The 57,671-nt window shown below is 53.4% G+C and carries 55 protein-coding genes (2 of these 55 cut by a window edge); all 55 read left to right on the forward strand.

Going from position 1 to position 57,671, the window contains the following annotated elements:
• Positions 1 to 805: the 3' portion of a 4-hydroxythreonine-4-phosphate dehydrogenase PdxA gene (gene pdxA, locus WC317_02195; protein ID MFA5338942.1), read on the forward strand. 200 nt of this gene lie to the left of the window's left edge; only the last 805 of its 1,005 coding nucleotides appear in the window; the start codon falls outside the window, past its left edge; it ends in the stop codon at positions 803 to 805.
• Between the two features lie 2 nt (positions 806 to 807).
• Positions 808 to 1,647 carry a 16S rRNA (adenine(1518)-N(6)/adenine(1519)-N(6))-dimethyltransferase RsmA gene (gene rsmA / locus WC317_02200; protein ID MFA5338943.1) on the forward strand — a complete coding sequence of 280 codons (840 nt, stop codon included), beginning with the start codon at positions 808 to 810 and terminating at the stop codon, positions 1,645 to 1,647.
• Positions 1,648 to 1,695: 48 nt separating this feature from the next.
• The gene (gene gatC, locus WC317_02205) at positions 1,696 to 1,992 is read left to right on the forward strand and encodes an Asp-tRNA(Asn)/Glu-tRNA(Gln) amidotransferase subunit GatC (protein ID MFA5338944.1); all 297 of its coding nucleotides are present in this window, start codon (positions 1,696 to 1,698) and stop codon (positions 1,990 to 1,992) included.
• Positions 1,993 to 1,999: 7 nt separating this feature from the next.
• Complete coding sequence (gene gatA / locus WC317_02210; GenBank protein ID MFA5338945.1) at positions 2,000 to 3,445, forward strand: Asp-tRNA(Asn)/Glu-tRNA(Gln) amidotransferase subunit GatA; 1,446 nt, start codon at positions 2,000 to 2,002, stop codon at positions 3,443 to 3,445.
• Positions 3,446 to 4,879 (forward strand): Asp-tRNA(Asn)/Glu-tRNA(Gln) amidotransferase subunit GatB, encoded by a 1,434-nt coding sequence (gene gatB, locus WC317_02215; GenBank protein ID MFA5338946.1) that lies wholly within the window; start codon positions 3,446 to 3,448, stop codon positions 4,877 to 4,879. It begins immediately after the preceding gene.
• Positions 4,880 to 4,947: 68 nt separating this feature from the next.
• The gene (locus WC317_02220) at positions 4,948 to 6,288 is read left to right on the forward strand and encodes a S41 family peptidase (GenBank protein ID MFA5338947.1); all 1,341 of its coding nucleotides are present in this window, start codon (positions 4,948 to 4,950) and stop codon (positions 6,286 to 6,288) included.
• Positions 6,285 to 7,466, forward strand: coding sequence for a divergent polysaccharide deacetylase family protein (locus tag WC317_02225; protein MFA5338948.1), 1,182 nt, complete (start codon positions 6,285 to 6,287; stop codon positions 7,464 to 7,466). Before WC317_02220 ends, WC317_02225 begins: the two co-directional genes overlap by 4 nt.
• A gap of 5 nt (positions 7,467 to 7,471) precedes the next feature.
• Positions 7,472 to 8,467, forward strand: a complete 996-nt coding sequence (gene tsaD / locus WC317_02230) for a tRNA (adenosine(37)-N6)-threonylcarbamoyltransferase complex transferase subunit TsaD (GenBank protein ID MFA5338949.1) — start codon at positions 7,472 to 7,474, stop codon at positions 8,465 to 8,467.
• 12 nt (positions 8,468 to 8,479) lie between these two features.
• Entirely contained in the window at positions 8,480 to 9,163 is a 684-nt protein-coding gene (locus WC317_02235; protein MFA5338950.1) for an MgtC/SapB family protein, read from the forward strand.
• Between the two features lie 24 nt (positions 9,164 to 9,187).
• Positions 9,188 to 9,721, forward strand: coding sequence for a polymer-forming cytoskeletal protein (locus WC317_02240; GenBank protein MFA5338951.1), 534 nt, complete (start codon positions 9,188 to 9,190; stop codon positions 9,719 to 9,721).
• Positions 9,690 to 10,085, forward strand: a complete 396-nt coding sequence (locus tag WC317_02245; GenBank protein ID MFA5338952.1) for a helix-turn-helix domain-containing protein — start codon at positions 9,690 to 9,692, stop codon at positions 10,083 to 10,085. Before WC317_02240 ends, WC317_02245 begins: the two co-directional genes overlap by 32 nt.
• A gap of 5 nt (positions 10,086 to 10,090) precedes the next feature.
• Positions 10,091 to 10,840, forward strand: a complete 750-nt coding sequence (gene larB / locus WC317_02250) for a nickel pincer cofactor biosynthesis protein LarB (protein ID MFA5338953.1) — start codon at positions 10,091 to 10,093, stop codon at positions 10,838 to 10,840.
• Entirely contained in the window at positions 10,837 to 12,024 is a 1,188-nt protein-coding gene (larC, locus tag WC317_02255; GenBank protein MFA5338954.1) for a nickel pincer cofactor biosynthesis protein LarC, read from the forward strand. The genes larB and larC overlap by 4 nt, the downstream gene beginning before the upstream one ends.
• The gene (locus WC317_02260) at positions 12,014 to 13,723 is read left to right on the forward strand and encodes an ATPase, T2SS/T4P/T4SS family (GenBank protein MFA5338955.1); all 1,710 of its coding nucleotides are present in this window, start codon (positions 12,014 to 12,016) and stop codon (positions 13,721 to 13,723) included. Before larC ends, WC317_02260 begins: the two co-directional genes overlap by 11 nt.
• Before the next feature lies 1 nt (position 13,724).
• Positions 13,725 to 15,461 (forward strand): type II secretion system ATPase GspE, encoded by a 1,737-nt coding sequence (gspE, locus tag WC317_02265; GenBank protein MFA5338956.1) that lies wholly within the window; start codon positions 13,725 to 13,727, stop codon positions 15,459 to 15,461.
• 55 nt (positions 15,462 to 15,516) lie between these two features.
• Positions 15,517 to 16,785: a type II secretion system F family protein gene (locus tag WC317_02270; GenBank protein ID MFA5338957.1), complete on the forward strand. Its 1,269-nt coding sequence runs from the start codon at positions 15,517 to 15,519 to the stop codon at positions 16,783 to 16,785.
• A gap of 1 nt (position 16,786) precedes the next feature.
• On the forward strand, positions 16,787 to 17,257 hold the full coding sequence (locus tag WC317_02275; GenBank protein MFA5338958.1) for a type II secretion system protein GspG: 471 nt from the start codon (positions 16,787 to 16,789) through the stop codon (positions 17,255 to 17,257).
• Between the two features lie 12 nt (positions 17,258 to 17,269).
• On the forward strand, positions 17,270 to 17,623 hold the full coding sequence (locus WC317_02280) for a prepilin-type N-terminal cleavage/methylation domain-containing protein (GenBank protein ID MFA5338959.1): 354 nt from the start codon (positions 17,270 to 17,272) through the stop codon (positions 17,621 to 17,623).
• Positions 17,607 to 18,371: a prepilin-type N-terminal cleavage/methylation domain-containing protein gene (locus tag WC317_02285; GenBank protein MFA5338960.1), complete on the forward strand. Its 765-nt coding sequence runs from the start codon at positions 17,607 to 17,609 to the stop codon at positions 18,369 to 18,371. The genes WC317_02280 and WC317_02285 overlap by 17 nt, the downstream gene beginning before the upstream one ends.
• Entirely contained in the window at positions 18,368 to 21,346 is a 2,979-nt protein-coding gene (locus tag WC317_02290) for a PA14 domain-containing protein (GenBank protein ID MFA5338961.1), read from the forward strand. The genes WC317_02285 and WC317_02290 overlap by 4 nt, the downstream gene beginning before the upstream one ends.
• 10 nt (positions 21,347 to 21,356) lie before the next feature.
• Positions 21,357 to 22,229 (forward strand): hypothetical protein, encoded by an 873-nt coding sequence (locus tag WC317_02295; GenBank protein MFA5338962.1) that lies wholly within the window; start codon positions 21,357 to 21,359, stop codon positions 22,227 to 22,229.
• A gap of 55 nt (positions 22,230 to 22,284) precedes the next feature.
• Positions 22,285 to 24,771, forward strand: coding sequence for a hypothetical protein (locus WC317_02300; GenBank protein MFA5338963.1), 2,487 nt, complete (start codon positions 22,285 to 22,287; stop codon positions 24,769 to 24,771).
• Between the two features lie 19 nt (positions 24,772 to 24,790).
• Positions 24,791 to 25,870, forward strand: a complete 1,080-nt coding sequence (locus WC317_02305; protein ID MFA5338964.1) for a hypothetical protein — start codon at positions 24,791 to 24,793, stop codon at positions 25,868 to 25,870.
• Between the two features lie 78 nt (positions 25,871 to 25,948).
• Positions 25,949 to 27,598 carry a type IV pilus assembly protein PilM gene (pilM, locus tag WC317_02310; protein ID MFA5338965.1) on the forward strand — a complete coding sequence of 550 codons (1,650 nt, stop codon included), beginning with the start codon at positions 25,949 to 25,951 and terminating at the stop codon, positions 27,596 to 27,598.
• Positions 27,599 to 27,613: 15 nt separating this feature from the next.
• Positions 27,614 to 28,363, forward strand: a complete 750-nt coding sequence (locus WC317_02315; protein MFA5338966.1) for an Amuc_1100 family pilus-like protein — start codon at positions 27,614 to 27,616, stop codon at positions 28,361 to 28,363.
• Entirely contained in the window at positions 28,360 to 29,040 is a 681-nt protein-coding gene (locus WC317_02320; protein MFA5338967.1) for a hypothetical protein, read from the forward strand. Before WC317_02315 ends, WC317_02320 begins: the two co-directional genes overlap by 4 nt.
• A 5-nt stretch (positions 29,041 to 29,045) precedes the next feature.
• Positions 29,046 to 30,173, forward strand: a complete 1,128-nt coding sequence (locus WC317_02325; protein MFA5338968.1) for a hypothetical protein — start codon at positions 29,046 to 29,048, stop codon at positions 30,171 to 30,173.
• On the forward strand, positions 30,170 to 31,291 hold the full coding sequence (locus WC317_02330; protein ID MFA5338969.1) for a hypothetical protein: 1,122 nt from the start codon (positions 30,170 to 30,172) through the stop codon (positions 31,289 to 31,291). Before WC317_02325 ends, WC317_02330 begins: the two co-directional genes overlap by 4 nt.
• On the forward strand, positions 31,288 to 32,406 hold the full coding sequence (locus WC317_02335) for a hypothetical protein (GenBank protein ID MFA5338970.1): 1,119 nt from the start codon (positions 31,288 to 31,290) through the stop codon (positions 32,404 to 32,406). Before WC317_02330 ends, WC317_02335 begins: the two co-directional genes overlap by 4 nt.
• Positions 32,403 to 32,735, forward strand: a complete 333-nt coding sequence (locus WC317_02340) for a hypothetical protein (protein ID MFA5338971.1) — start codon at positions 32,403 to 32,405, stop codon at positions 32,733 to 32,735. The genes WC317_02335 and WC317_02340 overlap by 4 nt, the downstream gene beginning before the upstream one ends.
• Positions 32,736 to 32,793: 58 nt before the next feature.
• Positions 32,794 to 35,463, forward strand: coding sequence for a DNA polymerase I (polA, locus tag WC317_02345; GenBank protein MFA5338972.1), 2,670 nt, complete (start codon positions 32,794 to 32,796; stop codon positions 35,461 to 35,463).
• Positions 35,463 to 36,857, forward strand: a complete 1,395-nt coding sequence (glgA, locus tag WC317_02350; protein MFA5338973.1) for a glycogen synthase GlgA — start codon at positions 35,463 to 35,465, stop codon at positions 36,855 to 36,857. Before polA ends, glgA begins: the two co-directional genes overlap by 1 nt.
• A 2-nt stretch (positions 36,858 to 36,859) precedes the next feature.
• A complete protein-coding gene (coaE, locus tag WC317_02355; GenBank protein ID MFA5338974.1) occupies positions 36,860 to 37,459 on the forward strand; it encodes a dephospho-CoA kinase in 600 nt (199 codons plus the stop codon).
• Entirely contained in the window at positions 37,435 to 37,953 is a 519-nt protein-coding gene (locus tag WC317_02360) for a GGDEF domain-containing protein (GenBank protein MFA5338975.1), read from the forward strand. The genes coaE and WC317_02360 overlap by 25 nt, the downstream gene beginning before the upstream one ends.
• Positions 37,943 to 39,274, forward strand: coding sequence for a transcription termination factor Rho (gene rho, locus WC317_02365; GenBank protein MFA5338976.1), 1,332 nt, complete (start codon positions 37,943 to 37,945; stop codon positions 39,272 to 39,274). The genes WC317_02360 and rho overlap by 11 nt, the downstream gene beginning before the upstream one ends.
• 18 nt (positions 39,275 to 39,292) lie before the next feature.
• On the forward strand, positions 39,293 to 39,493 hold the full coding sequence (gene rpmE / locus WC317_02370) for a 50S ribosomal protein L31 (GenBank protein MFA5338977.1): 201 nt from the start codon (positions 39,293 to 39,295) through the stop codon (positions 39,491 to 39,493).
• Positions 39,494 to 39,508: 15 nt separating this feature from the next.
• Positions 39,509 to 40,579: a peptide chain release factor 1 gene (gene prfA, locus WC317_02375; GenBank protein ID MFA5338978.1), complete on the forward strand. Its 1,071-nt coding sequence runs from the start codon at positions 39,509 to 39,511 to the stop codon at positions 40,577 to 40,579.
• 2 nt (positions 40,580 to 40,581) lie between these two features.
• Entirely contained in the window at positions 40,582 to 41,367 is a 786-nt protein-coding gene (gene prmC / locus WC317_02380) for a peptide chain release factor N(5)-glutamine methyltransferase (protein MFA5338979.1), read from the forward strand.
• The gene (gene murA, locus WC317_02385; protein MFA5338980.1) at positions 41,367 to 42,632 is read left to right on the forward strand and encodes a UDP-N-acetylglucosamine 1-carboxyvinyltransferase; all 1,266 of its coding nucleotides are present in this window, start codon (positions 41,367 to 41,369) and stop codon (positions 42,630 to 42,632) included. Before prmC ends, murA begins: the two co-directional genes overlap by 1 nt.
• Positions 42,633 to 42,635: 3 nt before the next feature.
• A complete protein-coding gene (rpsP, locus tag WC317_02390; protein MFA5338981.1) occupies positions 42,636 to 42,878 on the forward strand; it encodes a 30S ribosomal protein S16 in 243 nt (80 codons plus the stop codon).
• A gap of 4 nt (positions 42,879 to 42,882) precedes the next feature.
• Entirely contained in the window at positions 42,883 to 43,614 is a 732-nt protein-coding gene (trmD, locus tag WC317_02395; GenBank protein ID MFA5338982.1) for a tRNA (guanosine(37)-N1)-methyltransferase TrmD, read from the forward strand.
• Positions 43,614 to 43,949, forward strand: coding sequence for a 50S ribosomal protein L19 (gene rplS / locus WC317_02400; GenBank protein MFA5338983.1), 336 nt, complete (start codon positions 43,614 to 43,616; stop codon positions 43,947 to 43,949). Before trmD ends, rplS begins: the two co-directional genes overlap by 1 nt.
• Positions 43,918 to 44,520, forward strand: coding sequence for a ribonuclease HII (locus tag WC317_02405; GenBank protein ID MFA5338984.1), 603 nt, complete (start codon positions 43,918 to 43,920; stop codon positions 44,518 to 44,520). Before rplS ends, WC317_02405 begins: the two co-directional genes overlap by 32 nt.
• Positions 44,517 to 45,122 (forward strand): histidine phosphatase family protein, encoded by a 606-nt coding sequence (locus WC317_02410; protein MFA5338985.1) that lies wholly within the window; start codon positions 44,517 to 44,519, stop codon positions 45,120 to 45,122. The genes WC317_02405 and WC317_02410 overlap by 4 nt, the downstream gene beginning before the upstream one ends.
• Positions 45,092 to 46,408, forward strand: a complete 1,317-nt coding sequence (locus tag WC317_02415) for a glycoside hydrolase family 2 TIM barrel-domain containing protein (protein MFA5338986.1) — start codon at positions 45,092 to 45,094, stop codon at positions 46,406 to 46,408. Before WC317_02410 ends, WC317_02415 begins: the two co-directional genes overlap by 31 nt.
• A 7-nt stretch (positions 46,409 to 46,415) precedes the next feature.
• On the forward strand, positions 46,416 to 47,507 hold the full coding sequence (gene rlmN, locus WC317_02420; protein ID MFA5338987.1) for a 23S rRNA (adenine(2503)-C(2))-methyltransferase RlmN: 1,092 nt from the start codon (positions 46,416 to 46,418) through the stop codon (positions 47,505 to 47,507).
• Positions 47,501 to 49,528, forward strand: coding sequence for a hypothetical protein (locus WC317_02425; protein ID MFA5338988.1), 2,028 nt, complete (start codon positions 47,501 to 47,503; stop codon positions 49,526 to 49,528). Before rlmN ends, WC317_02425 begins: the two co-directional genes overlap by 7 nt.
• 46 nt (positions 49,529 to 49,574) lie before the next feature.
• Entirely contained in the window at positions 49,575 to 51,254 is a 1,680-nt protein-coding gene (locus WC317_02430; GenBank protein MFA5338989.1) for a formate--tetrahydrofolate ligase, read from the forward strand.
• 2 nt (positions 51,255 to 51,256) lie between these two features.
• Entirely contained in the window at positions 51,257 to 51,742 is a 486-nt protein-coding gene (locus WC317_02435; GenBank protein ID MFA5338990.1) for a cyclodeaminase/cyclohydrolase family protein, read from the forward strand.
• Positions 51,739 to 52,554 carry a bifunctional 5,10-methylenetetrahydrofolate dehydrogenase/5,10-methenyltetrahydrofolate cyclohydrolase gene (locus tag WC317_02440; GenBank protein MFA5338991.1) on the forward strand — a complete coding sequence of 272 codons (816 nt, stop codon included), beginning with the start codon at positions 51,739 to 51,741 and terminating at the stop codon, positions 52,552 to 52,554. The genes WC317_02435 and WC317_02440 overlap by 4 nt, the downstream gene beginning before the upstream one ends.
• A complete protein-coding gene (locus tag WC317_02445; GenBank protein MFA5338992.1) occupies positions 52,551 to 53,213 on the forward strand; it encodes a methylenetetrahydrofolate reductase C-terminal domain-containing protein in 663 nt (220 codons plus the stop codon). Before WC317_02440 ends, WC317_02445 begins: the two co-directional genes overlap by 4 nt.
• Entirely contained in the window at positions 53,214 to 54,080 is an 867-nt protein-coding gene (locus WC317_02450; protein MFA5338993.1) for a methylenetetrahydrofolate reductase, read from the forward strand.
• 6 nt (positions 54,081 to 54,086) lie between these two features.
• Complete coding sequence (locus WC317_02455; GenBank protein ID MFA5338994.1) at positions 54,087 to 54,755, forward strand: hypothetical protein; 669 nt, start codon at positions 54,087 to 54,089, stop codon at positions 54,753 to 54,755.
• On the forward strand, positions 54,724 to 57,141 hold the full coding sequence (locus WC317_02460; GenBank protein ID MFA5338995.1) for a homocysteine S-methyltransferase family protein: 2,418 nt from the start codon (positions 54,724 to 54,726) through the stop codon (positions 57,139 to 57,141). The genes WC317_02455 and WC317_02460 overlap by 32 nt, the downstream gene beginning before the upstream one ends.
• A gap of 5 nt (positions 57,142 to 57,146) precedes the next feature.
• Positions 57,147 to 57,671, forward strand: the 5' portion of a protein-coding gene (gene panB, locus WC317_02465; protein ID MFA5338996.1) for a 3-methyl-2-oxobutanoate hydroxymethyltransferase. The gene runs 333 nt beyond the window's last position; 525 of the gene's 858 nt are visible here — the first part of the coding sequence; the start codon lies at positions 57,147 to 57,149; the stop codon falls past the right edge of the window.

Here is a 57,671-nt window from a genome sequence, read left to right on the forward strand (position 1 = left end):
GGGGCTCCCTCGGGGAGTCTCTGTTGCAGACCCGTATATTATCGCTCCCAGCAAGGTGAAATTCGGCCGCCAGTCCAAACTTTCCGGCGCGGCCTCACTGGCCTATCTCGATCTCGCCCTCAAGCTCATAAAAGAAAAGAAAGCCGATTGCCTCGTGAACGCCCCCTTAAGCAAAGAGGCGGTCTCGTCCGCGTTCCCGCGCATAAATTTCATAGGCCACACGGAATATATCGCGGACAAGTTCAAGACCGCGGATTTCGCGATGATGCTGATAGGCGGGCCGCTTAAAGTCACGCTCGTGACGAGGCATATACCGGTCCGTGCGGTGTCAAAGGCGGTGACGAAAGAAGAGATAATCAAGGCCATAAAATTGAGCCATGGGGTGCTTACCTGTTATTTCGGCATAGCCGAACCGAGGATAGGGGTCGCGAGCCTGAACCCCCACGGGGGAGAAGGCGGGAAAATAGGCACCGAGGAGATCAAAATAATAACCCCGGCGGTGAACGAAGCGAAGAGGCATTTTAAGAACATAATCGGCCCGGTTTCGTCAGAGGCGCTGTTTTACATGGCTTACCGCCGGAAGCTCGATTGCGTGGTCGCGATGTACCACGACCAGGGGCTTACGCCGCTTAAGATGATAGCGCGCGATACCAGCATAAACATCACGCTGGGCCTGCCGTTTGTCAGGACCTCGCCCGGCCACGGCACGGCATTCGATATAGCCGGAAAAGGGATAGCCAACCACAGGCCGTTGACCGAATCGGTAAAACTCGCCATAGATATATTCAAAAAAAAGAAGGGCTGAACTTGTTTAACGCGTCCGAATTAAAATCCGTCCTGAAAAAATACGGGCTCACCCCGAGAAAATATCTCGGACAGAATTACCTGGTCGACAGCGATGTCATCGAGGATATAATAGAGGCATGCAGGTTCAGCGATACGGACTGGGTCATGGAAATAGGCGCGGGATTGGGCGCGGTCACGGAACGCCTCGCCCGCCATGTAAAGCATGTCCTGGCCATAGAGAAGGACAGGGGCGCCTGCGTGGCGCTCGGCGATATACTGAAGGGTCTCACCAACGTAAATATCGTCTGCGAAGATTTCCTTGAGCTTGATCTCGAGCGGGCGCTCGCCGAGTCGCCCTACAAGGTCAAGGTGGTAGGCAACCTCCCGTATTACATAACCTCGCCGATAATAGAGAAGTTGATCGCCGGCAGGCATAATTTTGAGTCGGTGTTCATAACGATCCAGAAGGAAGTCGCCGAGAGGGTGTGCGCAAAGCCGGGCAATAAAGATTACGGCTCGCTTTCTGTTTTTGTGCAGTACTACACCAAACCGCGCATATTGCTCGACATAGGCAAGCAGGCGTTTTATCCGGAGCCGGAAGTCGATTCGTCGTTCATCGAGCTCGCGATACTCCAGAAACCATCGGTCCAGGCCAACGACGAAGAGAAATTTTTCGCCGTCGTCAAAGCGGGCTTCGGCCAGCGCAGGAAGACGCTGCTTAATTCCCTTCTCTCGAGCGAGGAGATAAAACTCGATAAGGCCGGCCTGGCAGAGCTTCTTAAAAAGATCGGTATCGACCCGAATATCAGGGCCGAACAGCTCTCCCTCGAAGAATTCGCCCGCATCTCCAACGCCCTCTAAACCTCCGGTTGACATTTTGCGTAACTTATGATAATTTAGCAAGTTAAGATGAGCGAAATGGAAGAGAAGGTAAGATATGTAGCGCGGTTGGCGAGGATAAAATTGACCGATGAAGAGGTCGGTTTATTCTCGCGCCAGCTGGACGGGATACTCGGTTATGTCGATAAGCTTAACCGGAAGCTCGACATACAGGGAAAGACCCTGCCGATGAGCCACCCGCACGAAGCTTCGAACAGCTTTAGGGCTGACGAGGTGAAACCGTCGCTTCCGCCCGAAAAAGTGCTTGCGAACGCCCCCCAGAAGAAAGGTGATTTCTTCAAGGTCCCGAGGATAATAGAAGAATAATTCGCATATGGACAATCTTTATTCCCTCACGGCAGGCGAACTCCTGGGCTTGCTGGATAAGAAGACTATAAACCCCGAAGAGATAATCGAATCGGTATATTCCCGCGCGCAGTCCGTCGACAAAAAGATAAAAGGCTATCTTAATCTCGACAGGGAGAAGGCCTTAAGCCGGGCGAAGGACCTTCCGTCTTCCGGAAAATTGAAAGGCATCCCGGTCGCCGTCAAAGACAATATCTGCGTCGAGGGCGAGCTTACTACCTGCGCCTCGAAGATACTCCGCGGTTTCAAGCCCCCGTATAACGCTACTGTCATCGAGAAATTAAAGTCCGAAGGCGCGGTGATCTTCGGCAAGACGAATATGGACGAATTTGCGTTCGGTTCTTCCTGCGAAAACTCCTCGTATTTCCCGACATTGAACCCGTGGGATACCTCGAGGATACCCGGCGGCTCGAGCGGCGGTTCGGCGGCGGTAGTCTCTGCCGACGAGGCGATAATGGCGATAGGTTCGGACACCGGAGGGTCGATAAGGCAACCTGCTTCGCTTTGCGGCGTCGTCGGGATGAAACCGACATACGGCAGGGTATCGCGGTATGGGCTCATCGCGTTCGCCTCAAGCCTTGACCAGATCGGGCCGTTCACAAAAGACATCAAAGACGCGGCGCTGTTGTTGGGCGTAATAGCCGGTTTCGACGAAAAAGATTCAACATCGGTAAATGTTCCCGTCCCTGATTATGCGTCTTATCTGAAAAATGACGTAAAAGGCATGAAGATCGGCATACCCAAAGAATATTTCGTGGAAGGGATGGATAAAGAGGTCGAGGCCTCGGTCAGGGAAGCGATAGCCCTCCTTAAAGGCAAAGGCGCGCAGATCGTCGACGTATCCCTGCCGCATACCGAATATGCCGTAGCGGTATATTATATACTCGCGACCGCGGAGGCATCGTCCAATCTCGCGCGTTTTGACGGGGTGCAATACGGTTATCGCTGTGAGGATCCCGCGAACCTCCTTGATATGTACGAGAGGACGCGGGGCGAAGGTTTCGGCGCGGAAGCGAAGAGGAGGATAATACTCGGCACATACGTCCTGTCTAGCGGATATTATGACGCTTATTATCTTAAGGCGCAAAAAGTCCGGATGCTTATAAAGAACGATTTTGAGCAGGTCTTTAAGAGCGGCTGCGACTGCATATTGACGCCGACCTCCCCGACACCGGCGTTCAAGGTCGGGGAGAGGTCCGCGGACCCGCTTTCGATGTACCTCTCGGACATATTTACGATATCGGTAAACCTCGCCGGCGTCCCGGCGTTATCCATGCCGTGCGGATTCACGAAGGGCGGCCTGCCGATAGGGATGCAGCTCATAGGGAATTTCTTCGAGGAAGGGAAGATATTCAACGCGGCCTACGCTTACGAGAGCAATACCGATTGGCACAAGAGGAGCCCAAAACTTTAAATGGCGTACGAACCCGTCATAGGACTTGAGGTCCACGTCCAGCTTAAGACCGTATCAAAGATGTTCTGCGGCTGCACGACCGGATTCGGCGGCGCGCCGAACACCCATACGTGCCCGGTCTGCCTGGGTTTCCCTGGAGTGCTGCCGGTATTGAACCGCCGCGCGCTGACCGAGGCTATCAGGGTCGCGCTTGCCGTCGGCTGCAAAGTCTCCGATAAAGTCAAGTTCCACAGGAAAAATTATTTCTATCCGGACCTGCCGAAGGATTACCAGATATCGCAATACGACGAGCCGCTTTCCGAGAACGGCCGATTGAAGATAAAGATCAACGGCGGGGAAAAGACGATAAAGATAAAAAGGGTGCACATGGAAGAGGACGCGGGAAAGCTCATCCATGAAGAGGGCGGCGATTCAAGTTTTGTCGATTTCAACCGATCCGGGATGCCGCTCCTCGAGATAGTGAGCGAGCCGGATATAAATTCCCCGGAGGAGGCGTACCGGTACCTGACCGACCTGAAGCTGCTCCTGCGTTACCTTGAGGTATCGGACTGCGACATGGAAAAGGGCAGCCTGCGCTGCGACGCCAACATATCGATCAGGAAGAAAGGCGGGACCGGGCTCGGAACCAAGGCCGAGGTAAAGAACATGAATTCGTTCAAGGCCGTGAAGTCCGCGCTCGAGTTCGAGTTCGAAAGACAATCCAAATGCCTGGAGGCCGGCGAAAGGATAATCCAGGAGACGCGCCTCTGGGACACGGATAAAGGGGTGACCGTATCGATGCGCTCGAAAGAGGAAGCGCACGATTACAGGTATTTCCCCGAGCCTGACCTTGTCCCGTTCACGCTTGAGGCTGCGATGGTGGAAAATGAAAGAAAAGATCTCCCGGAACTGCCCGAAGCGAGGAAGGCGAGGTTCATCGGCGCGTTAAGCCTGACCGAATATGACGCCGAGGTCCTGACCCAGGATAAAGATACCGCCGATTATTTCGAGGAATGCGTCAAATTCTATAATAAGCCGAAGATCGTCTCGAACTGGCTTATGGGCGACGTCTCGGGATACCTGAACGCCAAGAATTTATCTGTCAGGGATTCGAAACTTAAGCCGCAGGCGCTTGCCGGCCTTTTGAAAGAGGTTGACTCCGGAAAGATAAGCGGCAAGATGGCGAAAGACATCGTCATCGAGATGCTCGATACCGGTAAGGACGCGTCCGCCATAATTTCGGAGAAGGGGCTCGCCCAGATCTCCGACACCGGCGAGCTCGAGAAGTCCGCCGAAGAGGCGATAGCGGAGAACGCGAAGACCGCGGAAGATTTCCTGAACGGCAAGGATAACGCGCTCATGTTCCTCGTCGGGCAGGTGATGAAGAAGACCAAAGGGAAGGCCAATCCCGCGGTCGTGAACAAGATATTAAGGGATAAACTTTCTAAAAAATGACATTCTTATTCAAATTGGCATATGTCATGCCCGCGAAAGCGGGCACACAGTTAACAAAGGAGAATAGGATGCGTAAGATCAAGTTTGCAGTCTGGCTTTTGGCGGTATTTTTAGCGCTTTCAACTTTCCTTTCCGCGGCGTCGACGGATACTGCCAAGGAACAGGCGTCGCAAAAGGCCCCGCCTGTGGCGGGAAAGACCCAGACCGCCCCGGCGGTCAAGGCCGCGCCCGATAAGGAAGAGGACATTTATAAACAACTCGAGCTCTTCTCCGACACACTTTCTATCGTCCGCTCCGAATATGTCGATGACGTCAAGACGAAGACCCTGATATACGGGGCGCTCAAGGGCATGGTCCAGTCGCTCGACAAATTCAGCGAATTCATGGACCCGGAGTCTTATGCCGAGATGAAGGTCGAGACCGAGGGGGAATTCGGCGGGATCGGCATCGAGATAGCCATCAAGGACGACCTGCTTACGGTCATCGCGCCGATAGACGATACCCCGGCTTTCAAGGCGGGAGTAAAGTCCGGCGACAGGATAGTGAAGATAGATAAAGACATAACGCGCGGCATCACCCTGGTCGAGGCGGTGAAAAAGCTCCGCGGAAAACCCGGGACGCCCGTCACGATAACGGTCCTGCGCGAGAGCGAGAGCAAGGTCCTCGATTTCTCGATAACAAGGGATACCATCAAGGTGAAGTCGATAAAGAACCCGAGGATACTGGAAGACAAGATAGGATACATCAAGCTCAGCATATTCCAGGAGCGTTCGGCCAGGGACCTCGAGGACGCGCTGGTCGAACTCGAGAAACAGGGGATGGACAGCCTTATCCTTGACCTGAGGAACGACCCGGGCGGGCTTTTAAATGTCGCCGCCGAGGTCTCGGGCAAATTCCTCCCGGCCGGAGAGATGATAGTATATACCAAGGGCCGCAATAACAAGCAGGAGATGGAGTTCCGCGCGAAAAATAAAAAGCCCAGGACCGATTACCCGATGGTAGTGCTCGTCGACCAGGGTTCTGCCTCCGGTTCGGAGATAGTCGCCGGGGCTTTACAGGACCACAAGCGCGCCGTATTGGTGGGGATGAAGACTTTCGGAAAAGGATCGGTCCAGACCGTCATACCGCTTACCGACGGCTCGGCTATACGGCTTACCACGAGCAAATATTATACGCCTAACGGCCGTTCCATCCACGGACAGGGCATCATACCCGATATAGTTGTGGAATTTAAGCCGGTCAAGAAGGAGACCGCTCCTAAGGAGGATCCCGACGAGGTCTTCGAGAAACTTGAGGAAAAGCCCGGGAAGCCTTCGGAGAAGAAAGAGGTATATGACAACCAGCTCCAGACCGCAGTGGACGCGATAAAGACGATGAGGATATACAAGTCCTCCGTCGTTAAAAAATGAGCAGGATAAACATCCGCAATATTATAGTTGTCATAGCGGCGGTTATCTGCGCTGTCTTCCTGTTCAATGCCGCGAAGGACCTTTTCCAAGACAGGACGCTTGACCGCATCCTGTCCGCCGAACTCGCCGCCGGGAAGGTCTCCAGCAAGGACATGGTCGGTAAAGTAAAGCATGTCTACCTCGAAAAGAGATATTGGGTCCCGGATTATTTTTCCTTCGATGATTTCGAAAGGCGTCTCGGAAAGTCGCTCGACAAGGCCGGGTTTAAGTTACTGCCGGTCTCGAAGACGGTAAAGGAAAGCGCGCTAAAAGCCGCAGTCCCCGGAGGGAGCAAAGCCCCTGAGGGGGCCAAGAAAGAATTCAGGGAAGAGGCGTCTTTCCTGATCGCGGAACGCCCGTCGAGCAACCCCGTATTCCGCCTGACGCTTATCCGCAGGATCCCGGCCATCCCGGCGCCGCCGGCTCCGAAACCCCCGGTTATCCCGGCGCCCCCTGAAGTAAAACCGTCCCCGGTAACTCCGCGTCCGAAGCTGGCTATAGTGCTGGACGACTGGGGATACAACACGAAAAATCTCGACGCTCTCCTGCAGTTGGACATGCCTCTGACGGTTTCGGTCCTGCCCGACCTGCCGTATTCGACGCTCATCGCGCAAAAAGCGGAAGAGCGCGGTTTTGAGGTGATCCTGCACATGCCCATGGAACCTAAGGCCAAGATGAGGCTTGAGCTGACGACGCTTCGCACCGACATGAGCGAAAAAGAGATCCAGGCCGGGTTTTCCAAGGCCCTGCAGACAGTCCCCGGCGCGGCCGGGGTCAATAATCACGAGGGATCCAAGGCTACCGAGGACCGCAGGTTCATGAGGGTAGTGTTCGGCGAACTGAAGAAGAATAACATGTTTTTCCTCGACAGCCTCGTCACGAACTATTCCGCTTGCGAGCGGGTCGCGAGAGAGACCGGCGTTAGGTTCGTCAAGAGGTCGGTATTCCTCGATAATGAGAGCGATCCCGCCTACATAAAAAAGCAGTTCGAAAAGGCGATGGCCCTCGCGATAAAGAGCGGCGGCGCGGTAGCGATCGGGCACGACCGCCCTAACACCATAGCCGTTCTGAAAGAGATGGTCCCGATCATCGCGAGCAAGGGCATAGAGATGGTATACGTATCGAATTTGGCGAGGTAAGGATAATGCTTGTCCTCGGCATCGAGACATCTTGCGATGAGACGGGTGCCGGCGTGGTAAAGGACGGCAACGAAGTGCTCTCCGACGCGGTAGCTTCTTCTCTCGAATTCCATAAGAGATACGGCGGTGTAGTCCCGGAGATAGCCACGCGCTACCATCTGGAAGTCATTGATTATGTGGTGAAGGATTCGCTCAGATCGGCCGGAAAAACGTTAAATGATATCGATCTCGTCGCGGTGACGCAGGGACCGGGACTGGTGGGCGCGCTCCTTGTCGGGATATCGTTCGCCAAATCCCTCGGTTATTCCCTCGGCATACCGGTCGTGGGCGTAAACCATCTCTGGGCGCATATCTACTCAGGGCTCATCGGCCGTACCAAGGTCAAATTTCCGATCATGGGCCTTGTCGTTTCCGGAGGCCATACCAGCCTCGTCCTTTGCGAAGATATAGGAAAATTCAGGTTGCTCGGCCAGACGAGGGACGACGCGGTAGGCGAGGCGTTCGACAAGGTCGCAAAGATACTCGGGCTTGGTTATCCGGGCGGGCCGGCGATCGAAAAGGCGGCGCTCCGCGGCGACCCGGACGCGGTCAGGTTTACTTACCCATATATGGGCGATGATTCATACGATTTTAGTTTCAGCGGGATGAAAACTGCGGTATTATATCATGTGAAGGGCCGGAAGCTTACCGCTGCAATGAAAGCGGATATCGCGGCGAGTTTCCAGAAGGCCGCTGTCGGAGCGATCGTCGAAAAAGCCGTATCGGCCTGCGCGGCAAAAAAGATAGGCTGCCTGGTCGTAGGCGGAGGCGTGAGCGCCAACAGGATATTAAGGGACGAGCTTACCGGCGCCGGCGAAAGGAACGGGATAGAAGTCATATTCCCGCCGATGCGGCTTTCGCTCGATAACGGCGCGATGATCGCCTCAACGGGTTACCTTTTATTCAAGAACGGGAAGAGGTCGGGACTGTCCCTGACCGCCGAACCGGATCTCGGCATCTAGAAGGAGAGAGCGATGGGACTCAGCGAATACGACATGATAATCAGGCTGTGCCTGGCCGCGATATTAAGCGGGTTTATAGGATACGAGCGCGAGGTCCACGGGAGGTTGGCCGGCCTGAGGACACATATCCTCGTAGGTATCGGCTCGACCCTCATAATGCTTACCTCGATGCATATATTCGATATATACAGGGGAGTGGCGACCCCTGACCCTGCCCGCATCGCGGCGCAGGTCGTTAGCGGTATAGGTTTTCTCGGAGCCGGCACGATAATAAGGTTCAAGGCCTCGGTCCGCGGCCTTACTACCGCGGCAAGCCTCTGGACCGTCGCGGGCCTCGGCCTCGCGGTCGGCGCAGGCTTATTTATAGCGGCTACCGTTACGACGATCCTGGCGTTATCGGCCCTTTTCTTCCTCAACAGGCTGGAGAGGGTAATGATAAGGAGGGATTGGTATAAGTCCCTCGAGATAGACACAAAGGCCGGCGCCTCGCAGCTCCAGGAGATACGGTCGGTCCTTTCCGAGTATGACGCGGAGATAAAAGATTTCGACGTGAAAAGATCCTCGTCTTCCGAGGACCTCATCATAAAGATCAATGTCAAGCTTTTGACCAACGAATTCGATAGCGAGATATTGTCCAAGATCCGCGAACTGGACGGGGTCAAGAGAGCGGGTTGGTCGTCGTCGGTCGATTCATAAAAGCACGAGAGGGGGTGTGTCAAGATGCTCGGCAAAGGAAGGAAAGTGGAAGAGAAGGTATTGGATGTCGATGCCAGCATGCAGGGAACGATGTCTTTCAAGGACCCGGTGAATCTGCAGATAAACGGGAGGTTTGAAGGCACGCTTGACACCAAGGGGACGCTTACTATAGGGGAGAAGGCGTTCGTGAGCGCGAACATCGTCGGAGACGAAATAACTATTGCGGGAAAAGTGACCGGCGAAGTGGTCGCGAAAAAATCCCTGAAGCTCATCTCCCCGGCGCGCGTCGACGGGAACATAAAGACGCCGCTGCTGGAGATAAGCAAGGGGGCCGTCCTGAACGGGAATTGCCAGATGGTCTCCGGAGGAAGGGCCTCGTCGCAGGCCGCGGCCGAACTGATGGAAGTGGAAGAGGTCGCCAGGTATCTCGAGGTCGATTCATCGGTGGTCAGGGATTGGGCGGTCAGCGGGAAGCTGCCCGCGATAAGGGAAGGTGACAGGCTGCATTTTGATAAAGCCAAGATAGATGAGTGGATCGCATCGGAACGAATTAAATAAGGCATTCGACGCTCCGGCCGAAAAGGAGAAGCTTATAAGCCTCCATGACGCCGCGGATATCCTCGAGTTGAGCGAGGAGGAGCTGCGGCGTTTCGTCGCCGAAGGGAAGATCCCCGCTTACAGGATCGGCGGCGAATACCTGAGGTTCAGGAAGAGCCAGGTCGAGGCCTTGCGCAGCAGGATACGCATACTGAAGCACCAGTCGGTCCCGATACTCGACATCAGGCCGGCGCAGAGGGAAGAGAAGAAGGCCGGGTACTCGATATTCGACAGGATAAGGGATTTCGTATATTTTAACGATTTCTATATCCTCGCGTTCATTTTGATCGTCCTTTTAGTGGCGTTCATTCTCCTGAGAAGATAGACATCATGGATTATTCCAGGCGTTCGATAAAAAAAGTACTCTCTCATCTTAAGGACGGCAGGATCTCCCAGGGGGCGGCTTTCAAGAAGTTCGAGCATTTTCCTTTCCACGACATGGGTTTTGCCAAGATAGATTTCCACCGCGCCATCCGCAAGGGTTTCCCCGAAGTCATATTCGCGCCCGGCAAGAAAGACCGCGATATCGCCGAGATAGCGAAGCGCATCATCGCCAGCGGGAATACGCTCCTTATCACCAAGGCCTCACCGGAATTATACGGGTATCTTCGTATCTCCATACCCGTCCTGAAGTTCAACGAGGACGCGAGGATGATATATTTTGCGAAAAAAAAGCCGCGGCTCAAAAAGAGCGAGGTGCTTATCGTGACCGCCGGCACATCGGATATTCCTGTCGCCGAGGAGGCGGCGTTGACGCTTGAACTCCTCGGGAACCGCGTTGGAAGGCTTTACGATGTCGGGGTCGCGGGCATACACAGGGTGGTCGGCAACATCCCGCTCCTGAAGAAGGCGAAGGTCATAATAGTCGTAGCCGGGATGGAGGGGGCGCTGGCCTCGATAGTCGGCGGGCTTGTCGCCTGCCCGGTCATAGCCGTGCCGACGTCGGTGGGATACGGCGCTTCGTTCGGAGGGCTCTCGCCGCTTTTGACAATGCTTAACTCATGCGCGCCGGGGGTGTGCGTAATGAACATAGATAACGGTTTCGGCGCCGGATATTTCGCGGGGCTTATAAATAAATGACCCATCCCAAAAAAATATTATACCTTGATTGCCCGAGCGGGATAAGCGGCGATATGTTCCTGGGATCGCTCATAGATTGCGGCCTCGATATCAGGCGCCTCGCCTCGCAGCTGCGCAAGATGAAGATAGGCGTATATAAATTGGCCGCGCGCAAAGTCTCGCGCGCCGGCGTATCAGGCGTCAAATTCGACGTCATATATAAAAAGCACCACGGGCACGAGCATACCGACGACAAGACATTCAAGGGCATCGTGAAGGCGATAAGGTCATCGGGCCTGTCGACCCGGGTCAAGGAAATGTCAGCCGCCGTTTTCACCAACCTCGCGAAAGCGGAGAGCAGGGCCCACGGGATCCCGGTTGAGAAAGTGCATTTCCACGAGGTCGGAGATATAGATTCCGTCGTGGATATAGTCGGCGCCTGCGTCGCTCTGGAGGAGATGGAAATAGATGAGGTCTATTCTTCACGCCTCACTATCGCCGCTCCCGCTCCCGCGACCGCTTACCTGTTGCAGGGGATAGATATCTCCGTCGCCGGCGCGCCTTTTGAATTGGCCACACCCACAGGCGCCGCGCTCCTTAAGACATTTTCAAGATCGCAGATCGATATACCGGCAATGAAAGTCCTCCGGGCCGGGTTCGGCGCCGGAAGCCGTGAGATCCCGGACAGGCCGAACCTGCTCAAGGCGATAATAGGCGAGAGAAGGACAAACGGCGACGCGGATGTCGTCACGGTATTGGAGACCAACATCGATGATATGAACCCCCAGGTCTACGGGCATCTTATCGACAGGCTCTTTGAGGCGGGGGCGCTGGATGTTTATATCACGCCCGCGATAATGAAAAAATCGCGGCCCGCCTGCGTATTGACGGTCCTCTCCGGGCCCTCGACGGCCGGGGATCTCTCAGGGATCATCTTCGAAGAGACGTCCACATTCGGCATCAGGCGGCATAACGCCGAACGGCTGAAACTTGAACGTAAAATAGTTGAAGTAAAGACAAAATATGGTAATATAAAGGTGAAGGCGGGCTTCTACAAGAACTCGCTTAATATCTGTTCTCCGGAATACGAAGATTGCAAAAGGATCGCGCGGCTCAAAAAGGTTCCTTTTTCGGCCGTCAGGCGCGAGGCCGAGGCCGCAGCGAGCAGGAAGATAAAAGGGGAGAAGCGGGGATTTGCTAAATAAGAGCAGGCTCATAGCCGAATACGTCAGGTCCATAGGGATCCTGGAAGAATCCCAGGTCAAGAACGTCCTTAAGTCACAGGTCGAATCTGGCGGCCGTCTCTCCGACATCCTCACCGGAATAGGTTTTTTAAAGATAGAACAGCTCAGGGACCTCATCGTGCAGGAATTCTCCCTCGCCCGTTCCCCGATCTTCGACATGGAGATACCGTTCGACGTGCTCCAGAAGGTAAAACCGAACATCGCCTACCGGCATAGGATGGTGCCTATTAAATACGCGGACGACGTGCTTACCGTCGCCACCGATGATCCCATAAATCTCCTCGGGCAGGATAATCTCGAAGACTTGACCGGATGTAAATTAAATTTTGTCCTGACCTCGGAGACCAACCTCTCGATCGCGCTCGAAAAACATTACGGGGGCAGCAAGAATATCCTCGATGCGGTCGCGCAGAAAAAGGATTCGGAGATAGCGGTATCTTTCAAGGGAGCGGCCGGAGAGGTCGCCAAGGAAGAGGAGAAAGAGGAAGCCCCGATAATAAAACTGGTCACGCAGATAATCGCCGAGGCCGTAAAGAACCGCGCCTCGGATATCCATGTCGAGCCGCTCGAGGACAAATTCCGGATAAGATACAGGATAGACGGTGTTTTGCACGAAGTGCCGGGCCCGCCCAAACAGCTGCAGCCGTCTATTATAAGCCGCCTGAAGATCATGGCGGGCATGAATATCGCGGAGAAGAGGCTGCCCCAGGACGGCAGGATAAGGATCCATGGCGCGGGAAAGGACCTCGACCTGCGCGTCTCCACGCTCCCCGCTCTTTATGGTGAAAGCGTGGTCATGAGGATCCTAGATAAATCGAGTTTCATGCTGGGCCTTAAGGAATTGGGATTTCTCCACGGGGACGCGGACACGTTTGAAAGGCTGATACATCTCCCTTACGGGATGTTGCTTATAACCGGTCCCACCGGCAGCGGCAAGACGACGACGTTATACGCCTCGCTCAGTTATATCAATAAGCCGAACAAAAAATTAATAACGATCGAGGACCCGGTCGAATACCAGATCTCAGGGATAAACCAGGTCCACGTCAAGCCTTCGATCGGCCTGACTTTCGCTTCCGGCCTCAGGACGATGCTGAGGCAGGCGCCCGACGTCATAATGGTCGGCGAGATACGCGATTTCGAGACGGCGTCTATCGCGATACAGGCGGCCCTGACCGGGCATCTCCTCTTCAGCACGCTCCATACCAACGACGCTGCCGGCGCTTTTACGCGCCTGATAGATATGGGCGTAAAGTCGTATCTGGTGAGCTCTACGGTGCAGGCCGTCATGGCCCAGCGCCTCGTCCGGAAGATATGCGACAACTGCAGGGAAAACTATCAACCGAGCCTCGAGGAATTATATGTGCTAGGCTACAAACAGGACGATCCGAAAGCAAGCGAGATAAAATTATGGCGCGGGCACGGCTGCAAGAACTGCAATTATACGGGCTACCGGGGAAGGATAGGCATTTTCGAGCTTCTTATCAATACCGACGAAATAAGGGAGATGATCATAAAGAGGCTGCCTTCTCCCGAGATCCGGGACGCGGCCCGGAGGCACGGCATGAAACTCCTGCGCGAGGACGGCCTCTCGAAAGCGCTGGAGGGCATAACCACTATATCTGAGGTCGTGCGCATAACGCACGGTTACGAGGAATAAAATGGCCCCGGAAAAAGAACAACAGTCTAAACAGGAAAAATTCAAGAAGATAGGCCAGATGCTTCTCGAGAAAGGCCTTATAAATGACCATCAATTGGAACAGGCCCTCGAGGAACAGAAACTGACCGGTAAACTCCTGGGCCGGATCTTGATCGATATGGGGCTGGTCAAAGAGGAGGATATCCTCCAGGTCCTCGGCGCGCGCTCAGGCTTCTCGGTAGCGAGGCTTAAGGGTACGAAGATCCCGAAGGAGGTCATCGACAAGGTCCCGGCCTCGGTCGCCAAGATATATACTATCATTCCCGTCGCCATCGACGGTAACCAGCTAACCGTCGCTATTGCCGATCCTCTGAATGTGGCTGCCTTCGACGACCTGCGGTTTACCCTCGGGATGAACATCAAGGGCGTCGTAGCCAGCGATGAGGAGATAAAAGAAGAGATACAGAAATATTACGGATCCGAGGGAGAGACTATACAGGACGTCCTCGGCGTGTTCGGCGAAAAGATGGAACTCCTCCCGGTCGGCGAAGAAGCGACGGATATCTCCACGCTGCAGGAGCTCGCTTCCCGCGCCCCGGTCATAAAATTATTGAACATGATATTACTGCAGGGGGTCAAAGAGAAGGCCTCGGACATACATTTTGAGCCGTTCGAATCGGATTACAGGATAAGGTACAGGGTAGACGGCGTCCTCTATGAGGTGGCGCGGCCCCCGAAGAACTTGAGCCTCGGACTTTCGTCGAGGATAAAGGTCATGGCGAACCTCGATATAGCCGAACGCAGGCTTCCCCAGGACGGGCGCATCATGGTCACGATAGAAGGAAAGAGCGTCGACCTCAGGATTTCGACATTGCCGACGATATTCGGAGAGAGCGTCGTCATGAGGGTGCTCGACAGGACGACTGTCAGCCTTTCGATCGACGATGTGGGGATGCTCGAGGATACAAAGAAGAGGATACGCACCCTGATCATCAAGCCCAACGGGATACTCCTCGCTACCGGCCCGACCGGTTGCGGCAAGACGACCACTTTGTACGGCTGCATGAAGGAGATAAACAAGATAGAATATAAGGTCATCACGACCGAGGACCCTGTCGAGTACGACCTTAAAGGCGTAATACAGGTGCCGATAAACGCCAAGATCGGCCTTACCTTCGCGACGTCGCTTCGCCACATCTTAAGGCAGGACCCGGATATAATCATGGTCGGCGAGATCCGCGACGCCGAGACCGCCCAGATAGCCATCCAGGCCTCGCTCACCGGACATCTCGTCTTCTCGACCATACATACCAATGACGCGGCAGGGACGATAACCAGGCTTATAGATATGGGCGTCGAGCCGTTCCTCGTGACCTCGACGCTCGAGGCCGTACTTGCCCAACGCCTCGTCAGGAAGATATGCCAGTTCTGCAAAGAGGAATATACGCCCGAGCCGGAGATGCTATCCGACCTGGGGATAAAGCCTGAAGTCGCGAAGGGGAAGAAGTTCTACAGGGGAGCCGGCTGCGTAAAATGCAATAATTCCGGATATAAAGGAAGGACCGGCATATTTGAGCTCCTTATCCTTAACGACAAGCTCAGGGCCCTGATAATAGAGAAGGCCCATACCGCGTTGATAAAAGAGGCCGCCATAGAGGCCGGCATGAAGACCCTTCTTAACGACGGCCTTGAAAAGGTATTCCTCGGCGCCACTACGCTCGAGGAGGTCCTTAAAGAAGCCCAGACCGCGATCCTTTGACTTTCGGTAACTTATAGGGTATATTTATACTATAGACGAGAGAGGAACTACAACTATGGCAATATTCAATTACGTGGCTATCGACAAGGACGGGAAAGAGATAAAAGGCAGGCTCGAGGTCAACTCTAATGATGAGGTAGTGACCCAGCTCCGCCAAAAAGGGCTCTATCCGGTAAGCGTAAGCGAGGAGAAGTCGAAAACGCCCGCTGCCGGCGCGGCTAAAGACCTGCGTGAGGGCCCTGCCCCGGCTAATAAAGGATCTATACTGAATCTCTCGCTGGGAGGGGTCAGCCAGAAGCAGGTGACCGTTTTTACGCGGCAGCTGGCTACACTTATCGGGTCAGGCCTTCCTCTTGTGCGCGCGCTTTACGTCCTTGAGCGCCAGGAGAAAGGGGCCCTGAAAACGACCATCCGCGGCCTGGCCGAACAGGTAGAAGGCGGCAGTTCTTTTTCCGAAGCGCTCTCGAAATATCCGAAGGCTTTTCCCCCGCTTTATGTAAACACGGTCAAGGCCGGCGAGACCGGCGGCGTCCTTGAAGTCGTCCTGACGCGCCTGGCTGAATTCGCCGAGAAGTCGCAGAAGCTGAACAGCAGGATAAAGGCCGCCCTTATCTATCCCGCCCTTGTCCTGACGTTGGCGCTTTCGGTCTTATTTTTCCTGATAACTTTCATTGTCCCGAAATTCATGCAGATATTCAAAGAGATGAACGTCGAACTGCCGGGTCCGACAAAGGTGCTCCTCTTCGTCAGCAGTTTGATGAAAGACAGATGGTTTGTCGGGCTAGGGATCATCATCTTTGTCATCGTGGTCTATACGATATTGTCCAGGGTAGCGGCGACGAGGCTGGTGATCGACAGGATAAAATTGGAGCTTCCGGTAATGGGGCCGTTGATCCGCAGGATAGCCATCGCGCGTTTCTCGAGGACGCTGGGCACTTTGCTTTCGAGCGGCGTCCCCATCCTGCAGTCGCTTATGGTCGCAAAAGATACGACCGGTAACGAGGTCATGGCGCGCTCGATAGTCCATGTCCACGACAGCGTACGCGAGGGAGAGACTGTGGCCAAGCCGCTCTTAAAGGCCGGTTTGTTCCCGGCGATGGCCGTCAATATGATATCTGTCGGCGAAGAGACCGGCGCCCTCGACCAGATGCTCCTCAAGATCGCGGACGTCTATGATGAAGAGGTGGATGTCACGGTAACGGGCCTTATGTCGTTATTGGAACCTTTCTTGATTATCGGCATGGGCCTGATCGTCGGCTTTATAGTAGTTTCGATGTTCATGCCGCTCTTCAACCTCATAACCGCATTGGGAGGGAATGGTTAAAATGGAAAAACGCAAAAGCGGGTTTACGATAATAGAGTTGATAGTCGTCATGACGATCATCCTTATATTGGCGGGCCTCATAACCGGCGCCGCGCAGAAGGCGAAGCAGCAGGCTATGATAGCCAAAGCCAGGTCGATGATAGCAGGCATCGAAACCGCGCTGGGGATGTTCCAGGCGGATACCGGGATCTATCCCGCTTCCGCTAATTTGTATACGAACCTTGTCAGTTCCGCGACCGGCCTTACGACCGTCCAGGCGCAGAATTGGTCCGGGCCTTACATGAATTTCCAGACGAATGAAATAAATACCACCGCCGGCACTATACTCGACCCCTGGAACAGCGCCTACCATTATACTAACACCGGTTCGGCCTCGCACGGTTACGATCATTACATTGATATCTGGTCCAACGGCCCTAATAAAGTGGACAATAGCGGCGCGGGCGACGATATAACCAACTGGAAAAGATAGCTCCTTAATATTATGAGAAAAGGTTTCACGTTAATAGAGATAGTCATATCGCTCGCGATACTCGCCATAGGGCTGGTGGGCATATTGTCTCTTTTCCCGATAGGCTTTGACTCGGCGAGGCGCTCGGTGAATTCCACGCAGGTAGCGGTCTTTGCCAATAAGCACCTCGAAGAGCTGCGGAACACCGGATTTCCTTCTTTAGGCGTCACGAGCGGGGACTTCTCCGACCCGTCTTATACGTGGACGCAGAGCGTCTCAACCGTAGACGCGATCGACGCATTAAGGCAGGTAGACCTGACGGTAAGCTGGCAATATAGGAACAGGGGTTATCAACAGGTATTCACGACCTATGTGGCGACCAGATAGATATATAAGAAGGAATAGCTCCGGCCTGACCTTGGTCGAGATCCTCGTCGTGGCCGTCATCTTCTCCATCCTCGTCACCTCCCTGTTTACGGTCTTCAGGGGCGGGCTCGATTCCTGGCGCAAGGCCGAGACGATCCTCGATATGTACCAGAACGCGAGGTTCGCGCTCGACATAATGGAGCGCGAAATATCCTCCGCCTATCTTTACCAGGAGAGCGCCAACACCGCCTATTGGACTAAATTTGAAGGTTATCTCTCCGCGTCAGGCCTAAAGACCGGCTCCGCAGGCGGCGAGATATTTTTCGTCGCGCCGATAGCGAATAATCCGGGCAATAAGCAGGACCTCTGCGAAGTCGGATATTGGCTCAGGAACGATAACCGCCTCATGCACCATTTCGAGTATTTCGACGGAAGCGTAGTGCCGGTCGCCTATGATTTTTCGAAGAAAGCCGACGGCTCCGGCGATACGGGCGCCTCGGATGCCGCCATCGCAAGTAACGTCACGGCGCTTACCTTTACCTATTATTACAGGGGTACCGCCGGCGCCGCGCCGGCCGCGACCGTTACCAGTTGGAATTCGGGCCTTGACGCGCTTACCGGCGCCACCGAGAATTACGATTCCGGCGGCAACAAACTGATACCCGACGGCCTGCCCGACGCGGTGGGGATATCCATAACGCTGCAGAGCAGGGACGGCACGCAGACAAAGACCTTCACGGATTTCATAAGGGTCGTAGGTGCGAGATGAAAGAGACTAGCCCTAAATACAAAAAGAAGAGAGGCGTAGCCCTCATAATCTCGGTGGGCATCCTGGCGCTCATCGCGATGATAGCCACGAGCTTCGCCATAAACATGCAGCTCGAGTATAGGGCCGCGGCGAATTTTATGTATTACACCGTAGCCAAAGAGCTGTCCGGCGCGGGCCTTGATAAGACGATCGCCGATATCCGAGCTTTGGCGGCAAACAACAGTTACGACGACGTCATGGCTGTCATAAATGCGTCTCCTTACGCCAACCCTGGGACCGAGGTAAATTTCGCGGGAGGGAGCTATCAGGTCTATGTGGAGAGGGAGGACCAGAAGATAAACATAAACACCCTCGATGAGACCGATTATCCGTGGATAGATGAGTTGAAAAGCAAGGGCCTTTCATACGATGACATCGCGAAGATGATCAATTATCGCGTTCCGGAGACGGAGTATAGCAGTATCACCTCTGTATTGACCGCCACCGGCCCGCAGTCCTGTAACAGCGGCACCGTCCAGAAGCACGGGCCTTACGCAACAGTCGAAGAATTGCGACTTGTCCTTAACGACGACATCAAATATAATGCAATAAAAAACTTCGTTACCGTCTATGCCCCGGTGATACCGGGAGGGCTTACCGGTAAGTATTACTCCCAACCCGATAATACGGTGTGGGATAAAAACTCGATCCTGGGCCTTGGTAATTTTTGCGGAAAAGTCGTGGAATTTCGCGCCCTTAAAGAGGCGAAGGACTCCGGTTCAGCTCCCTGGCCTCCTTCCAATACATTCCCGGGCGCCGACGGAGATTGGAACGGATGGAGCGAGGCGCACGACGCGGAATTTGCCGGGGGCTATATAGCCGCTGACTGGACGTGGCGGTCAGGATTGGATTATTTCGGCGCGGTATTCACCGGATATATATACATACCTCAGGACAAGGTGAACCAGGATATAACCTTCAAGATGCGCAGCGAGAACGGCTGCAGGCTTTTTATAGACGGGACGAAATTGATCGAGGATTGGACCGACAGGAACATGGGCGGCTGGCCGTCAGATAATGTCCTCGTCTCTCCGGCTGTTACCTTCAGCCGCGCCGGCTGGCACCCAATAAGGATCGAATACTACAACAAAGACAACCAGAACACGGTCCAGCTTAAATGGGACGCCTACGGTTCTGACGATTACGTTCCGGCCGAATACTTCGGATATTATCCTTCTTCTTATTACGGGGATATCGCGGTCGACTCGAACCCGGTGACGACGCCTAAGACATACAGGGCCGCCTCCAGGCTCGGGACGGATTATAACTCGGCCGGTATCCTGAAGATAGTCTCTACAGGGAAGACGAAAAAGAACGGAGTCGTCGTCGCCGAAAAGAAGACGACCTCGGTCATACAGGTATTTAATACCCTTACCCAATCTACCCGGGCCGAGTTTTGGGCACCCTGGTTCTCTCTCTACAACAATTTCAGCGACGGGGAGGTAAGGAACGTGACTTGGCTCGATTCGTGTCCGACCAGCCAGGACGGTTTCGACGGCAGCAAGATGAATTGGGAGGGAAGTTATCAGAAAACCCCCGATTCCGTCAAGCTTGGATACTGGGACAACTTCAACGATGATATTGCCTACACCGCGATAATATTGAAGGGGGGATATGTAACGAAGTTATTCGGTATAGCGTGGTGGGATTGGGATGTTCACACATTTCCCAGCACCCATGAACACTGGCTTCCTAGAGGAAGAATAGACGGTGAAGATGCAACTGCTATAAATTGGGACGGCGATTATGTGTGGCCCTGCACTTTCGGCGATTTTTCCGTCCCGGAAGGGTTCAAGGAAGATGGCATTAATGGCACCTATTGCCTCAGAATGGATGTACCGGGATATTATTACGATGGATGCACGGCTGAGGAAAGGCAAGCCGAATTAAACAGTTATTACTACAAAGCAGACTCGCCATTGGGCTACGATATCTTCGCCAGGTCTTATGTCTATGACAACGGACAGAAGCAGACATGGGACAGCAACTGGCAACGGCCTCCAAGCCAGCGCTTGGCTAATCCGGGATATCCCGACCATATTCCATCATTTTTGACGGGGTATCTCATCCTCAAGACCGATCCGCCGTATACAGCTGACCATCAGACAAAACCCGGGGACGTTTATTATACTTTTGTCCAAAACGGTACCGACTGGTTCGGTTCCTCCGACCTGGATGCGAGCGTATTATATTGTCCGGGCAAGACAGACTCGTCAAGCGGCGCCTATTATTCCTGGGATGAGGATGCGCAACAGACGCAGTACTACATATTAGCGGCGATAGGGGTGGGAACCACCTATCAGGCTTATTATTCCTATACTACCGAGAGTGGTTCCGGTTGGGTCACCACGGGAGCATCCGGAACCGGCAGCGCGTCCAAAGCAGGTGTCGTAGCGTTTAGGGCAAACAATATATATTATGTCGATCTCGACTTATTCTGGCAGGGGACCCCCCCCTACACCAATGAAGCATTCGTCGATATGGTATACGACAGGACCGACGGGATAACCGATAATAACCCCAGATATATAGGCAGCACCAGCGAATGCGTGACCGACTTCGACAATGTCAGGGTCATATATCCAAAGGGCTATATCGTATCTGCGTCGCTTATAGCTAAACCTCCTTTGGACAACTCCAATATAATATGGGATACGATAACGTGGAATGACGCGAATCCGAATCCGGCCGGTACCTCGATAACGATGTATGCCAGGGCGGCAGACAGCCTTTCCACAACCGATGACTTCTCGACTGAATATGCGAAGGGGGACTCGATATCATCCCTTTCAGGAGGCAGGTTCCAGTATAAGGCTTTATTGATCACGTCCGCGTTGAACCCTAATGACTATTCGGCCAGCAGCTCCACGCCTGTCCTGAAGGGCGTCACCGTGATGTACCACCGGCCGAAAGCCCGGGTATTCTACCAGCAGTAGGGATAACAATATGAAAAAAATAATCGCGTTCTCCGTCATCCTGTTTTTAAGCTTATGCCTGCGGGCCTCTGCCGCTCCCGGGGATAAATACGCGATAAGGGTGCCGGGGGACTGTAAGACCATCAGGGAAGCGTGCGAAAAGTCCTTTCCGGGAGATACCATATACATAGGCGCAGGCGAATACACGGAGAAAGAGGGATTTACCGTTAAGAGTAATATCAAGCTTGTCGGGCAGGGCGCAGACAAGACCCTTATTAAACTGGGGAAGAGCGGATTATCCATAATCTCGACGCGCGGTAGCGTGAATAATGTCGCCATAAAAGACCTCTCCATTGAGGTGAACGGGCAGCCCTTAAGAGTGGGCGGCGTCGACAGTTTTCTTTTAAAGGACTGTGTCTTAATAAGCAGGAACCTGTCTACCTGCATAGAGGTCAGCGGCGTAAAGAACGCGCAGATATTGAACTGCAATATAGTGAACGCAAGTTACGGCCTGATGCTTTGGGGCGGGCCGATCGAGCTTGCCGTAAGGAATTCGGTCTTTTACAACAATAAGGTCGGTATCTGCTCCGCCAAACTTCCGCCGCAGGGGAATCCCCGGGACCTGCCTAAAGAATATCTGGAAGAATATTATAATAAGCCGCGCGAGGACATCAACCTTACGCTTGCCTATAACCTTTTTTATAACGTAAAGGATTTTATTGATTGCCGGAAAGGGGAGAAGGACGTATTGCTTGATCCCAGGTTCGCGAATGCCGCGAAAGACGATTTTCACCTTAGGGGAGATTCCCCTTGTGTTGATGGCGGCGACCCGGACGCCAAGTATAACGACCCAGACGGCTCAAGAAACGACATCGGGGCTCTTCCATTTGCCGGAAAGAAATAAAATTGCCGGAAGAATTATTTTTTTATAATAGCTACCCTCGCGGGCATACGAGAAAATGAAAATAAGAATAAGAAAAAATAACAAGGGTATCGCTCTCATAGTGACGGTCGGCGTCCTCGCGATGATGCTGATAATCGGGACGTCTTTCACCATCAATATGATGGCCGATCGCAGGTCGTCGGTGAATATGGCGATGGCGGCGCAGGCCAGGGCCGCGGCAGAAGCGGGATTGAATATCGCTATCGTCTCGGCGAGGAACCTGGCCGTCAGCGATTTCAACGGCGTGCCTGCCGCTACCATGAGCGGCTCTCTCGGGAACGTGGGGAGAGGGAATACCGCCGCCTATTCCGTCAATATAACCGATACCGCGAGCCAGCTCAACGTAAACGACACAAATCCCGGGCTGGAAGATATGCTCGAAAGCCTTGTTGCCATACTGGGAAGCCCTCTTCAGGCCGGCGACGGGACCGCGATCATTTCATACCGCGCGACCCTCACTGACGGAGTTTATATCACGAAGGAACAGGTTATCAACGCGTTTTCCGGCGCAACCTCCGTAAAACAGGGCAAGTTCAACAAGATAGCGGAATATATAACGGTAAATGGTTATATTGACGAGAACAGCGAGGATCCTACGGCCTCGTCTTTAACCGGCCTGGATAATCCTGATTCGACTTACCAGCGCAAGGCGCCGGTAAATATAAATATCACCGACGCTAAAATTCTGAGGGCTGTTTTAGCATCTGTAATTACGCCGACGGATCCTGCCACGTTAGCCGGTGATATTATTACAAGAAGGAACGCGAATTTCTTTACCAGTTGGAATGATTTTGACGGTTTTATAGACGGGCTTGGTTACCTGACCGCCGCTGAAAAAATAAAGATAAAAAATAACGCGAACCCGAACAAAGTAAAAGTCGATAACGCGGGAGCCTCTCTCTCTTATACAACCGATTTCTGCTTCCATCCCGGCGGCGTTTACGAGATAACATCTACCGGGACGGCCGGGGCGGCACAGAAACGGATAACCGCTCCGGTGCGGATATACGATGTCATAAATTACACGACGAAAGAACAATTCAGGGGGAATACTTACACAACCGCTTACGTAAACGACGGCACTATGCCGGCTTTTAAGAACGTGAACTGGCTTAACAGCTGTCCGGTTATCTCAAGTTACGACCCTGGATTGACGGTCGCTACGCCCGACTATAGCGCTAACGCCGTCGCCAATTCCCTTAAACTGGGTTTCTGGGATAACTTCGACGAAGATAATGATAATGTCAATAAAGTGGGCTGGAGCTGGTCTAATTGGGCAGATTCCCTGGCCAACGATATAGCCATCACCGATGTCAATCCAGTAGATCCCAGCCGTAGTAATCAGCCTGACTTAAGGGACGGTGATAATGAATTAAGCGATACCGCATACGTTGGAGAGACAGCATTAGCTCATATAGACCTGCAGGGCAGTCAAAGCGGCCAATGGCATTGCGGGCAGGAATTTTCCTTCAGGGTCTATTGTAACATACTTAAAAATCCTCCAAGTCAGGTATACTACCCTCCTTTTGAAAATTTTTATAGCGCTACTGACCGGTGGGAAGGTTATGAGGATACAGAGCAGATCGACTTTGTTTCCGCGGGGCCTACGGGCAAGTTGTATATCAATAATTTCCGCTGTATGTACTATGGGTCCTACGGGTATCAACAAAGCATTGACGGAATTTCCGGCATGGCTCCGCCCGACGATTTTGCGGATTCCTTGCTGAGATTAACTTTCCCCGGCGGAGGCGGAGACCATTATATGCATTTAAACGGTTTGTATAATGGGATAGGAGGGTTGTCTGCGCCCGGTACGTTAAAACCGGCGGATGCGAACAGGGTCGTTCCTGTTAATGCTGCTTTCAAATTAATTGTGCGCGGGTCGGGGGCCAATAATTATCAGGTTCATACGGCAATCTCTCCTACCGGGATAGCTTATCACGAATGGGATTCAGGCGACGGAGGGAACTGGGGCTCGTGGTGGTGGCAGATCCATTATCTTACCTACTACGCCTATGATGGATTCTATCATCAACTTGTAGATACGGGGGAAACTGATAGATATAATTATGTGCGGCACGACGCGGGGAATCAATTTATCTACACCGACTGGTTTTTGAGGTTGATAAATCATCCGTCGACTACGATGGGACGTTACGCTCTGTTTGACGATGTCCGCCTCATCCCCGACCAGGGCTATTACATCTCTCCCGCGTCCGCCACGGCCGGCCCCGCTCGCTTCGGTACCGCGTCGTGGACGTTGACCATTCCGCCGGGCGCAGCCACGAACGAAAGGGCCACGGTGGAAATTTCCGGGGACGGGGGGACCAACTATAGTCCCGTCGGTATTAACAGTGGGGTGAGTATCACCCCTTCGACGAGCATACGCTTCAAAGTCACTTTATTGTCGGACGACCCGCAGCATTTACAGACGCCTGTCCTTGAGGACATTACCCTTACCCGTTTGCCAAAGGCGGCGGTCTTATATTGCAAATATGAGTAAAAGGAGAAAAAAGAATAAAATGAGACAGGTGTTTCCCGTATTTTTTTTGATGTTCTTTTTGGCCGCGGCTTTTCCGGCCACGGCAGCCGATGTTAACCGGACGGAAGCGGCCAATGAACCCGCAGGCCATGCGGACGCCTTCGCCGAATTCAGTAAAAGATTTTCGGAGATAAAGGCAGGCGATGCCGAGGCTTATTATAATTTGGCGGTGTTCTGTATCGATAACGATCTCCCTGGACAGGCGGAATACCTGCTCGGGGAAGCGGCAAAAACCCCCGACTTTGAAAAAAAGGCGAAAAGGCTTCTGGAAGTGCTTACCGGCGAACCGGACAAAGTTTTGTATGAAGCCGCGTTCAAACATTATGAATCGGGATATCTCGCGGAGGCCAAAACAGAAGTCGAAATGCTGAAAATCGTTTATCCCCAAAGCAATTATACTCGTAAAGCCAGGTTACTTTTGAGAAATATAAACAGTGAGGTGGTTGATAAACCCTATCTTTTGGTGAACTCCGCTGATCCCAGTAAAATTATCGCTTCCTTGAGTCAGAGGGCGGAAAAAGAGAAACGTAATGTGGAGGATCTGAAAAAAGAGTATTTTACGGATATCCTCAAGAAGGCGGAGTATTTCGCTGACACCCTGGTGGCCAAAGCACCTTCCGATGAGAAAAAGGAAGAATATTTGTTCTATGCGATAAAATGCGCGGAAGAAGTATACAGATTGTCGGATGATGCGGAACTTAAGAGCAAGGCCGAAGACATGAGAAGCAAGATCACTAAACGGGTATTTACCGAGCGACCGGTATCTGCAAATTTGAAAAATATAGACATGCATTATGAGAATTTATATCTGGTCAAAGACAGCGGCCTTATCGAGGATACTTGCGGTAAATATATTAAGGAAGGCGAGGCATATTTAAAGAAAGCCCGGGAGGCCTCGGGCGACGGGAAAATAAGCGATCTCGTCAGCGCTTATAAATGTTTTTCGTTTGCTAATGCCTATACCAAGTCCGAGAAGCTGAAAGAGGAGACTTTTAGAAAGATGAAGCTTATTAGCCTCGAAAAAAGGAAGGAGATAAGCAAGAAGAAAACGTCAAATTAGGCGCCTTTCGAATTTTTTGCTTTTTGAAAAGAAATAATTGACAACTTTTGCTTAATCCTATAAAATATACGCAACCATATGGGAAAACGTGCTCTAGGGATCGATATAGGCGCGGGCTCGGTAAAACTCGTAGAGCTGGAAAAGACGGCCGAAGGTATTCAGCTCATCCGGGCGAAATTTTTTGACTTGACCCAATATGCCGACCAGGAAAAAAGGGACACCCTTATAAGGGAAGGCATAGAGGGGTTGTTGAGAACAGAAAAGATAAAGAGCGGCAGGCTCGCGCTCTCCCTCTCGGGCCAGTCGGTATTCATCCGCTTCCTCAAGCTCCCCAAGATCCAGCAAGGCAAGATAGACAAGATAATAAAATACGAAGCGCAGCAGCAGATCCCTTTCCCCCTCGATAAGATAAGCTGGGACCACCAGATCTTCCGCTCCGGCGCGGGCCCGGAAGAGGACGTCCTTTTCGTCGCCGCGAAAAAAGAGATTGTCGAAACTACGCTTTCGCACGTAGCGAGGACCAACCTGGACATAGAGTTCGTCGATGTCAGCCCTCTGGCCCTCCTTAATTCCATAACTTATAATGAGCCCCTCGGCAAGGGGCTGATCCTTGATATCGGCGCCAAGGCGACCAATCTTATCGTCATATCGGACAAGGGGTTCTGGGTCCGTTCAATACTTATCGCCGGCGACGAGATGACCCATGCGATCGCCTCAAAGTTAAATATACCTTTCGACAAGGCGGAGGAGCTTAAGCGCAAAGAGGGGATGGTGGTCGCGTCAGACAGCCTTGTTCCCTCGAACATCACCCCGGAGGGCAAAGACCTCGTTAATGCCCTGAACCCGGTCGTCTCCGACCTGATATCTTCGATCGTCCAGTCGATGGAATTTTACAAGACCAAACATGCCCGCGATACCGCCTTCAACGAGATCATATTATCGGGCGGCGGCTCAAAGCTCAAGGGCATAGAGGATTTCCTGGCGAAGGGGCTTGGCATGCAGATAAGGCGCGCCAACCTGGGCCAGAAGATAAAATGCCCGTCCAACCTCAGGGTCGATATAGATTTTCAGACGCGCTTCGGCTCTTCGATCGGCCTGGCCCTGCGCCTGCTCCAGAGGTGCCCGACCAATATAGACCTGTTGCCGGCCGAGAGGAAAGAGGAAAGGGATTTCAAAAAAGAAAAATTCTGGATAATCTCCGCGGGCCTCCTTATTGCCGTAATACCGCTCACGATAGGGTATAATATCTGGTTCCAGACGTCGACCCTGAGGAAGGAAGTGGCCTTCCTGGATTCGCTTTTGTCGGATTACGAGAACATCAACAAGGGAATAGCCAAGCTTAAGGAAGATATCAAGAACAGCGAGGCCAGGCTGGAACCCTTTGAAAATCTGGCCATAAAGAAAAGCCTCTCTCTTGAGGCCATATTGGAGATAAGGAAGCTCCTGCCCGAAGAGACCTGGCTGACGTCGGTGGCCAAGGACAAGGACCTTTTCTCGGTTGAGGGCAGGACGACCTCGAGCCTCCTGACCATCAACGTTTTCAAGAACAGGCTCGCATCCTCGCCGTTATTCGATTCGGTAGAGATAATATACGCGAGCCTGCCCCGCCAGACCGAAGAGGGCGCGGGACAATTCAGGGATTTTTCCATAAAGTTCAGGTTCAAGGGGACCGGCGCGGCTGCGGCGGCCCCGAAGGGCGAGAAGGACGAAACGAAAGGCAAGAAATAGAAGATGCCAAAAGGCATGAACGAGTCATTGACGACTAAGATATCCCTGGGAGCGGTCATACTGGTTTCATTTCTTTTTTTAGGGATAACCGTGTATGACAGGTTGAGGATCGAAGGGGCTGTCGTGCAGAAGCAGGAGCAGCTCAAGGTCTATAAAAACCAGGGCCTCGGTTTACTGAGCAGCGAAAAGAACCGCCTTGAGAGGCAGCTCAAGGCCATGCGGGAAGCCGACAAGGAGATAAGCGGCATGCTCTTCTCTAAACCGTCCTCCCGGATGGTGAAGGAGGTCGGGGATCCCCTTAAATTCAAGGAGGAGTTATACAAGGTCCAGAATAAGATAAAAGAGGACGGCGCTTCCATAAATTTCCAATTCCCGTTCTGGCTGGGTTTCGAGAGGTACGAGCACGATATACCGAATCCGGCGGACCTTCCGTTCAGGGTAAAGCAGCTCGACATAATAAACGAGATCGGCAGCCTTGCCCTGGCTTCGAAGGTGCCGGAGATCTCGACGATCGAATTCCTCGAGATCAAGAAAATAATGGCCGACAACAAGGAAATCCTTTTCATGGAATTTCCTGTCAGGGTGGTCCTTAAGTGCGGTAACGAGAGCCTGGTCAATTTTATGTATAAGCTGAGCGTCGCGGATGTGCCTTTGAGGATCGATTCGTTTAAAATAAAAGTTTCCGCAGACGAGAGCGCGGCCGAGGGCGACATGACCGGAGAGTTGGTCATAGTCGCTGCCGTATTGCCCGCGGAGAAGATATGAAAGGCGCATCCCGAATAATAGCCGCAGCAGCATTCATTCTATGGATATTGGCGATGTGGAAATCGTCTTCGGTTTTTGAATCAAAGCAAGTCCCGTTCCGGCAGGAGGAGGAAGGCGGGGGAGACGTCGTGCCCGGTAAGGAGGGGACCGCCGCCCTGCCAAACTCTTTTTCGCATGTGGAAGTATTGCTCAAATCCCCTTATGCCGTCTCGAGATACAAGCCCCTTCTCGATGAGAACATGTTCATAAAGCCCGAACCCCCGGTCAAGGTCTTATCGCCTGTAGACCTGACGTTAGTGTCCGTCACGGCCGTACCCCTGCCTTTTATGTATAAAGGTTTTATCGAGGTGTCGGACGGGACCATAATAGGCCAGATCAACTGGTCCGGTAAGACGTATTTCGTAAAGAGGGGGCAAAAGGTCAAAGACTACAAAGTAACGGAGATCAACAGCAAGATTGTCAAGATGGAAAACAAGGATGGCCAGGTTACCCTCGAGTTCAAGAAGCCCGGGAAGAGCAAGGAATTGGTCGCAAAACTGCACGATTCAATGAATAATAAGGATATCGAGGCAAAGAAGGGGGACACGATCGGAGAGTATAAAGTTCTTGACATAAAAACTGATTCTGTGATATTATATGGCCAAAATAAAGAGTGGGTTATAACAAAGGGGAGATGATATAAATGAGTATGACCAATGAGGTTAAAAGAACAGCAGGTAAGTTCTTTGTTTGCATCTTTTTGGCTTTTGATTCGTTCTTTATTATCTCATTAGGAAATGCTTTTTGCGCCAGGGTTTACGCCGCCTCCGATGCTGATATAGCCAACGACTCGGTCGAGGCGAGGATAATAGCCCAGGACCTGGCCAAAGAGAAAAAAGTCGAACAAAAATACCTCATTAAAGACCTCTTCGATCAAGCCAAGAGGGAATACGACGCTAAGAATTACGAAACGGCGCAGCATATCTTCGAGAGGATAGTCCAGCTGGACCCCAAGAATAAACAGGCCGTCCATTATGTCGAGTTGTGCAAAGACGGCATAGTCAAGACCGTCCCCGATACGATAACCGGCTCTATGATAAAGCGCGGCAAAGCGAATTACGCGAGCAAAGAATATTCCGCCGCGGTAGGTGATTTTGAGAGCGCGCTCGCCGCGAACCCCAATGATGCCGAAGCCCGGGATTGGCTGATCAAGGCGAGGCAGGCCGAGGGGTTGGACGCGAGGGAAAAGACTACCAAGGAAGAGCGCAAGTATGTCGTAAAGGACAGGCACGTAACGAACGAGGAGAAGGATACATCCGAGCAGAAGGCCTTGCTCGACGTGGATAGAGGATGGCTGCCCCCGGAGAAGACCGGCCGGGAAGAGTTGCAGGTCGAAGAGGTGATCCCGGAGTCGGAGAGGATCGAAGCGGCCGCAAGGGCGGCGCTCGAGGAGAAGATGGCGAAGGTTGTCGTTCCGGCCATATCGGTTACCGACGCCGACGTCCAGGACCTTATCCGCCAGTTGACCGAGATGACGGGAGTAACTATCGTCATCGACGAGAAGGCGCTGGCCGCCCTCACCAGAGAGCAGCCGCTGAAGATCACGATCAGCACCGCTGCCCCTATGCCGTTGCTCGATATCCTGGGTATCGCGTTCAAGACTACGCAACTCGCTTATAAGGTCGAGACGAATTACGTTTATGTATCAAGCAGAGAGAATATAATGAGAGAAGGCCTTGTCACGAGGACTTACAAACTCAAATACGGCGAACGCAAGACTCGCGCGGTCAAATTAACAGAGTTTGAAAACAAGGCGGCAGACGCGAAATGAAGAAAAAGTTTATCGCGGGGGCGGTAATAATTTGTTTGGCGATCCCCCAGATCGCGCTCTTTGCGGCCGATGACGGCAGCCTCAATATCAAAGATTATCTCGAGCAAAGCCTGCCTGCCCAGGATGGGAGAAAGATAACCTATAATGATGGCACGAGGCTCCTGACCGTTACCGATACGAAAGACAACCAGGAACTCATCAGGAGTTTAATAAAGGGGTATGAGGTCGGTCCCAAGCAGGTGATGATCGAGACCAGGTTCGTGGAAGTGGCCGTCACCGACCTGGACGAGCTGGGTATAGAATGGGATTTCTTCCATCCCGGCAACGCCAACGACAAAAACAGCGGATTTACCATAGGCGCTCCTGTGGGTACACCGTATCAGGGCCTGCGCTGGAATAATGATCTGACCTCGACGTTCCCCGTCGTGGGGAATTTCGCCGGCCAGGTCATGATGTTCAAAGTTTTGGCCAACGGTGAGGCCTATATAGCGAATCTCAGATTTTTAGAGCAACAGGGGAAGGCCAATCTCCTTTCCGCTCCCAAGGTTACCGCGATCTCCGGCCAGATGGCGAACATCCAGGTGGTAAGGACATATCCTTACGTATCTGATTTTACGCTCGAGAACATAGGGACGGCTGAGTTCCCTATCTGGAGTTACAAATTGTCCCTTGCCGAAAAACCGGTAGGCATATTCCTTGAAGCGACCCCTTATGTCACCGAAGGGTCGAATACCATAACTTTAGACCTGCATCCGGAGGTGAGCGTCCTGCGGTCGCAAGTGGCCATCTCTAACCTAAGTACGAGCGGCGAGACGGGGCAGCTGGGTAATGTAACCTCCGCGACCAACGTAAAACTCATACCGGCTGACCTCGGTTGGCCTGTTGTGGACGTGAGGACCACCCAGACGAGCGTTTCGGTAGACAGCGGGGCGACGATAGTGCTGGGCGGGCTTATCAAGGACAGCGAGACGATAACGCACAGGAAGATCCCGGTCCTCGGAGACATACCTTTGTTAGGGCAGGCTTTCCGGTATGATTACAAAAGCCAGACCAAGACGAACCTGCTTATATTTATTACGGCGAGCATTATCGACGCGAAAGGCGAGGTCATAAGATGAAGAATAAATACGGCGTTTCTTTGCCGCAGGTGATCTTGTTCTCGGCGGCGATCCTCCTTTCGTTGGCGTCCGGGCGGGTTTTTGCGGCGGATGCGCCTGCCGCGGAGATGTCAGCCGGCGGAGAGGCGGCAGGCATCGAGCAATATCTGCAGGACGCCCTTCCTGAGAACCCGGAAAGGAAGGTCGTTTATGACTCATTGACCGGCGTTCTTACCGTTACCGATACCCCGACTAACCAGGCGATGGCCAAGGACCTGATAAGGTTATGGGATACCGGGTCCACGCAGGTAAGGATACAGGCGAGGTTTGTGGAGATCCAGGTCACTGATATAGAGGAGTTGGGGATCGAATGGCAGGTCTTTAAGGCGCAAAGATATCCCATGGATAAGAACGGCCACTGGAGCAATTTCGGGACCAGCCTTTCCAGCGGGTCGCTGAGCGAAGACCAGACTGCTGCCGGTTTCTTCGGAACGGCAAACGAGACTTCGGGTCTGGGTTTGACTATCGGAAAGTTCACGAACGCGGGGGATATATATAGGGCGTATATAAAGGCGCTTATCGAGCAGGGGAAAGCCAGTCTCTTGTCTTCTCCTTCGGTGACCACTATCTCCGGCCAGATGGCGAACATCCAGGTGGCTAACATAGTCCCTTACGCCTCGGATTTCACGAGGACTAACATCGGCACTGCCGATTTCCCGGTCATGGTCGAGATATACAAAGTGGCGGAAAAGGTGACCGGCATATCGCTTGAGGTGACGCCCTCGGTAGGAGGCGACAGTAAGGTGGTCACGATGGATATACATCCCGAGGTCAGCATCCTGGTCGACCAGATCCCGATCTCTTCTTCGGACGATTTCCCGGCAAACTTAGGATACCCGGTCATCGACACGAGGACCACGCAGACATCGGTGGTCGTCAAGAGCGGAGAGACGGTCGTACTGGGCGGATTAATAAGGGAAGATGAAAGAACGACGAAAAGGAAGATTCCTGTCCTGGGAGATATACCTCTCCTTGGCCATCTCTTCACGACCGACCACACCGACAAGTCAAAGAAGAACCTGTTGATTTTCCTGACAGCCACGATATTAGACTCAAGAGGAGAACCGGTGCTATGAAACGCGGAATATTGTTGATATCCGTTCTTTTATGCGCTATTATCTTGTCGTCAGCTGCGATGGCCCAGTACCTTCCCGCTACTTCTTCTGCGACTGCAAAGAGCGCCAAACAGAAGGACATTGTCCTCACTACCGCGGACATAAAAGATTCCTATAAGGTCATAGGGATCGTCTCTATCCGCGGCGGCGAAGTGAACCTCGACGCCTTAAACAGCAAGCTTAAGGACGCGGGAAAGGAATTGGGGGCCGATGCCGTGATAGGCATACAGTATTTCACCTACAGCGGCTACGTATATGCCTATGGGACGGCCGTAAAGATCAAGGAATAGGAAGAACAATCCGGAAAGACCACGCCTTTTTCATTTTTCCCCGTAAAAAACTATACTAATGACGGAAAACCCAGATCGTCTTTTCTTAATAGACGGTAATTCATTCTGCTATAGGGCATTCTACGCTATCCGCAGCCTCACGAACTCAAAAGGCCAGCCGACGAACGCGATATACGGGTTCATAACCATGATCAAGAAGTTGATCGAGGACGAGAAGCCCGGATACCTGGCTATAGCGTTCGACCTCAAAGGGCCGACGTTCAGGCATAAGAAGTTCGAGGAATACAAGATCCACAGGAAGCCGATGCCGGATGAGCTGGTCGACCAGATGCCTCTGATCAAGGAAGTTGTCAGAGGCTATAATATCCCGATCTTCGAGATGCAGGGTTATGAGGCAGACGACGTCCTGGCGACGCTGGCGGTAAAGGCGGCGGAGAAGGGATACGAGGTCTACATAGTGACCGGCGATAAGGATATGCTCCAACTCGTCGGGCCGCGCATAAAAGTATATAACGTACACAAGGAAGGGCTCATCTACGACAAAGATAAAGTGAAAGAGCGCTACGGCGTCCCGCCGGAAGGGATAGTCGACCTGATCGCGCTCATGGGAGATTCCTCGGACAATATACCCGGCGTCACCGGTATAGGCGAGGTTACCGCGAAGAAGCTGATGGAGGATTTCGGCAGCCTCGATAAGGTACTTTCGGCCGGGGATAAGATAAAATCCGAGAACCTGCGGAAAAAGCTGGCCGAATACAGGGACCAGGCGATATTAAGCAAGGAGCTCGCGACCGTGGACAGGGATGTCCCGGTAAAGATAGATTTCGACGAACTTAAGGTAAAGGAGCCGGATAGCGCCAGGCTCTACGAGCTGTTCAGCGAGCTTGAGTTCAAGCGCCTGCTTAAGGACCTTTCCGCGCCGGGGAAACAGCTTACCGGTAAGTACCGCCTCATAGAGGATGAGGGCGCGCTTGACGGCCTTGTGGAAAAATTGGCCGGCAGCAAAGGATTCGCGCTGGATTTTGAGACTACAGGGACAGACCCTCTTTCATGCGAGCCGGTAGGTATATCTTTCTGCCGGGAAGAAGGCTCGGCTGATTACGTGCCGATAGGGGACGTTAAAGGGGGTTTCGGCAAAGAAGCCCTCTTTAAGAAGCTCAAGCCTGTCTTGGAAGACAAGAAGAAGCTAAAGATAGGGCAGAACATTAAATATGAACAGCTCCTGCTCGCGGTGAACGGCGTCAATATGGAAGGGCCGGTCTTCGATACGATGGTCGCTTCGTACCTGCTCAACCCGTCGAAACTGAACCATAACCTGGAAGACATAACCCTGGAATACCTGAACCTCAAAAAGACGCCGATAACCGACCTCATAGGCGAGGGCAAGAAGAAGATAACGATGAAGGAAGTGGAGATAGAAAAGATAAAGGATTATTGCTGCCAGGACTCGGATGCGGCCTTCAGGTTAAAGAACGTCCTCGAAGCCCAGCTCGAAGAGAAGAACCTGTACAAGCTTTTCCACGAGGTCGAGATGCCGCTGCTCGGTTGCCTCGCAGCGATGGAGCTGACCGGCGTCGCGATAGACGTCGATTACCTGGCTAAGATGTCGAAAGAGATGGAGAAACAGCTAGAGAAGACGACGGCCGAGATCTACGAGATCGCCGGGACCGAGTTCAACATAAATTCGCCGAAACAATTATCGGAGATATTGTTCGTTAAGATGAAACTTCCGACCGTCAAAAAGACCAAGACCGGGCATTCGACCGATGTCGAGGTCCTCGAGGCGCTTTCGGCGGTCCATGCCCTGCCGGCCCTGCTGCTGAAATACAGGGAGATCTCGAAATTGAAATCGACGTATGTGGACGCCCTGCCCCAGCTCGTAAACCCGAGGACGGGCCGGGTGCATACTTCGTTCAACCAGACTGTCACGGCGACCGGAAGGCTGAGTTCGTCAGACCCGAATTTCCAGAACATACCGATAAAGACCGAGACGGGCAGGCAGATAAGGCGCGCGTTTGTCCCGGGGACGAAGGGATGGGTGATCGTGTCGGCCGATTATTCCCAGATAGAGCTGAGGATACTCGCGCATTTTTCGCAGGACAAAGAGCTCCTCGAGGCATTCGATAATGGCCGCGATATCCACACCCATACGGCCTCGCTCATATTCGGCATCAAGGAAAGCGAAGTCACCACGGAGATGCGATCGATAGCCAAGACGGTCAACTTCGGGATCATCTACGGCATGAGCCCGTTCGGCCTTTCCAAGGAATTAAAGATCGAGGTCTCGAAGGCGAAGGAGTTCATAGACGCCTATTTCGAAAAATACGGACGGGTAAAAACGTTCCTCGATGACCTCGTGGACGAGGCTAGGGAGAACGGCTACGTGACGACCATATTGAACCGCAGGAGATACCTGCCGGAGATAAACAGCCAGAACAATTCCGTAAGGCAATTCGCCGAGAGGGCGGCCATAAACGCCCCGATACAGGGTTCGGCGGCCGACCTCATTAAAATAGCTATGATAAACATACATAATATTTTGAAGGAAAAGAAACTCGCCTCGAAGATGATACTCCAGGTGCACGATGAGCTGGTCTTCGAGGTCCCCGGCGATGAGGTGGAGGAGATGAAGAAGATAGTCAAAGACAGGATGGAGGAGGTCGTAAAGCTCACCGTCCCGGTCAGGGTCCAGGTGAAAGCCGGCAAGAACTGGCTGGAGGCGGCCTGATGCCTAAAGTTAATAAATTAAAAGTGCTCTTCGCGTCAAGCGAGGTAGACCCTTTCTCCAAGACCGGCGGCCTTGCCGATGTGGCGGGGAGCCTTCCCGTGGCCCTGGACAAGGCCGGGGTGGAGGTCAGGGTGATAACGCCGCGTTACAAATGCGTAAGGGCCTTCGGCAACGAGGCGATGCTGGCCGATAAGGTGCCGGTCTATTTCGTGAAGAACGACAAATTTTTTATGAGGGACAACCTCTACGCGGATAAGAAGGGCGACTACGCCGATAACCTCGATAGGTTCTCGTTCTTCTCAAGGAGCGTGATCGAGCAGTTGAGGGACTTGGATTTCAAGCCGGATGTGATCCATTGCAACGACTGGCAGACGGCCTTGGTCCCGGTCTATTTAAAGGAGATATACGGCAAGAAAGATAAGTTTTACCAAAAGATGAAGACCGTGCTCACGGTCCACAACCTGGGGTATCAGGGGGTATTCCCGAAACAGGAATTGCCGAAGACCGGCCTCGGTTGGGAATATTTCACGATGAACAAGCTCGAATTTTACGACAAAGTGAATATCCTGAAAGGCGGGCTCGTCTTCACCGACGCGATAACGACGGTCTCTCCGACTTACGCGAAGGAGATACAGACGGCCGAATTCGGATGGGGCCTCAACGGGCTGCTATCGGAGAGGAAGAAGGACCTTTTCGGGATCCTGAACGGTATCGATTACGATGAGTGGAACCCTTTGAAAGATAAAGAGCTTAAATACCATTTTTCGCCGTCGAAATCGGAGGGAAAATATAAGAATAAAGCCCTGCTCCAAAAGGAAGCCGGCCTGGACGAGAGGCAGGACGTGCCCATTATCGGGATGATATCAAGGCTTGCCGACCAGAAAGGCCTTGACCTTATCGCCAGGATAATCGGCCCGCTCCTGGACCACGACGTCCAATTCCTTTTGTTGGGCACCGGTGAGGAGAAGTATCACAGGCTGTTCGAGGAGATAAAAAAGAAGTTTCCCCGTAAGGCGTCGATAAACCTTAAATTCGACGAGATCCTGGCGAAGAAGATATACGCCGGCGCGGATATATTCCTGGCGCCGTCGAGATATGAGCCGTGCGGCCTCAGCCAGATGATATCGCTCAGGTACGGTACCATCCCGGTCGTCCGGAGGACAGGCGGCCTTGCCGATACGATAACCGAATACGACCCCGGGACGACGCGCGGCAACGGATTTGTTTTCGATACATATGACGCGTGGGAGCTTTTGGATGCCATAAAGAGGGCGATATCCCTTCATAAGCAGAAGGGCTTGTGGTCGAAGCTCGTCTCGAACGCGATGAAATGCGATTTCTCGTGGGATAAATCCGCGGAAAAATATCTTGAAGTATACAAGAAACTGGTGTGACGATGGTCATAATCGGGGTAACGGGAAGCATAGGCACGGGTAAGACGACCGTCTCGGGGATGTTCAGGAGGATGGGAGCGGTGGTGATCGACGCGGACGAGATCTCCCACAGGCTTATTTATCCCGGAAAGCCCGCATGGAAAAAAGTCGTTTCAATTTTCGGAAAAAAGATCCTGAGGCGCGACCATTTCATAGACAGGAAAGCCCTGGGCCGGAAGGTCTTTTCCGACGGCCGGCTCCTTAAGAAATTAGGCGGTATTATCCACCCGCTTGTGTATAAGGAGATCCGCGGGAGGATCGCCAAGATAAAAAGGTCCGATCCCTCGGCGATAGTAGTCGTCGATGTCCCTCTCTTGCTGGAAAGCGGCGGGCAAAAACAGGTGGACAAAGTGGTGGTAGTAGCCGCGCCTCGAAGCGTGCAATTCGCCAGGGCCGGCGGGAAATTCGGGCTCGGCAGGTCCGAAATATTGCGGCGCATAAAGATGCAGATGCCGCTTAAGGAGAAGATAAAGGCCGCTGATTTCGTGATCGACAACGGCGGCAGCCTCGTCTCTACGGCAAAACAGTCAAGGGTTATATGGAAGAAGCTAGTGGGAGCGTAAACTGTCCTCACAGGATAGAAGATGTCCTCGATGTCCTTAACAGTGAGATATCGGGGTCAAAGAACAAGAGGATACTTCCGCCTATCGCGCTTCTTTTGGTCGATGTAGATAATTTAGAGAGGGTCAACCGGTGGTACGGCAGGAGCACCGGTAATGAGGTGCTGTCGGCTACGGCTAAGATCCTGCACCGTACGATCGGGGAGGACGACCTTCTCGCCAGGTTCGGCGGGGACGAATTCCTTCTGCTCTTTCGCGGGATCACCCTGAAGGAAGCGAAGGAGAAGGCGTCAAAGATAATAGAGTCTTTAAAGAACCACGATTTCGCCTCGGACAGGCTGAAGATCTCGGCTTCGATCGGGATAGCGCATTATTTCTCTTTCGCTTTCTCGGGTGATGAACTGCTGGGATGCGCCGTGGAGGCTTTAGCGTTGGCACAAAAAGAGGGAGGAACATTTAAGGTGTTTATGGAAGAGGAGGAATGGAATGAAGACTAATAACGAAGAACCAAACGGGAAACAGGCGGGTAAGGAGACGACCGAGGCAAAGGAGCCGTCCGGCACGGGCTTCAACATAACGAAGCTCAAGAAGATGACTATCCAGGAGCTTACGAAGGCCGCTAAGGACCTCAACGTAAATTCGATAAGCGGCTTGAAGAAGCAGGACCTCATCTTCAAGATACTCCAGGCGCAGGCCGAGAAGGAAGGCTTTATGTTCGGCGAGGGCGTCCTCGAGATACTTCCTGACGGGTTCGGCTTCCTGCGTTCGTCGAACTACAATTACCTGCCGTCGCCGGACGACATTTACGTCTCGCCGAGCCAGATAAGAAGGTTCGACCTGCGCACCGGCGACACTGTCAGCGGCCAGATACGCCCGCCGAAAGAGGGCGAACGTTATTTCGCGCTGCTCAAAGTGGAAGTCGTGAATATGGAGCATCCTGAATCGATGAAAGAACGCACTTTATTTGATAACCTGACGCCGCTCTACGCCAACCAAAGGTATGTCCTCGAGACCGACACGGAAGAGATCTCGATGAGGATCATGGACCTTTTGACCCCGATCGGAAAAGGCCAGAGGGGCCTTATCGTCGCGCAGCCGTACAGCGGCAAGACGATACTGCTTCAAAAGATCGCGAACTCCATCATGAATAACTATCCGGAAGTCGTCCTCATAGTGCTGTTGATCGACGAGCGTCCCGAAGAGGTCACCGATATGCAGCGTTCGGTCAAGGGCGAGGTCGTGAGCTCGACTTTTGATGAGCCGGCCGAGAGGCACATACAGGTCGCCGAGATAGTCCTCGAGAAGGCGAAGAGGCTTGTCGAGAACAAGAGGGATGTCGTGGTCCTCCTCGACTCGATAACGCGCCTCGCGCGCGCCTATAACACGGTAGCCCCACATAGCGGAAAGATATTGTCGGGTGGGGTCGATTCGAGCGCGCTGCACAAGCCGAAGAGGTTCTTCGGCGCCGCCCGCGCCGTAGAGGAGGGCGGGTCGCTTACGATCATCGCGACCGCGCTCGTAGATACGGGCAGCCGCATGGACGAGGTCATCTTCGAGGAGTTCAAGGGAACGGGCAACATGGAATTACAGCTCGACAGGAACATGTTCCAGAAGAGGATCTACCCGGCCATAGACATCAAGCGTTCCAACACGAGGAAAGAGGACCTGCTTTTCAAGGAGGATGAGCTCAAGCGCATCTGGATAATGAGGAAGGTCCTCAACGAGATGAATTCGGACGAGGCGATGGAGCTGCTCGTAGACAGGTTAGGCAAGACCAAGACCAACGCCGAATTTCTGTTGAATATGCAGGCAAAATAACAAAAAGGAGAAACCGGAATGAAAGACAAGATCCATCCGAAGTATGAAGCCGCGACGATCACCTGCGCGTGCGGAGAGGTGATCCATACCCGCTCTACCAAACCGAGCATAAAGGTCGAGATCTGCTCGAAATGCCATCCGTTCTTTACCGGCCTTACAAAGCTGATGGATGTCGCGGGCAGGGTCGAGAAATTCAAGAAGAAATACAACAAAAAGTAAAAGGGCTTATACAGGATGTTTGAGGCTTTAGAGACAAGGGTCAGGCGCTATGAGGAGCTCGAGAAACTGATCACCGATCCGAAGGTGATAGGGGATTCGTCCGCCTACCAGCGATATACTAAGGAATTGGCTTCGCTCAGGCGCATAGTCTCCAAGTATAAGGAGTACAAGAAAATAGACTCCGAGATAACCGAGCTCGAGGACCTCCTGGAGAAGAAGTCATCCGACGCGGAATTCGCCGAGATGGCCAAGGAGGAATTATCCGGCCTCAGGAAGAAAAGGCCGGGCCTTGAGAAAGAGGTCGAGGAGATGCTCCTCGAGAACGACCCGGATGCGGATAAGAATATAATCGTCGAGATCCGCGCAGGCACCGGAGGGCAGGAGGCGTCGCTTTTCGCCTCCGACCTCTTCAGGATGTATTCCAGGTACGCCGCGAGCCAGGGCTGGAAGGTCGAGATGCTGAGTTCGAGCTTATCCGAAGCCGGCGGGTTCAAGGAAGTCGTCTTCGGCGTGGATGGCACCGGCGTATACCGGAAGATGAAATTCGAGTCGGGCGTCCACAGGGTGCAGAGGGTCCCGGCCACTGAAGCGTCGGGCAGGATACATACCTCGACTGTCTCGGTAGCGGTGCTCCCGGAGGCCGAGGACGTGGACATAAAAATCGACGCGAAAGACCTGAAGGTGGATGTGTTCAGGTCGTCAGGCGCCGGAGGCCAATCCGTAAATACCGCGGACTCGGCTGTCAGGATCACGCACATCCCGACCGGGATAGTGGTCCAATGCCAGGACGAGCGTTCCCAGTTGAAGAATAAGAATAAGGCGATGAAGGTCCTGCGCGCGAGGATAATGGATAAGGCGGTGACCGAGCAGCAGCAGAAGATAGCCAATGAGCGCAAGACGCAGATAGGAACGGGCGAGCGCAGCGAGAAGATACGGACTTATAATTACCCGGACAGGCGCATCACCGACCACAGGATAGGTTTTACTGTCCATAACCTCGAGAACGTCCTTGAAGGCGACCTCGAGGAGGTCGTAATGGCGCTTTTAAAGCAGGAGAAAGACCTCAAGCTCAAGGAGGCAAAATAAATATGGATTCACTGGAACAGCTTGCGTGCTGGGCGTTCAATTGCGACCGCGCGCAATTATATACAGGCGATTACGAGGCGGACGAGGAGAACATAAAACTCTTCCATGAGGCGCTGGACTCATACGCCCGCGGCATTCCGGTCCAATACATCACCGGCGAGGCGGAGTTCATGGGTTTCGATTTCGACGTCAACCCGTCCGTCCTCATACCGAGGCCCGAGACGGAGATACTCGTCGAGAGGGTCCTGACGCTTATGGAGAGGGAAGGCATCACGGAACCGTCCATCCTCGACCTCGGGACCGGTTCAGGGGCGATAGCCGTCAGTTTGACAAAACTGAGCCCGTCCTGTAAAATAGTAGCCTCCGACGTTTCCGAAGAGGCCCTGGAAGTCGGCAGGGAGAACGCCGCGGCAAACGGCGTAGGCGACAGGATAAAATTCGTCCTCTCCGATCTGTTTGAGCGCATTCCCGGCAGGAGGAAGTTCGACCTGGTCATCTCGAACCCGCCCTATATACCGAGCGAGGATTACGATTCCCTGCCTCCGGAGGTGAGGAGCGAGCCGAGGATCGCCCTGGACGGCGGGTTGAAAGGCCTGGAGTTTTATAAAAGGATAATCCCTGACGCCGCAAAGAGGTTGAACCGCGGCGGGTATCTTGTGCTGGAGATAGGATACGGCCAGGCGCGGGAGATAAACGATCTTCTCGCGTCCTCGGGATCGTACGCTGATGTCGAGATATTGAAAGATTATAACGATATAGACAGGATAGTTTTCGCGAAGAGGCGTTGATGGATAAGATAGTAATAGAAGGCCCGACGAGATTAAGGGGGACGGTCGAGGTAAGCGGGGCGAAGAATTCGGCGCTGCCGATAATGGCAGCCACGCTCCTTACCGACGAGAAGTGCGTATTAAAACGCGTCCCTCCCTTGCGCGACGTAAACACCATGATAAAGATCCTGCGCAACCTGGGCGTGAAAGTGCAGGTGGAACCCGGGCGGCTGGTGATAGAACCCAGGGGATATAAAAATTATATTGCGCCGTATAAATACGTCAAGGAGATGCGCGCCTCATTCTGCGTCCTCGGGCCGATCCTCGCGAAGCACAGGAAGGCCCAGGTATCGTATCCGGGAGGCTGCGCCATCGGGAACCGTCCGGTGGACCTCCACCTTAAAGGCATAAGGGCGCTCGGCGCGGACCTGAAGATAGAGCATGGTTACGTCGTGGGCGAGACGAGGCAGTTGAAGGGCGCGCACGTATATTTGGGCGGCGCGTTCGGCTCGTCGGTCCTCGCGACCGATAACGTAATGATGGCCGCGACCCTGGCAAAGGGCAGGACGGTGATAGAGAACGCCGCCTGCGAGCCGGAAGTCGTAGACCTCGCGGATTTCCTGAATAAGATGGGCGCGAAGATAAGAGGGGCAGGGACGCATTTTATAGAGATAGAGGGCGTAAAGAAATTGGGAGGGGCCGAGGCCGAGGTGATACCCGACAGGATAGAGGCCGGCACTTTCATGGTCGCGGCCGCGATAACCGGAGGCGATATCACCGTAAAAGGGGCGAGGTTCGACCATCTCGGCGCGCTGGTGGATAAATTACAGGATTCCGGCGTCACTATTACGCGCCACGGGAAAGATATACGCGTCCGGGTCCAGAGGCAGTTGAGGCCGGTCGATATAACGACCCTGCCTTATCCGGGGTTCCCTACCGACCTGCAGGCGCAGATGATGGCACTGATGACTACAATAAACGGGATAAGCGTCATAACAGAAAAGATATATCCCGACAGGTATATGCATGTCAGCGAATTGGCAAGGATGGGAGCGCAGATAAAACTCGAGGGCGACTCGGCTATCGTAAAGGGAATAAAACAGCTGAGCGGCGCCCCGGTGATGGCGTCGGATCTGCGCGCTTCGGCCGCGCTGGTATTGGCCGGCATGGCCGCGAGAGGCAGGACCGACGTCTCAAGGGTCTACCATTTGGACAGGGGTTATGATAAGATAGAGAAGAAATTGTCGCAATTGGGAGCGAATATACACAGAGAAAGGGAGGAGTAATCAATGGCAGCAGTGATCAGGTTGAAGAGGCTGGGGACAAAGAAGACGCCCCATCAGAGGATAATCGTCATAGATGGCCACAAGGGGCGCGATATGAAGGCGATCGAAGAGCTTGGCTATTACGATCCGACGAAGAAGCCGGCGTTCGGCAACCTCAAGAAGGAGAGGATACTGCACTGGATCAAGCTCGGCGCGAAGCCTTCTCCGGCCGTATCCAACATATTCAGGAAATCCGGCATAATATAATTTGATGCGGATAGATATTCTTACGCTCTTCCCGAAGATGTTCGAAGGCGTGTTCGGCGAATCAATAATCAAACGGGCGCGCAAGGCCGGGAAGGTTGATATACGGGTACACAACCTGCGCGACTGGACCGACGACAAACATAAGAAAGTCGACGACAAGCCGTTCGGTGGAGGTCCCGGGATGGTAATAAAGCCGCAGCCGCTCTTTGATGCCGTAGAGGACCTGAAGACGAGGTCATCGCGGGTCGTTCTTATGACGCCGCAAGGCAAGACCTTCGACCAGCCGGCCGCAAAAAAGATGTCGGGATATAAGCACATCATAATAGTCTGCGGGCATTACGAAGGGATCGACGAACGGTTCCGGAAGAAGTTCGTTACAGATGAGATATCGCTCGGAGATTTCGTCCTGACCGGCGGAGAGATACCGGCGATGGCGCTGGTCGACAGCGTGGTAAGGCTTGTGCCGGGAGTCGTCGGGGATAAAGGTTCGCTTGAGCACGAGTCGTTCGAGTCGGGCCTGCTTGAATATCCCCAGTACACGAGGCCGGCCGAGTTCAGGGGCCTTAAGGTGCCGGATGTTCTTTTATCCGGTGACCATAATAAAATAGATGTTTGGAGAAGGAAGATGGCATTAAGCAGGACGGGGTCAAGGCGTCCCGATATGTACAGAAAATTGAGCCTCCGCATCGGCGGGGCGAAATCCCGCCTCGGCGGGATAAATAAGGAGAAGAAGTGATGAATAAATGCGCTGCAGCGGAAAAGGATTACCTGAAGAAAGAGATACCGGTGTTCAAGGTCGGCGATACGGTCAAGATCTTCGTAAAGATCAGGGAAGAGGATAAGTTCCGCCTCCAGTCGTTTGAGGGCGTCGTGATAAAAAAGAGGGGAAGCGGCATCTCGTCGAGTTTCACGGTCCGCCGCGTCTCTTACGGCGAGGGCGTGGAGAGGACTTTCCCGCTCCATTCGCCTTCGGTCGATAAGGTCGAGGTGATAAAATCCTCGAAGCCGAAGAGGGCCAAGCTCTATTACATGCGTAAAAATGTCGGCAAAAAGGCTGATGTTGTATCATGAGCGTAAATTAAGCAGGCAAGGCAAAAGACAGGTCGCGGGGATAGATGAGGCAGGGCGCGGCCCGCTGGCCGGCCCGGTCGTCGCCGCCGCGGTCATATTAAGGGATTTCAGGTTCAAGAACAGGATAGCCGATTCCAAGGTCCTCACAAGGCTTGCGCGCGAGAGGGCCTACGAGGAGATACTCAGGAAAGCGGATATCGGGATCGGCATCGTAGGCGAAAAAGATATAGACAGGATAAATATCCTGCGGGCGAGCCTCCACGCCATGGAGTTGGCGGTCTACGACCTCGGCATAAGGCCTGACCACCTCCTTATAGACGGCAACATCCAACCGGAATTACCCCATCCAAAGACGACATTAATAGGCGGAGAATCGCGTTCCATCTCTATCGCCTGCGCTTCTATCGTCGCTAAGGTCACGAGGGATTTTATAATGACTTATTATGATGCCTTATACCCCGAATACGGGTTCGCCAGGCACAAGGGCTACGGGACGCGTTTGCATTTCATCGCGATAAGGAGGTTCGGCCCGTCGCCGATCCACAGGCGGAGTTTCACCCTTATAAAATGAACTTATTCATATTAAGGCACGGCGAATCGGTTTGGAACAGGGAAAACAGGGTCCAGGGAAGCAAGGATCCCGGTTTAAGCGAAAAAGGAAAACGGCAGGCGGAGCGCGCCGGCAGCCGGCTTAAGAATAAAAAGATAGATATAATTTATTCCAGCCCGCTTAAGCGCTGCGCGCAGACCGCGCGCATCATCTCGCGTAAGACCGGGGCGAAGATTAGGTTCGTCCCCGGCATACAGGAGATAATCCTAGGCGTCTGGCAGGGGAAGACGATAGACGAGGTAAAGAAACTTTATCCCAAGTCATACGCGATGTGGCTTAAGGACCCTTCGAAGGCCGCTATCCCGGGATGGGAAGGCGTGCCAAAATTCCGCAAGAGGGTGAACCGCGCATTCAGGTCGATACTGGAAATAGACACGGCGGCGAATGTATGCGTTGTGACGCACTGGGGCGTGATAGCGTCGCACCTGGCGAAGACGCTCGACGCGGATTTCGACCGGATCTTCCAGGGGGTAAGGGTGGATAATTGCGGCATAAGCGAAATTTCGTACATGAACGGAAAGGCGATAATACAATGCATAAACGATACGCGTCTGCTCTCCTGAAACGATGCGCGTCTTCTCTTTCGATCGTTTTTTTCCTGTTTTTCTTTGCCGCGCCGTGTTTCGGCGATGATGCGGCAAGCGTGGTCAAGGTCACGGGCAAGAAAGGCAGTTGGAGCCTTGAAGTCAACGGCAAGCCGTTCTATATCAAAGGCGTCGGCGTCGGGAAGATGACCGGCCTCGGCGGCGCCGATTACCTCAAAATGGCGCAGGAACTTGGAGCCAACGCGGTCCGCACATGGGGCACAGACCAGGGCACGCAGGAATATTTCGATACCGCGCTGAAGTACGGCCTTATGGTAGACGCCGGTATATGGCTCAATTACGCCAAAAAAGGCACGGAATACAGCTATCTTGGAGATAACGAATACAAAAAGAAGAAGACTCAGGAGATAACGGATTACGTCAACAAATTCAAGGGACATCCGGCGTTGTTGATGTGGAACATAGGCAACGAGGCGATCTTTTTCACGAAGGACGAGGAAGAGCGCGTAGCATTGGCGAAATTCCTTGAGGAGACGGTGCAGATGGTCCATAAGCTGGACCCCAACCATCCGGTCATCTATACCTCGGCCGATACGACCGCGTTACCGTATATACAGCAATACGCCCCGAGCCTCGATATATTCGGCATGAATATATACGGCAGTGTTAGGATATCGCACACCAAATGGGACAAATCCGGGCTGGAAATGCCGTATTGCGTTACCGAATACGGGCCGCACGGGCCGTGGGACGTCAAGAAGGACCAGAACGGCGCCTCGCAGGAGGAACCCGAGCAGGCGAAAGCGGCCATATACAGGAATATGACGCGCGAGATAATGAACTTCAAGGGATATGATATCGGAGGCTTCGCGTTCCACCTCGGGGAGACTTCACAGGAATCGCTTACGTGGTGGAACATAAACCAAAAGCTGTTAAAGAAGGCTTCATATTGGGAATTATACAAGATCTATACCGGAGGCAGGCCGCTCAATCTTCCTCCGCGGATAACAATATTGAAACTGGGCAAGACAAAAGGTATCGGCCCCGGGGAGATCATTGATATCACGGTAGAGGCAGCCGACTCCGACAGCAACCCGCTCGATTACTCCTTCATCGTATCGACGGCGCAGGAAGGGATACTGCAGTATTATGTCAACGAGGAGGTCCCGGTGAAGTTCGAGAACGTCGGCGCAAGATTCAGGATGACCGCTCCCGCCGCCAAAGGGCTCTACAGGCTATATCTCATCGTAAACGACGGGAACGGGAACGCAGCCGCCGCTAACAGATCGTTCAAGGTCGAATAAAAGGCATATGCCCGAAAAAAAAGAGGATATAAAGGACCTCTCGCTCGTCGAGCTTACGGCACGCATTAAAAGCCTTAATGAGCCGCCTTACAGGGCGGAACAGGTCTTCGAGTGGATATATAAAAAAGAGGCCAGGTCATTCGGGTTGATGACCGACCTGCCATCCAAACTCCGCGACTATCTCACCAATAAATTCTTCGTTACCGGCTCGGAGACAATAAAAAAACAGGTCTCTAAATCAGACGGGACGCGGAAATATCTCTTCAAATTAAATGACGGCGAGGAGGTTGAGGGCGTCTATATCCCGGCCAAAGACAGACAGACTATATGCCTCTCGTTGCAGGCGGGATGCGGCTTCGGTTGTTATTTCTGCGCGAGCGGGCTGCTCGGGCTCAAGAGGGACCTGCGCTGCGGCGAGATACTCGACCAAGCGCTCGCCATACAGGATGATATTGGTGCCGCCAAGGGCCCTGTGGGGTCCAAGGGCCCTGCGGGGACCAAGCGCATAACCAATGTGGTGATGATGGGCACCGGAGAGCCGCTCGCCAATTATGACAACGTCATCAAGGCCGTCGGGATAATGAATTCCCCGCTGGGGCTGGGTATCGGCGCGAGGAAGATAACCGTCTCGACCGCCGGATACATCCCCGGGATGAAACGGTTCATGCAGGAGAAAGAACAGTTCGAGCTTTCAGTCTCGCTGCACGCCGCCGACGACATAAAACGCTCAAGGCTCATGCCGATTAACAAAAAATATCCCCTCTCCGAACTGATGGAAGTCTGCCGCGAATACACAAAAGGTAAGGGCAGGATAATCACTTTCGAATATATCCTTATCAGGGATGTCAACTCTTCACCTACCGACGCGCAAAATCTTGTCAGGCTGCTGAAGGCGCTTAACTGCAAAGTGAACCTTATCCCGTTCAATGCGGTCCCTGATTTTAAATTTGCCCCGCCGTCTAATAAGGATGTCGGAAATTTCCAGGAGATATTGGAGAAAGGCGGGATAAACTCGACCATAAGGGCGCAGAGGGGCGCCGACATCGACGCCGCCTGCGGGCAATTGCGCCTGCGCGAGGCGGAAGGGAAGAAATGCTGAATAGGAATAAGACCATAGCCTTCTTCGCCTTTATCCTGCTTGTTACGCAAGGCCTTTGTTCCTCCGAAGAAGAGAAGGGCTGGGTGCCGTATTATTTCGGCCCGGCTACGGCCGGTGGGCTCGTCTCGGAAAATGACGAGGGCATCATCCTCTCTCTCGATAAGGCCGGCGCGTTCGGAGTATATAATCCCAGCAAGTTCGGCGGGAATTTTGACGCGCGGACCGAGATAAAGACCGGGAAGGGCATCTGCGGGATGATGTTGTTCAAGGACAACGGCGGCAAACCCGACCCGTCAAATTTCGTCGGCATAGAGAGGCGGGAGGACGAGGCCGGCAACAAGACGGTGAGGGTCTTCGCGATAAAAGACGGGCAGGATTTCACTCAGCAGGGCGCCCAGTGGAACCCGCGTTTCGAGGCGGTCCTGAATAACGAGTCGTTCGGCTTCGAGGCGAAGGCGTTCAGGATACTCGAGGACGAGAAGGCGAAGTGCCTTCATTTTTATTACAAATACGAGAGGAAGATCGACGGGGAGAAGAAGGAAGGATGGCTGGAGTTCTCGACGCTTCCCGATTGGGACGGGAAACCGTTCTATTTCTATCCGTATGTGAAAAGCAACGGCGATTTTACCGCGAAAGCGGTCTTTATGAAACCGATGGTAATGCTTACGCCGTCCGATGACAGGTCCGACAAGGATACGGGGTTTAAGGCGACGAGGCGCGATTACACTTTTTCGGGATCCTCCGGGGACGCGGTCGTCGTCACCTTCGACAGGGAATTCCCGTTTTACGATAAGGCCAAATTCGTCTTCTGGAGCGAGGCGGAATATATACCCTGGTGGCATATCGACGACAAATGCGCGGCATATTATGAATTCTGCGAGATATGGGGCGGCGGGACCGAGGGCTGCGATGAGCCTATGGGCGACCGGCTGCTGCGCTGGACCAAGGCGGATATAGTAGAGTCGAACAAGGCGCGCGTCATAGTCCATTGGCGTTATGTGTTGGCGGACCCCGAATACAAGTGGTGGAGCATGGACCCGGTCGAAAAGCCTTATGCGGACGAGTGGTACTGTTTTTATCCCGACGGGACCGGGGTTAGGAAAGTCACATATACGCCGGTCACCACTTCTAAATACGAGACCGATTGGAACGAAATATCGGAGTTGACCGTCATAAAGCGCGGCGGCGTGAAACCGTCCGAGGTCATAGACAAAAAGGCTGTCTCGATATTCAATCTCGACGGGAAGAAGGTAGATTACCTGTGGGACCTCTCCAAGAAAGGGACGCCGGCTAAGAGGGACGACGAGACCAGGAACTGGCCCGAGGCGATATGCCGCTTGAACCTCAAGGACAGGCCTGCCGTATTCGAGGTGTTCGCGCAGGGCGGGGAGGCGTATAAAAAGACTTTCCCCGAGCCGTTCAAGAACTGGTGGGGGCATTACGGCGAGGATTGGGCGTTTGAGATGCGGGGCCAGAAGGAATACGAGGGCGATTTCGGTGTATTCTCGCACTGGCCGATAAGCAAAATGCCGTATGAAGAACCCGATAAGACATTCGGCAGGTACCTGCGCGAGCCGGGACATATATCGCTATTGCCGATCGCCGGCCATCCCAAAGTCAAGGGCCCGACGACGTGGGCGATGCTTGTGGGTATGAGCAAGCCTTGGGACGACCAGGATGCCCGCGACAGGGCCTCGTCCTGGCTTTATCCCGGCGACATCAGCATGATAGACGAGAACGCGAAATTCATCGGGAACGACTATTACCAGCGCGCGCTCGTATTTGAGACGGATAAACTTAACCGCGCCTGCCAGTTCACTATGTATCCTAAGATCGTCTCTTCCGTCGTCGTAAACCCCGTATTCATCATAAAGAACTGGGGCAATAACCCGGTCTCGGTCACGATGAACGGCAAGCCGCTCAAAGAAGGCCTCGACTACCGCTGCGCCATTGAAGGCGACTCGGCCGTCATCTGGGTCAAGGCCAAATTCTCCGGTCAAACCGCGTTCTTGATAAAGTAATATGCCTTGACGCAAATCGTTTGTTTGCCTATAATAAAGATTCACTATGTTCGCTAAAAAACCGCATTCCACATCAGAGATCGCGAGACTCACGCATCCCAAGCAGATCGTTGGGGTTGCGACAAAAGCCGGCTTAAACGCCGACGAGCTCGAGCTTTACGGAAATTTCAAGGCCAAGATCACGCTTGCCGTCCTGCAGAGGCTGAAACAGCGCCCTGACGGGAAACTTATCCTGGTCACGGCAATGACCCCGACCAAGCACGGCGAAGGCAAGACATGCATTTCGATAGGCCTTACCCAGGCGCTCGGACGCCTGAAAAAACGCGTCATTCTATGCCTTCGCGAACCGTCGCTGGGCCCTGCATTAGGGCTTAAGGGCGGCGGCTGCGGCGGAGGATACGCGCAGGTCCTGCCGATGGAGGATATAAATCTCCATTTCACGGGCGATATACACGCGATAACTGCGGCGCACAACCTTTTGGCCGCCATCATAGATAACCACCTGGCGAAAGGGAACGAGTTAAAACTCGACCCGAAAAGGATAATCTGGCGCAGGACGATTGACCTTTGCGACAGGAGCCTGCGCGAGGTGCAGGTCGGCATTGCCGAAGGCGCGGTAAAGAGGCGCGAAAGTTTCGATATCACGGCCGCCTCGGAGATAATGGCGTGCCTGGCGCTCACTACAGGCTACAAGGACCTGAAAGAGAGGCTCGGGAAGATAATAATCGGTTTTACGAATAAGGGCAGGCCCGTCACCGCGTCCGAGATGAAGGTCGTCGGCGCGATGGCCGCCATTTTAAAGGACGCGATAAAGCCCAATATGGCGCAGACGCTCGAAGGCCAGCCGGCATTAATACACATGGGCCCGTTCGGGAATATCGCCCACGGCACGAACAGCATCCTCGCGACGCAGATGGCGTTAAAGCTTGCCGATTACGCGGTAGTCGAAACCGGTTTCGGCACCGACCTGGGCTTCGAGAAATTTTGCGATGTAGTGACGCGGCAGGGGAAATTCAGGCCCGACTGCGCCGTAGTGGTCGCGAGCGCAAGGGCGTTGAAGTCCCACGGCGGCGCGGCTGACGCTGACCTCGAGAAGGAAGACCAGGAAGCGCTTAATAAAGGCCTGCCGAACCTCGAACGGCACATCGAGAACGTAAAGAAATTCGGGATCTGGCCGGTCGTGGCGATAAACAGGTTCCCGGGGGATTCGGAGAACGAATTGAACAGGGTAAAGGAATTTTGCAGGAGCAAAGGGGTCCTCGCCGAGATAGCGGAGGTGGTCGCCAAGGGCGGGGAGGGCGGCGAGAAACTCGCGCAGGCAGTCATCGCGACTATGCAGGAGCATCCCTCGAAATTCAAGCCGCTTTATGATCCGGAGCTTTCGATAAAAGAGAAGATAGATAAGATCGCCACCGAGGTGTACGGCGCCGAGGGCGTCGTATACGTCGGGACATCAGAAGATGATATAAATTTCCTTACTGAAAATAACTACGATGAGCTTCCGGTGAATATGGCCAGGACGCACCTGTCGTTTACCGACGATCCGAAGGTGAAGGGCGCCCCGGCTGGATGGCGGCTCAAGGTCAAAGAGGTGAAGGTCTCGGCAGGCGCGGGTTTCCTGGTCGCGTTGACCGGGGAGATGAACCTGATGCCCGGGATGCCGAAAGTCCCGCTCGCCGAGCGGGTCGACGTGGATAACGACGGTAATATAACGGGGTTATTCTAACGATGAAGATAAGCGCGAAGAACAGGATCGATCTTTTTGTAAAAGAGCTGGGAGAGAGGAAGCCCTCGCCCGGCGGCGGCGCGGCAGCTGCTTTAGCCGGCGCCCTCGGGGCCGCGCTAATAATAAAAGTCGCGAATTTTACGATCGGCAAAAAGAAATACAAAAGATACGATAATGAAGCCAGGTCTATGGCAAAGAAGGCCGAGGCGTTGAGGAATAAATTGGGCGCCTGCATAGAAAAGGACGCCAGGAGATATAACGAATACGCGAGGACCAGGAGCAAGTCCTCGATGCAAAAGGCCTCGGATTGCGCGGCGGAGATATCGAAACTTTCCGGGCAAGGCGTGAAGATATGCATGAGGCTAAAGAAGATAGGGAATAAGAACCTGAAGGGAGACATAACCGCCGCGGAATTATTTTTGCGGGCGGCGGCCAAGGCGTCGGGGAACCTGATAAAGCAGAAAAAGAAGAGGTGGATCGTCAGATGACGGCCAAGATACTGAACGGAAAAGAGCTCGCCTCTAAATTAAAAGCGCAGTTGAAGCGCGAGGTGGCTGCCATAAAGAAAAAATACGGCAGGACGCCCATGCTCTCGGTCATACAGGTGGGCGTGCACAAGCCGGCGACCATCTACATAAATTCGCAGGAGAAACTGGCCAGGGAACTCGGCATAAAATACAGGAAGGTCTGTTTAGGCGCTTCGGTCTCGCAGGACGAGCTTATCCGCGCGATCAAGAAATTGAACAGGGATAAGGCGACGACCGCCGTAATGCTCGGCCTGCCACTGCCGAAGACGATAAACCTCAAACAGACGATATTCTATATAGACCCGTCCAAGAACGTCGAAAGGGTCAACCCCACGGCGTCGGCGGTGATGGAGATAATAAGATCGACGGGGATAAGCCTCTTCGGCAGGGAAGCTGTTGTTGTGGGGCATGGCGAATTGGTCGGCAAACCCATAGCGATGTCTTTGCTTGATAAACTGGCTACCGTGACTGTCTGCCACATCGGCACGGCCGCGCGCGGGGACCTTAAGGGACATATATCGCGCGCCGAGGTGCTGGTCGTCGCGGTCGGAAAACCGAATCTCGTAAAAGGCGGCTGGATAAAGAAGGGCGCCATCGTTGTCGATGTCGGCATAACCAAAGTCGGCGGCAGGATAGTCGGCGATGTGGAATTCGATACGGCGAAGAAGCGCGCGGGGTTCATAACCCCTGTCCCCGGAGGGGTCGGGCCGCTCACCGTGATAATGTCGATGTGCAATTGCATAGCGCTCTTTAAGGAGCAGGTGAAAAGATGATAATCACGAAACAGAAACCCATAGACGATATCCTTAAATACCTGGAAAAAGCGAACAAGGTATTTATAGTGGGATGCACCCAGTGCGCCACGGTCTGCAAGACAGGCGGCGAGGAAGAAGTAAAGAAGATGAAGGAATTCCTGGAATCGAAGGGAAAGAAGGTCATAGCGGCCGAGGTCTGGGATACCCCGTGTAATCTTCTTGAAGTCAAGAAACGCGCGCGCGACAGGAAAAACGAACTCGAGACTTCAGAGACCCTGCTTTTGATGAGTTGTGGAGACGGCGCGCATACGGTTGTTATCGGGACAGGTATGCCGGTGGTCCCGGGAAATGACACGCTCTTTTTGGGCCAGTCAGAGAGGACCGGGCGTTTTAACGAAGTATGCGCGTTGTGCGGCGATTGTACGCTTTTTATTACCGGCGGTTACTGTCCCAACGCGTTATGCCCCAAAGGGCTCCAGAACGGGCCGTGCGGAGGGGTCAAGGACGGTAAATGCGAGGTCAGCCCCGATATAGACTGCGGCTGGCTTCTGATATATAACAGGCTCAAAGATACGGGCAACCTTGATAACATGAAAAAAGTCCTTCCTCCGAAGGACCACTCTAAATCGATAAGGCCTCGCAAGGTCGTGGTGGACGCGACGAAGAAAAGGATATAGATGACCTTAAAAGAAAAAATTAAAAATAAGAAGTTCATAATAACGAGCGAGATAGGCCCGCCCAAAGGGATCGACGTCAAAACTATCCTCGAGGAGGCGCGCCTTCTTAAGGGCAGGGTCGACGCGGTCAACGTGACCGATTCGCAGAGCGCGGTGATGAGGCTCGGTTCGCTAGCCGTGAGCCGGCTTCTGAAGGAAGAAGGCGTGGAGCCCGTATACCAGCTGACCTGCCGCGACAGGAACAGGATAGCGCTGCAGTCCGACGCTTTGTCCGCGGCCGTCCTGGGCATAGAGAATATCCTGGTGCTGACCGGCGACCACCCGTCGCGCGGCGACCATCCGGAAGCGAAGCCTGTCTTCGACCTCGACTCGGTCCAGTTGATCGAGACCTTAAGGAAGCTCGAGAGCGGGAAGGACCTTTCCGGGAAGGAACTTAAGGGCGTCCCGAAATTCTGCGTCGGCGCGGTCGTAAACCCGGGCGCGGACCCGGTTGAACCGGAACTGATAAAATTCGAGAAGAAGTTAAAGGCGGGCGCCGAGTTCTTCCAGACGCAGGGCGTCTATGACGTTAAGACATTCGCGAAATTCATCGATAAGGTCAAGCAATATAATACCTGTATAATCGCGGGCATCATACTTATTAAATCCCCTGACATGGCGAGGTTCATGAACAAGAACGTCGCCGGGATATTCATACCTGACAGCCTGATAAAAGAAGTCGAAGGCGCCGCCGATAAGCAGGATAAGGCCTTTGAGATCGCGGCGCGCACCATAACAGGGTTGAAAGGCCTGGCGCAGGGCGTCCATTTAATGTCGTTGGGCTGGAACAAGCTCGTTCCCCGCATCCTGGATGCCGCGGGCCTTTAGGAGATAATGATCGTCTTTCTGAAGAATATCCCTATAAAGATACCGGCGGACCTCGTCCTCTCACGCCTCAAATTCGCTAAATATAAGACAAAGGCGGACAAGAAGATATTCGCGTTCATCTCCTGCGTGATCGAGGAAGGCCATTCGCTCGCGGAGCCGAAAGCTGTCTACGGGATATTTGATGTCGCGATAGAGGGCGATGCGGTAAAATTCCCGGAAGCGAAGTTCGCCGTAAAAAGCAACGCCCTGGCGAAACGGCTTAAGGGAGCCGGTAAGGCGGCGCTCTTTGTATGCACGATCGGTAAAGATCTCACCGATGCGGTGAACGGATACGTGACCAAAGGCGAGATCGCTCGCGCGACGGTCCTGGACGCGGCCGGCTCAGAAGCCGTCGAGGCGCTCGCCGGGCATATAGACAATGTGATAAAGGCGAAAGCCAAGGCCGAGGGTTACGCGGTAACGGCGCGGTTCAGCCCGGGATACGGGGACTGGACGATATTCGACCAGCCTAAAATATTGAAAGTCCTGATGTCGGACAAGATCGGCGTAAAGGCGGTAAAGAGCTGCATCATGGTGCCGGAGAAATCTGTCACGGCATGCATCGGCCTTATAAAGAAAGGCCAAAGGCCCATAAGAAAGGTCTATGAAAAAAATATCAGCCCGCTTAAAAAATGAGATACTGATATACGACGGGGCGCTGGGCACTGTCCTGCAGGAGACAGGGGCGCTGAAGGCCGGGGCCTGCCCCGAGGAATTAAATCTCCTGGAGCCCGATATTATAAAGTCCATCCATCTTGATTACATAAAAGCCGGCGCCGATATCATCGAAACGAATTCGTTCGGCGGCAGCAAATTAAAACTCGCGGCATACGGGCTTGAGAAAGAAGCCGACAGGATAAATTATGAGGCGGCGCGCATCGCCAGGTCCGCGGCCGCGGGTAAGGCGTATGTCGCGGGCTCTGTCGGGCCGCTTGACAGGCAGTTGACGCCTCTGGGCGACCTCTCTTTTGATGAGGCGGTAAAGCTATTCGAAGACCAGATACGGGCCCTTAAGGAAGGCGGATGCGACCTGATAATACTGGAGACCTTCGCCGATATAAAGGAGCTGAAGGCGGCATTCATCGCGGCCCGCCAGGCAGGCGGCCGGATCCCGGTGCAGGCGCAGATGACGTTTGAAGGCGGCGAGCGCAGCACATACGGCACTCCGCCGTCGGCGTTCGCGGTCTTGTTCCAGTCGCTCGGCGCGGATATCATCGGGACGAACTGCTCTACCGGCCCGAAGGAATTAATAAAAGTAGTCAAAGAGATCATCCCATATACCGATAGATACGTCTCATGCCTTCCGAACGCGGGACTTCCGGAATTACGCGCCGGCAGGACATATTTTCCCGAGAGCCCGAAGTCCTTCGCGAGATACGCCGCGGAGTTCGCCGGGTTGGGCGCGAGCCTGATCGGCGGATGCTGCGGTACCACTCCGGAACATATAAATGAACTGAAAAAGATCTTAAAAAACAGGCGTCCGGCAAAGAGGAAGTATTCCCCCGCGTTCAGGCTATCCTCTAGGACAAAGGTCGTGGAGCTTAACGCGAAGACGCGCCCGCTGATCATAGGCGAGCGTATCAACCCGACCGGTAAGAAAGGCCTCCAGGAAGAGATAAAGGCCGGCAAGTCCGTCACTATCAGGCGCGAGGCGATAGAGGAGACCAAAAAAGGCGCGGACATCCTGGATGTTAATGTCGGTGTGCCGGGGACGCGCGAGCAGGAGACGATCGTCCCGGCCATAGAGGCTGTCCAGGCGGTCAGCGAGGCGCCGGTGTCGATAGACAGCGCGAATCCCGCGGCCGTCGAAGCGGCGCTGAAGGAAGTCTCCGGAAAGCCGCTGATCAATTCGGTCAACGGCGAGAATGATAAGATAAATTCCATCCTGCCGCTCGCGAAGAAATACGGGGCGGCGATACTCGTCCTGGCCCTGGATAAGTGCGGTATCCCGAAAGATTCAAAAGCCCGCGTTAAGATCGCAACAAGCGTCATAAATAAGGCGCTGGCGTTTGGCATACGAAAAGAAGATATAATCGTAGACCCGCTCACGCTGGCCATATCGGCTGAGCCTGAGCAGGTGAAAGAGACGCTCAAGGCGATCAAGGAACTGAAGAAGAAAGGATTCTCCTCCTCGTTAGGCGTAAGCAATGTGTCGTTCGGGCTGCCGAACAGGAGGAAGATAAACGCGGATTTCTTCTCGCTGGCGCTCGCTTCCGGCCTAGACCTCGCGATAATAAACCCGAGCGACGACAATATGTTCTGGGTCGCGAAACAAAAGAAGAAGCGCGCTGCGGACGAAGCCGGAATAAAGAAATTCCTTAAGGCCGCGCTCAGCCCTATCGAAGAGGTTTCGAGGAAAAAGCTGGAAGTAAAGCCGGGCGAGCATAAAGACGTGAAGACGCGGCTCAAAGAAGCGGTCCTCTACGGCGACAAGGAAAATATCACCGCGTATGTCGAAGAGGCGCTTTCCCAAGGCATCGCTCCGCTTGAGATAAACAGCAAGATACTTATTCCCGCCCTGGAGGTAGTCGGCGAGAAATTCGGCAAGAGGGAATATTTCCTCCCGCAGGTGATATTATCGGCGGAGGCAGTCCAGCGGGCGTTTGGGCGGCTCAAGAAAGAGATAAAGCCCGGCGAAGAGGAAGATAAGGGCACTATCGTGATCGCGACCGTCGAGGGCGATATACATGATATCGGGAAGAATATCGTCATATCGGTCCTGGAAAACCACGGCTATAAGATAGTCGATCTCGGCCGCGGCGTGCCGGCCGATACGATAATAAAAGAAGCGGTAAAGAACAAAGCCGATATAATCGGCTTGAGCTCCCTGATGACGACGACGATGATACAGATGGAGCGCGTCATAAAGGAATTGAAGAAGAAGGGCCTTAATTTCAAGACGATCGTGGGCGGCGCGGTAGTGACCGAGGCGTTCGCCAAAGAAATAGGCGCCTCAGCCTACGCGCGCGACGCGATCGAGGCGGTCAATATCGTAAAATCGCTCATGAAAGAGAGAAGGTGACGGCAATGGAGCGGAAGAAGATAACTATCCCGGATATCCAGAAGAAGAAACAGGAAGGCAGGAAGATAACGCTCCTTACCGCCTACGATTACCCGTCGGGGCGGCTAATCGATGAAGCGGGCGTTGATATCATACTTATAGGCGATTCGCTGGCGATGACCGTGCTGGGGTATGAGTCGACCGTCCCCATAACTATGGATGAGATGATCCATCACGCCAAAGCCGTAAAACGCGGCGCCAAATACGGGCTTATGATAGGCGACATGCCTTTTATGACATATAACATAGGCGAGAAAGAGACCATAAGAAATGCAGGCAGGTTCATAAAAGAGGGCGGGTGCGGCGCTGTAAAGATCGAAGGCGGCACCGAGATGACAGGTGTCGTAAAAGCATTGGTAAAAGCGGGAATTCCGGTCCTGGGACACATAGGACTTACGCCTCAGACCGCTACGCAACTCGGCGGGTTCAAGGTACAGGGCAAGGATGCCGCGAGCGCGCAAAAGCTGCTCGATTCCGCGCTTTCACTGGAG

This window comes from Candidatus Omnitrophota bacterium (assembly GCA_041653595.1).
Lineage (GTDB): Bacteria > Omnitrophota > Gorgyraeia > Pluralincolimonadales > Pluralincolimonadaceae > Pluralincolimonas.

Excerpts from the sequence above, each read along its gene's own strand:
- gatC (MFA5338944.1), top strand. The coding sequence starts at position 1,696 with ATGAGCGAAATGGAAGAGAAGGTAAGATATGTAGCGCGGTTGGCGAGG.
- gatA (MFA5338945.1), top strand. The coding sequence starts at position 2,000 with ATGGACAATCTTTATTCCCTCACGGCAGGCGAACTCCTGGGCTTGCTG.
- gatB (MFA5338946.1), top strand. The coding sequence starts at position 3,446 with ATGGCGTACGAACCCGTCATAGGACTTGAGGTCCACGTCCAGCTTAAG.
- WC317_02220 (MFA5338947.1), top strand. The coding sequence starts at position 4,948 with ATGCGTAAGATCAAGTTTGCAGTCTGGCTTTTGGCGGTATTTTTAGCG.
- WC317_02225 (MFA5338948.1), top strand. The coding sequence starts at position 6,285 with ATGAGCAGGATAAACATCCGCAATATTATAGTTGTCATAGCGGCGGTT.
- tsaD (MFA5338949.1), top strand. The coding sequence starts at position 7,472 with ATGCTTGTCCTCGGCATCGAGACATCTTGCGATGAGACGGGTGCCGGC.
- WC317_02235 (MFA5338950.1), top strand. The coding sequence starts at position 8,480 with ATGGGACTCAGCGAATACGACATGATAATCAGGCTGTGCCTGGCCGCG.
- WC317_02240 (MFA5338951.1), top strand. The coding sequence starts at position 9,188 with ATGCTCGGCAAAGGAAGGAAAGTGGAAGAGAAGGTATTGGATGTCGAT.
- WC317_02245 (MFA5338952.1), top strand. The coding sequence starts at position 9,690 with ATGAGTGGATCGCATCGGAACGAATTAAATAAGGCATTCGACGCTCCG.
- larB (MFA5338953.1), top strand. The coding sequence starts at position 10,091 with ATGGATTATTCCAGGCGTTCGATAAAAAAAGTACTCTCTCATCTTAAG.
- larC (MFA5338954.1), top strand. The coding sequence starts at position 10,837 with ATGACCCATCCCAAAAAAATATTATACCTTGATTGCCCGAGCGGGATA.
- gspE (MFA5338956.1), top strand. The coding sequence starts at position 13,725 with ATGGCCCCGGAAAAAGAACAACAGTCTAAACAGGAAAAATTCAAGAAG.
- WC317_02270 (MFA5338957.1), top strand. The coding sequence starts at position 15,517 with ATGGCAATATTCAATTACGTGGCTATCGACAAGGACGGGAAAGAGATA.
- WC317_02275 (MFA5338958.1), top strand. The coding sequence starts at position 16,787 with ATGGAAAAACGCAAAAGCGGGTTTACGATAATAGAGTTGATAGTCGTC.
- WC317_02280 (MFA5338959.1), top strand. The coding sequence starts at position 17,270 with ATGAGAAAAGGTTTCACGTTAATAGAGATAGTCATATCGCTCGCGATA.
- WC317_02285 (MFA5338960.1), top strand. The coding sequence starts at position 17,607 with ATGTGGCGACCAGATAGATATATAAGAAGGAATAGCTCCGGCCTGACC.
- WC317_02290 (MFA5338961.1), top strand. The coding sequence starts at position 18,368 with ATGAAAGAGACTAGCCCTAAATACAAAAAGAAGAGAGGCGTAGCCCTC.
- WC317_02295 (MFA5338962.1), top strand. The coding sequence starts at position 21,357 with ATGAAAAAAATAATCGCGTTCTCCGTCATCCTGTTTTTAAGCTTATGC.
- WC317_02300 (MFA5338963.1), top strand. The coding sequence starts at position 22,285 with ATGAAAATAAGAATAAGAAAAAATAACAAGGGTATCGCTCTCATAGTG.
- WC317_02305 (MFA5338964.1), top strand. The coding sequence starts at position 24,791 with ATGAGACAGGTGTTTCCCGTATTTTTTTTGATGTTCTTTTTGGCCGCG.
- pilM (MFA5338965.1), top strand. The coding sequence starts at position 25,949 with ATGGGAAAACGTGCTCTAGGGATCGATATAGGCGCGGGCTCGGTAAAA.
- WC317_02315 (MFA5338966.1), top strand. The coding sequence starts at position 27,614 with ATGAACGAGTCATTGACGACTAAGATATCCCTGGGAGCGGTCATACTG.
- WC317_02320 (MFA5338967.1), top strand. The coding sequence starts at position 28,360 with ATGAAAGGCGCATCCCGAATAATAGCCGCAGCAGCATTCATTCTATGG.
- WC317_02325 (MFA5338968.1), top strand. The coding sequence starts at position 29,046 with ATGAGTATGACCAATGAGGTTAAAAGAACAGCAGGTAAGTTCTTTGTT.
- WC317_02330 (MFA5338969.1), top strand. The coding sequence starts at position 30,170 with ATGAAGAAAAAGTTTATCGCGGGGGCGGTAATAATTTGTTTGGCGATC.
- WC317_02335 (MFA5338970.1), top strand. The coding sequence starts at position 31,288 with ATGAAGAATAAATACGGCGTTTCTTTGCCGCAGGTGATCTTGTTCTCG.
- WC317_02340 (MFA5338971.1), top strand. The coding sequence starts at position 32,403 with ATGAAACGCGGAATATTGTTGATATCCGTTCTTTTATGCGCTATTATC.
- polA (MFA5338972.1), top strand. The coding sequence starts at position 32,794 with ATGACGGAAAACCCAGATCGTCTTTTCTTAATAGACGGTAATTCATTC.
- glgA (MFA5338973.1), top strand. The coding sequence starts at position 35,463 with ATGCCTAAAGTTAATAAATTAAAAGTGCTCTTCGCGTCAAGCGAGGTA.
- coaE (MFA5338974.1), top strand. The coding sequence starts at position 36,860 with ATGGTCATAATCGGGGTAACGGGAAGCATAGGCACGGGTAAGACGACC.
- WC317_02360 (MFA5338975.1), top strand. The coding sequence starts at position 37,435 with ATGGAAGAAGCTAGTGGGAGCGTAAACTGTCCTCACAGGATAGAAGAT.
- rho (MFA5338976.1), top strand. The coding sequence starts at position 37,943 with ATGAAGACTAATAACGAAGAACCAAACGGGAAACAGGCGGGTAAGGAG.
- rpmE (MFA5338977.1), top strand. The coding sequence starts at position 39,293 with ATGAAAGACAAGATCCATCCGAAGTATGAAGCCGCGACGATCACCTGC.
- prfA (MFA5338978.1), top strand. The coding sequence starts at position 39,509 with ATGTTTGAGGCTTTAGAGACAAGGGTCAGGCGCTATGAGGAGCTCGAG.
- prmC (MFA5338979.1), top strand. The coding sequence starts at position 40,582 with ATGGATTCACTGGAACAGCTTGCGTGCTGGGCGTTCAATTGCGACCGC.
- murA (MFA5338980.1), top strand. The coding sequence starts at position 41,367 with ATGGATAAGATAGTAATAGAAGGCCCGACGAGATTAAGGGGGACGGTC.
- rpsP (MFA5338981.1), top strand. The coding sequence starts at position 42,636 with ATGGCAGCAGTGATCAGGTTGAAGAGGCTGGGGACAAAGAAGACGCCC.
- trmD (MFA5338982.1), top strand. The coding sequence starts at position 42,883 with ATGCGGATAGATATTCTTACGCTCTTCCCGAAGATGTTCGAAGGCGTG.
- rplS (MFA5338983.1), top strand. The coding sequence starts at position 43,614 with ATGAATAAATGCGCTGCAGCGGAAAAGGATTACCTGAAGAAAGAGATA.
- WC317_02405 (MFA5338984.1), top strand. The coding sequence starts at position 43,918 with ATGTCGGCAAAAAGGCTGATGTTGTATCATGAGCGTAAATTAAGCAGG.
- WC317_02410 (MFA5338985.1), top strand. The coding sequence starts at position 44,517 with ATGAACTTATTCATATTAAGGCACGGCGAATCGGTTTGGAACAGGGAA.
- WC317_02415 (MFA5338986.1), top strand. The coding sequence starts at position 45,092 with ATGCATAAACGATACGCGTCTGCTCTCCTGAAACGATGCGCGTCTTCT.
- rlmN (MFA5338987.1), top strand. The coding sequence starts at position 46,416 with ATGCCCGAAAAAAAAGAGGATATAAAGGACCTCTCGCTCGTCGAGCTT.
- WC317_02425 (MFA5338988.1), top strand. The coding sequence starts at position 47,501 with ATGCTGAATAGGAATAAGACCATAGCCTTCTTCGCCTTTATCCTGCTT.
- WC317_02430 (MFA5338989.1), top strand. The coding sequence starts at position 49,575 with ATGTTCGCTAAAAAACCGCATTCCACATCAGAGATCGCGAGACTCACG.
- WC317_02435 (MFA5338990.1), top strand. The coding sequence starts at position 51,257 with ATGAAGATAAGCGCGAAGAACAGGATCGATCTTTTTGTAAAAGAGCTG.
- WC317_02440 (MFA5338991.1), top strand. The coding sequence starts at position 51,739 with ATGACGGCCAAGATACTGAACGGAAAAGAGCTCGCCTCTAAATTAAAA.
- WC317_02445 (MFA5338992.1), top strand. The coding sequence starts at position 52,551 with ATGATAATCACGAAACAGAAACCCATAGACGATATCCTTAAATACCTG.
- WC317_02450 (MFA5338993.1), top strand. The coding sequence starts at position 53,214 with ATGACCTTAAAAGAAAAAATTAAAAATAAGAAGTTCATAATAACGAGC.
- WC317_02455 (MFA5338994.1), top strand. The coding sequence starts at position 54,087 with ATGATCGTCTTTCTGAAGAATATCCCTATAAAGATACCGGCGGACCTC.
- WC317_02460 (MFA5338995.1), top strand. The coding sequence starts at position 54,724 with ATGAAAAAAATATCAGCCCGCTTAAAAAATGAGATACTGATATACGAC.